General features: G+C 52.8%; 49 protein-coding genes (2 of these 49 only partly in view). 25 read left to right on the forward strand and 24 right to left on the reverse strand.

All coding sequences use genetic code 11. From position 1 onward, the window contains the following. The 4 genes in view from paaD to D4L85_RS18270 are tightly spaced (at most 39 nt apart) and all read right to left on the reverse strand, a layout consistent with a single transcriptional unit that may run on beyond the window. Positions 1–108, reverse strand: the 5' portion of a protein-coding gene (gene paaD, locus D4L85_RS18255; protein WP_119755646.1) for a 1,2-phenylacetyl-CoA epoxidase subunit PaaD. 384 nt of this gene lie to the left of the window's left edge; 108 of the gene's 492 nt are visible here — the first part of the coding sequence; it begins with the start codon at positions 106–108; its stop codon lies beyond the left edge, outside the window. A 3-nt stretch (positions 109–111) separates the two neighbouring features. Beyond that, positions 112–582, reverse strand: coding sequence for a DinB family protein (locus tag D4L85_RS18260; protein ID WP_119755647.1), 471 nt, complete (start codon positions 580–582; stop codon positions 112–114). Between the two features lie 39 nt (positions 583–621). Next, positions 622–1,377 carry a 1,2-phenylacetyl-CoA epoxidase subunit PaaC gene (gene paaC, locus D4L85_RS18265; protein WP_119755648.1) on the reverse strand — a complete coding sequence of 252 codons (756 nt, stop codon included), beginning with the start codon at positions 1,375–1,377 and terminating at the stop codon, positions 622–624. 15 nt (positions 1,378–1,392) lie between these two features. After that, the gene (locus D4L85_RS18270) at positions 1,393–1,992 is read right to left on the reverse strand and encodes a phenylacetic acid degradation b (RefSeq protein WP_119755649.1); all 600 of its coding nucleotides are present in this window, start codon (positions 1,990–1,992) and stop codon (positions 1,393–1,395) included. 124 nt (positions 1,993–2,116) lie between these two features. On the opposite strand from D4L85_RS18270, the gene D4L85_RS18275 reads away from it, so the two are divergent. Beyond that, positions 2,117–2,356, forward strand: a complete 240-nt coding sequence (locus D4L85_RS18275; RefSeq protein ID WP_119755650.1) for a hypothetical protein — start codon at positions 2,117–2,119, stop codon at positions 2,354–2,356. Between the two features lie 3 nt (positions 2,357–2,359). Here D4L85_RS18275 and paaA read toward each other — a convergent pair whose 3' ends face one another. The 7 genes from paaA to D4L85_RS18310 all read right to left on the reverse strand — a co-directional run bounded on the left by paaA (position 2,360) and on the right by D4L85_RS18310 (position 9,690). Beyond that, a complete protein-coding gene (gene paaA / locus D4L85_RS18280) occupies positions 2,360–3,346 on the reverse strand; it encodes a 1,2-phenylacetyl-CoA epoxidase subunit PaaA (protein ID WP_119755651.1) in 987 nt (328 codons plus the stop codon). 116 nt (positions 3,347–3,462) lie between these two features. Further along, positions 3,463–4,074 (reverse strand): TetR/AcrR family transcriptional regulator, encoded by a 612-nt coding sequence (locus tag D4L85_RS18285; protein ID WP_119755652.1) that lies wholly within the window; start codon positions 4,072–4,074, stop codon positions 3,463–3,465. Between the two features lie 246 nt (positions 4,075–4,320). Then, complete coding sequence (locus tag D4L85_RS18290) at positions 4,321–5,328, reverse strand: hypothetical protein (protein WP_119755653.1); 1,008 nt, start codon at positions 5,326–5,328, stop codon at positions 4,321–4,323. Positions 5,329–5,334: 6 nt separating this feature from the next. Beyond that, positions 5,335–6,024: a hypothetical protein gene (locus tag D4L85_RS18295; protein WP_160143817.1), complete on the reverse strand. Its 690-nt coding sequence runs from the start codon at positions 6,022–6,024 to the stop codon at positions 5,335–5,337. Between the two features lie 77 nt (positions 6,025–6,101). Further along, positions 6,102–6,689: an RNA polymerase sigma factor gene (locus tag D4L85_RS18300; RefSeq protein ID WP_119755655.1), complete on the reverse strand. Its 588-nt coding sequence runs from the start codon at positions 6,687–6,689 to the stop codon at positions 6,102–6,104. Between the two features lie 229 nt (positions 6,690–6,918). After that, the gene (locus D4L85_RS18305; protein WP_119755656.1) at positions 6,919–9,330 is read right to left on the reverse strand and encodes a PspC domain-containing protein; all 2,412 of its coding nucleotides are present in this window, start codon (positions 9,328–9,330) and stop codon (positions 6,919–6,921) included. A gap of 24 nt (positions 9,331–9,354) precedes the next feature. Continuing rightward, the gene (locus D4L85_RS18310) at positions 9,355–9,690 is read right to left on the reverse strand and encodes a PadR family transcriptional regulator (protein WP_119758849.1); all 336 of its coding nucleotides are present in this window, start codon (positions 9,688–9,690) and stop codon (positions 9,355–9,357) included. Between the two features lie 443 nt (positions 9,691–10,133). Between D4L85_RS18310 and porU2 the strand changes: the two genes are divergently transcribed. Then, on the forward strand, positions 10,134–15,038 hold the full coding sequence (gene porU2, locus D4L85_RS18320) for a putative type IX secretion system sortase PorU2 (RefSeq protein WP_160143818.1): 4,905 nt from the start codon (positions 10,134–10,136) through the stop codon (positions 15,036–15,038). 82 nt (positions 15,039–15,120) lie between these two features. Here porU2 and D4L85_RS18325 read toward each other — a convergent pair whose 3' ends face one another. Continuing rightward, the gene (locus D4L85_RS18325; protein ID WP_119755659.1) at positions 15,121–15,489 is read right to left on the reverse strand and encodes a hypothetical protein; all 369 of its coding nucleotides are present in this window, start codon (positions 15,487–15,489) and stop codon (positions 15,121–15,123) included. Between the two features lie 473 nt (positions 15,490–15,962). On the opposite strand from D4L85_RS18325, the gene D4L85_RS18330 reads away from it, so the two are divergent. The 11 genes from D4L85_RS18330 (at position 15,963) to D4L85_RS18380 (ending at position 28,319) form a co-directional block, all read left to right on the forward strand. Next, positions 15,963–16,760 (forward strand): GNAT family N-acetyltransferase, encoded by a 798-nt coding sequence (locus tag D4L85_RS18330; RefSeq protein ID WP_119755660.1) that lies wholly within the window; start codon positions 15,963–15,965, stop codon positions 16,758–16,760. 52 nt (positions 16,761–16,812) lie between these two features. Then, positions 16,813–18,015, forward strand: coding sequence for an argininosuccinate synthase (argG, locus tag D4L85_RS18335; RefSeq protein ID WP_119755661.1), 1,203 nt, complete (start codon positions 16,813–16,815; stop codon positions 18,013–18,015). Continuing rightward, on the forward strand, positions 18,005–18,982 hold the full coding sequence (gene argC / locus D4L85_RS18340) for an N-acetyl-gamma-glutamyl-phosphate reductase (protein WP_119755662.1): 978 nt from the start codon (positions 18,005–18,007) through the stop codon (positions 18,980–18,982). The genes argG and argC overlap by 11 nt, the downstream gene beginning before the upstream one ends. Before the next feature lie 81 nt (positions 18,983–19,063). Beyond that, positions 19,064–20,185, forward strand: coding sequence for an aspartate aminotransferase family protein (locus D4L85_RS18345; RefSeq protein ID WP_119755663.1), 1,122 nt, complete (start codon positions 19,064–19,066; stop codon positions 20,183–20,185). Beyond that, positions 20,182–21,141, forward strand: coding sequence for a Rossmann-fold NAD(P)-binding domain-containing protein (locus tag D4L85_RS18350; RefSeq protein WP_119755664.1), 960 nt, complete (start codon positions 20,182–20,184; stop codon positions 21,139–21,141). The genes D4L85_RS18345 and D4L85_RS18350 overlap by 4 nt, the downstream gene beginning before the upstream one ends. Positions 21,142–21,161: 20 nt before the next feature. Then, positions 21,162–21,950 (forward strand): acetylglutamate kinase, encoded by a 789-nt coding sequence (gene argB, locus D4L85_RS18355; protein WP_119755665.1) that lies wholly within the window; start codon positions 21,162–21,164, stop codon positions 21,948–21,950. Between the two features lie 40 nt (positions 21,951–21,990). After that, complete coding sequence (locus tag D4L85_RS18360; RefSeq protein WP_119755666.1) at positions 21,991–23,052, forward strand: M20 family metallo-hydrolase; 1,062 nt, start codon at positions 21,991–21,993, stop codon at positions 23,050–23,052. After that, on the forward strand, positions 23,049–23,639 hold the full coding sequence (locus D4L85_RS18365; protein ID WP_119755667.1) for a cysteine hydrolase family protein: 591 nt from the start codon (positions 23,049–23,051) through the stop codon (positions 23,637–23,639). Before D4L85_RS18360 ends, D4L85_RS18365 begins: the two co-directional genes overlap by 4 nt. After that, positions 23,636–24,970 (forward strand): argininosuccinate lyase, encoded by a 1,335-nt coding sequence (gene argH / locus D4L85_RS18370; protein ID WP_119755668.1) that lies wholly within the window; start codon positions 23,636–23,638, stop codon positions 24,968–24,970. The genes D4L85_RS18365 and argH overlap by 4 nt, the downstream gene beginning before the upstream one ends. A gap of 130 nt (positions 24,971–25,100) precedes the next feature. Further along, positions 25,101–26,993, forward strand: coding sequence for a rhomboid family intramembrane serine protease (locus D4L85_RS18375; RefSeq protein WP_119755669.1), 1,893 nt, complete (start codon positions 25,101–25,103; stop codon positions 26,991–26,993). A gap of 33 nt (positions 26,994–27,026) precedes the next feature. Further along, entirely contained in the window at positions 27,027–28,319 is a 1,293-nt protein-coding gene (locus D4L85_RS18380) for a Gfo/Idh/MocA family protein (protein WP_119755670.1), read from the forward strand. 101 nt (positions 28,320–28,420) lie between these two features. On the opposite strand, the gene D4L85_RS18385 is transcribed toward D4L85_RS18380, so the two are convergent. The 4 genes from D4L85_RS18385 to D4L85_RS18395 all read right to left on the reverse strand — a co-directional run bounded on the left by D4L85_RS18385 (position 28,421) and on the right by D4L85_RS18395 (position 33,328). Next, a complete protein-coding gene (locus tag D4L85_RS18385; RefSeq protein WP_119755671.1) occupies positions 28,421–30,871 on the reverse strand; it encodes a YfhO family protein in 2,451 nt (816 codons plus the stop codon). Positions 30,872–31,034: 163 nt separating this feature from the next. After that, the gene (gene moaA, locus D4L85_RS18390; RefSeq protein ID WP_119755672.1) at positions 31,035–32,030 is read right to left on the reverse strand and encodes a GTP 3',8-cyclase MoaA; all 996 of its coding nucleotides are present in this window, start codon (positions 32,028–32,030) and stop codon (positions 31,035–31,037) included. 118 nt (positions 32,031–32,148) lie between these two features. Beyond that, positions 32,149–32,319: a hypothetical protein gene (locus D4L85_RS34460; protein WP_160143819.1), complete on the reverse strand. Its 171-nt coding sequence runs from the start codon at positions 32,317–32,319 to the stop codon at positions 32,149–32,151. Between the two features lie 121 nt (positions 32,320–32,440). Continuing rightward, a complete protein-coding gene (locus tag D4L85_RS18395; protein WP_119755673.1) occupies positions 32,441–33,328 on the reverse strand; it encodes a cyclase family protein in 888 nt (295 codons plus the stop codon). Positions 33,329–33,542: 214 nt separating this feature from the next. Here D4L85_RS18395 and D4L85_RS18405 point away from each other — a divergent pair, with 214 nt between their 5' ends. Further along, positions 33,543–33,761, forward strand: coding sequence for a hypothetical protein (locus D4L85_RS18405; protein ID WP_119755675.1), 219 nt, complete (start codon positions 33,543–33,545; stop codon positions 33,759–33,761). A gap of 145 nt (positions 33,762–33,906) precedes the next feature. Here D4L85_RS18405 and D4L85_RS18410 read toward each other — a convergent pair whose 3' ends face one another. Beyond that, positions 33,907–34,812: a hypothetical protein gene (locus tag D4L85_RS18410; RefSeq protein WP_160143820.1), complete on the reverse strand. Its 906-nt coding sequence runs from the start codon at positions 34,810–34,812 to the stop codon at positions 33,907–33,909. A gap of 173 nt (positions 34,813–34,985) precedes the next feature. After that, entirely contained in the window at positions 34,986–35,375 is a 390-nt protein-coding gene (locus D4L85_RS18415) for a hypothetical protein (protein WP_119755677.1), read from the reverse strand. 142 nt (positions 35,376–35,517) lie between these two features. Between D4L85_RS18415 and D4L85_RS18420 the strand changes: the two genes are divergently transcribed. The 3 genes from D4L85_RS18420 (at position 35,518) to D4L85_RS18430 (ending at position 38,284) form a co-directional block, all read left to right on the forward strand. After that, entirely contained in the window at positions 35,518–36,336 is an 819-nt protein-coding gene (locus tag D4L85_RS18420; protein ID WP_119755678.1) for a DUF4349 domain-containing protein, read from the forward strand. 205 nt (positions 36,337–36,541) lie between these two features. Next, complete coding sequence (locus D4L85_RS18425) at positions 36,542–37,324, forward strand: energy transducer TonB (protein WP_160143821.1); 783 nt, start codon at positions 36,542–36,544, stop codon at positions 37,322–37,324. 189 nt (positions 37,325–37,513) lie between these two features. After that, the gene (locus D4L85_RS18430; RefSeq protein WP_119755680.1) at positions 37,514–38,284 is read left to right on the forward strand and encodes an energy transducer TonB; all 771 of its coding nucleotides are present in this window, start codon (positions 37,514–37,516) and stop codon (positions 38,282–38,284) included. 109 nt (positions 38,285–38,393) lie between these two features. Here the strand turns inward: D4L85_RS18430 and D4L85_RS18435 are convergent, their stop codons facing one another. The 4 genes from D4L85_RS18435 to D4L85_RS18450 all read right to left on the reverse strand — a co-directional run bounded on the left by D4L85_RS18435 (position 38,394) and on the right by D4L85_RS18450 (position 47,148). Next, the gene (locus D4L85_RS18435; protein ID WP_119755681.1) at positions 38,394–38,723 is read right to left on the reverse strand and encodes a hypothetical protein; all 330 of its coding nucleotides are present in this window, start codon (positions 38,721–38,723) and stop codon (positions 38,394–38,396) included. Positions 38,724–39,232: 509 nt separating this feature from the next. Beyond that, positions 39,233–43,864: a beta strand repeat-containing protein gene (locus tag D4L85_RS18440; RefSeq protein ID WP_119755682.1), complete on the reverse strand. Its 4,632-nt coding sequence runs from the start codon at positions 43,862–43,864 to the stop codon at positions 39,233–39,235. Between the two features lie 162 nt (positions 43,865–44,026). After that, complete coding sequence (locus D4L85_RS18445; RefSeq protein ID WP_119755683.1) at positions 44,027–44,551, reverse strand: hypothetical protein; 525 nt, start codon at positions 44,549–44,551, stop codon at positions 44,027–44,029. 137 nt (positions 44,552–44,688) lie between these two features. Next, on the reverse strand, positions 44,689–47,148 hold the full coding sequence (locus D4L85_RS18450) for an ABC transporter permease (RefSeq protein WP_119755684.1): 2,460 nt from the start codon (positions 47,146–47,148) through the stop codon (positions 44,689–44,691). A gap of 438 nt (positions 47,149–47,586) precedes the next feature. Between D4L85_RS18450 and D4L85_RS35135 the strand changes: the two genes are divergently transcribed. The 7 genes from D4L85_RS35135 to D4L85_RS34805 all read left to right on the forward strand — a co-directional run bounded on the left by D4L85_RS35135 (position 47,587) and on the right by D4L85_RS34805 (position 54,895). Next, positions 47,587–47,682 carry a hypothetical protein gene (locus tag D4L85_RS35135; RefSeq protein ID WP_418219831.1) on the forward strand — a complete coding sequence of 32 codons (96 nt, stop codon included), beginning with the start codon at positions 47,587–47,589 and terminating at the stop codon, positions 47,680–47,682. An 801-nt stretch (positions 47,683–48,483) separates the two neighbouring features. Beyond that, complete coding sequence (locus tag D4L85_RS18460) at positions 48,484–48,726, forward strand: MoaD/ThiS family protein (RefSeq protein WP_119755686.1); 243 nt, start codon at positions 48,484–48,486, stop codon at positions 48,724–48,726. 83 nt (positions 48,727–48,809) lie between these two features. Continuing rightward, a complete protein-coding gene (locus D4L85_RS18465) occupies positions 48,810–49,241 on the forward strand; it encodes a molybdenum cofactor biosynthesis protein MoaE (protein WP_119755687.1) in 432 nt (143 codons plus the stop codon). A 363-nt stretch (positions 49,242–49,604) separates the two neighbouring features. Further along, entirely contained in the window at positions 49,605–50,174 is a 570-nt protein-coding gene (locus tag D4L85_RS18470) for an RNA polymerase sigma factor (RefSeq protein ID WP_228450526.1), read from the forward strand. Positions 50,175–50,203: 29 nt separating this feature from the next. Further along, positions 50,204–50,929 (forward strand): energy transducer TonB, encoded by a 726-nt coding sequence (locus D4L85_RS18475; protein ID WP_160143822.1) that lies wholly within the window; start codon positions 50,204–50,206, stop codon positions 50,927–50,929. Between the two features lie 2 nt (positions 50,930–50,931). Continuing rightward, complete coding sequence (locus D4L85_RS18480) at positions 50,932–53,337, forward strand: FG-GAP-like repeat-containing protein (protein ID WP_119755689.1); 2,406 nt, start codon at positions 50,932–50,934, stop codon at positions 53,335–53,337. A gap of 13 nt (positions 53,338–53,350) precedes the next feature. Further along, positions 53,351–54,895, forward strand: a complete 1,545-nt coding sequence (locus D4L85_RS34805) for a PorP/SprF family type IX secretion system membrane protein (RefSeq protein WP_119755690.1) — start codon at positions 53,351–53,353, stop codon at positions 54,893–54,895. 492 nt (positions 54,896–55,387) lie between these two features. Here D4L85_RS34805 and D4L85_RS18490 read toward each other — a convergent pair whose 3' ends face one another. Beyond that, on the reverse strand, positions 55,388–56,209 hold the full coding sequence (locus D4L85_RS18490; protein WP_119755691.1) for an ion transporter: 822 nt from the start codon (positions 56,207–56,209) through the stop codon (positions 55,388–55,390). Between the two features lie 28 nt (positions 56,210–56,237). Continuing rightward, entirely contained in the window at positions 56,238–56,714 is a 477-nt protein-coding gene (moaC, locus tag D4L85_RS18495; protein WP_119755692.1) for a cyclic pyranopterin monophosphate synthase MoaC, read from the reverse strand. A gap of 36 nt (positions 56,715–56,750) precedes the next feature. Here moaC and D4L85_RS18500 point away from each other — a divergent pair, with 36 nt between their 5' ends. Next, positions 56,751–57,671: the 5' portion of a molybdopterin molybdotransferase MoeA gene (locus tag D4L85_RS18500; protein ID WP_119755693.1), read on the forward strand. Its footprint extends 273 nt past the window's final position; the window shows 921 of its 1,194 coding nt (coding positions 1–921); the start codon lies at positions 56,751–56,753; its stop codon lies off the right edge, out of view.

Here is a 57,671-nt window from a genome sequence, read left to right on the forward strand (position 1 = left end):
GTCCGTAATTACCCCGAGATCGACCAGCGACAACACGGGGATCTCCGGGTCTTTCACGGCCTCGAGCCAGGTGTACACATCACGTGAAGTTGCCGGAGTAGGTTTCATTTTTTATTTATAAACAATGTCAAACGAACCGGGAATGATTTGGTTCAGGTGATGCTTCATGTGCTTCACATAATCTTCGGCCAGCCACTCCAACGTGCGCAGTTGAACGTCGTCCTTGCTGGTGTTGCACGCACGGGCATAGTTTTCCGGTGGCATCGTGTGCAGTACTTCGCAGATGCGTTCGTTCGTCAGTCGCCAGAGTTGGATCACGTCGTCTTTTGGAGCGTGGCCATAGGCGTTGGCATAGACCCAGAAGTCCTGGTGATAAACAATGTGGGGAGGGAACGGTTCGTACTGTCCGCAAATAAACCGGCGTAAATTATTTTGCGCCGAATCGATCAGGTGGCCGAGCACTTCTTTTTTACTCCACTTGTGCGGCAGGGGCTTTGCCGAAAATTCCGGTTCCGGCAGGTCACTGATCTTCGACGTATATTCGATTACCAGGCGGCGCAGTTCATCAATGGTGTGTTTCATGTCCAGTACTCTAAAATTTTAGCGCTTCCGCGCGATGCTTCACCAAGAGGCCGTGGGGTCGATGCGGAACACTTCACCCATTTCATCCAGGAGTGGGCTCAGGTGCTCGCTGTGTTTCCCCTGGCGTCCACCCAAAACCGGTGCGATCGTGTTCCATGCCGGCAGCGTCAGGTCGGTTTGGGAAATGACTTCCTCCACGTTCGTCCTCCAGCGTTCTTGTAACACTTCCTCCCCTTCGAATATTCCATCGGCAGCCAATTCTTTTTCCCACGGCGAGCGCTCAAAAATCCCTAACGCATAGGGCAGAGCAAACGCCAGTGAGTGTTGCAAACGGGAAATGCTTTCTTCGGTTGCCGTGCCCAGTTGTTTTATCCACGTGTTGGCATGCAGGGTATGATAGCGCAGCTCGCCATGGATCTTGTGGGCCAGTTGCGCCAAGGGTTCGTACGAGGATTTCCGCAGCAGGTCGAACCGGATAAGCTCGGCCGTGTCGTATAGAAAGTGACGGATCAGGCTGAAGTCGTATTCGCCGTTGGGGAGCTCCACAAAAATGCAATTGTGAAACTGGCCGGCCGGTCGCAGAAAGGCAACCTCATCCGGCGCAGGCTGTCCCAGGTTGTGCAGCAGTTCATACAAGGCCTGGCTGTGCCCCACCTTATCTTGCGCCATCGATGAAAAAGCGATGTCTTCTTCCAACAGCGGCCCAAAGCCTGTCCATTCGGAATTCCGGTGGCCGAGGATGAGTTGATCGTCTGCCATTTTGAAAAGTAGTTCGGTCAATGCTGGTGTGTTCATACGCTTTTGGGAAAACTATTTTGTGCGCTCTAAAAATTCTTTCAGTTTGTCGCCGCCTTTATAATCGCCGGCGTCGCGAAATTTTTTTTCCGGAAGGGTCGTCCAGAATCCGTTTTCTTCCGGCGAAGTAAATCGAATGTCACCGGTGCGCACTGCCCACACATTGAACACGACGGCGCCGCTGTTGAAGCGCTCGCGCGCACGGATCATGGCGTGGGCTGCGTCCGACGCTTGTACCGTTCCCACATGCACCGGCTGCTTGCCGCGTTTCAGCAAATGATAGATCTCAAAGGATTCTTCTTTCCCGTTATAACTTCCCACATCGGGCAGGGTGTCGTACACATTCTGATTTCCTTCCGTCACCGCCGAAACAAAGACGTTGTCTGTCTCCACCACATAGAGTGACACGCAGGTGAAGCGCCGCGTGAACGTTTCCTTGGCCAGCACGAATGCCATTTCCAGGTTGGGTGCGTGCACAGCGCCTTCGTGCTGAAACGGTTTGCCGTCTTTGGGCTGCACAAAAACTTCGAACGTTCCGAATTGATCCAGGGGCAAAGGCGCTCCCACCGGAGATGGGATGGGCAATCGTTCTACACGCGGATCGAGGGATTTCATATTACTGCAAGATTATTTTTTTTGAATTTCATACCGTATTCTCCCTCAGGGTTTTCCGTTCGTGTATTTTTAAAACTTTACGCCTGCAAATGGTGTTACCTTTCATGCTACCACCCATGCGCGTATGAAATACTTGGACTTTCTTTGGGCTTTGGATTTGCTTTATCGCTACTATCCGAAGTATCACTCCAACGAGTTGCTGCTGTTGGCCGATGATATCTGGAAGTGGATCAACAACGAACTCCCCGAAGACAGTAGCAGCCTCATCTATTTGAAGAGCTGTTTCGAATCGCCTTACGAAGCGTTCACCGCCGTTTGGAAAGAGATCTTGCTGCTGGCAGGTCCGTTCGCGCGAAACAATTGAGCATCACGCCAAAGGTTCTACGTATTTCATCGTCGCCGACCGCAAGGCTTCGCGCACCCATCTTCCCCGGGTCTCCGCCACCCTCCGCACTTCCAGGCGCTCCTTGTTGCACGGTCCGTCGCCATTGATCACGCGTTTGAATTCCTCCCAGTCGGGTTCTGTATATTCCCAGCGCCCGGTTTCTGCATTTTTTCGCAGCGCCGGGTCGGGGACGGTGAACCCCAATTCCCAGATTTTGGGCACATACATGTCGAGAAACTGGTTTCGCGTGTCGTCGTTGGTGGCCATTTTCACTTTCCAGTTCATGAGCACCTGGGTATGGGCCGAGATCTTGTCGGCCGGGCCGAAGAAATGCATCATGGGAGCCCACCAGCGGTTGATGGCTTCCTGGAACATTTCCCGCTGTTTGGGGGTGCCTGCTGCCAGATAGATCACGCAATGGTGGCCGTATTTGAGGTGGAATGACTCCTCGGCGCAAATCCGGTCCAGGGCGCGGCAATAGGGGCCATAGCTGCCCTTGACGTTGGCCAATTGGTTCACAATGGCCCCGGCATCGACAAGCCAGGAAATGAAGCAGGCGTCGGCCCAGGTAAAGGCCGGGTAGTTGAAGATGTTTGAATACTTGGATTTGCCCGAAATGAGGTCCTGGATCATTTGCTCCCGGGTCTTGCCCAGGGTTTCGGCGGCGCTGTAGAGCAGTTGGGCGTGACCCACTTCGTCCTGCACCTTGGCCATCAGGGCGAGTTTGCGTTTAAAACCGGGGGCGCGGGTGATCCATGTGCCTTCGGGCAGGGCTCCGATGATCTCGCTATGGGCATGCTGCTCGATCATGCGGATGAGCTGCTTGCGGTATAGTTGCGGCATCCAGTCGGCAGGCTCTATTTTTTCGCCCCGGGCAATGCGGGCCTCAAAAGCGGCCAGCTTTTCGGGGTCCTCCGTGGCCAGGCTGTCGGACGCTATTCCTTCAAAAGTATTTCCCCCACCGTACATAGTCTATTTGACGTTTAAACATGGAAAAACCGTTCACAGATATTTACCCGGTCAAATCCGTGACCCTGGTAATAGCAGCGATTTTACAACATTAAAACGTTTGAACCAAACGATTGTTAGCCGGCGGTGGTCGAAGTAGCCTTCAAGCCATTCACCAGCATGTCGGCCAGTTGGTCGCCCAGGGCCTGGGGGTCGATGGAAGAGTCCGGATCATACCACATGGGCATCCAGTTGAGGGACGAGAACAGGGTCATGACGGCCAGCTTCTTGTCGATCGTGCTCTTGAATTCGCCGGTGCGGACGCCTTCTTCGAAAATGGTCTTGAAACGGTTGATATAGTTGATGCGGAGCAAGAGGAAGTCGCGCAGATACGGCTCGCTGAGGTGGCGATGCTCGTTCATGAAAACAGCCGAGGCGGTGAGGTCTTTGGCCATCACCTGGATGTGGCCGATGATGCCGTTGCGTAGCTTTTCGCTGGCGGGCACATTTTGCTTCTCCACCTCTTCCAGTGATTTCCTGAATTCAGCGGCCATATCAAAGCAAAGGCTGCGTAGAATTTCTTCCTTGGATTTAATGTGTGAATAAAGGCTTGCTGCCTCGATGCCCAACAGTTGGGCGAGGTCGCGCATGGAGGCGGCGGCATACCCCTTGTCTTTGAAGAGTTCTGCGGCCTTCCGGATGACTTGTTCCTTCCTTGAAAGATTGGCGATGGCGTCTGACATACTCATTAAATAACTTAAAGTTAAAAAATTTAATCTGTTAATGAGCGTGAAATCTCAAAATGATATAAACCCACCACATTCGGGATTGTTCACCTTCATAAAACACAAACAATCGTTAGTAGAAAAAAAATCCCCAGGCGATTTTTTCACCCGGGGATTCGATGCTTCTGAGTTCTTAGTAGCCAGTAGCCAGTAGTCAGTACTTAGTAGTTAGAGATTGATGCTCATTGCTAAGCTACTGGCTACTTATTTCTAAAATATAATTCCGAAGCTGAAGGCATTCAATGCCGGTCCTTTGCCTGAGGAGAACAGTTCGTTCAGGTCGTAGTTGAGGAATAAGTCAGTGGCTCGGTAGCCGATCTGCAGACGGGCACCGTAGCGCACGCTGTTCAGGTAGAAGCTGTCGTGGTTCTTGTCCTTTTGCTTGCCGTCGTCGTGGTATACTTGTTTGGAGTGGCTGCCGATGCGATAGCCAACGTAGGGTCCGAGGCCAATGCGGAACGAGTTGTCGTAGCCTTCCCAGATGCGTGACTTGCGGCTGTGATCGCCGAAGTCGATGATGGGCACGAGCGAGGCCATGATGTAGGAAGCTGTGAGTTTGCTTTTGGTGAAGTTCAACTCGCGAGGGTCTTCTACAAAATGAACACCGATGTCGTCTTTCTGAATGAGCACGTTGTCTTGCTGGAATTTGAAGTTGTACCAGCTCACGCCCATGCCCCATTCCATGAAAAATTTCCTGCCCAGCCGCGTGCGTTGTATCGAGGAGAGGGCCACATACCACGAGCCCCAGGGACGAACCGAATACAGTGCGTTGTCGCTGTCGGGGAACTTGCCGTTATGCAGATAGTTGTTGGTGCCCAGGTCGAAGTTGAACGATTGCCACGTGCGACCCCAGCCGCGTTCGTGCACGTTCACTTTCCAGTCGTGATCGTCATCGTCGTCGTTGTCATCATGGCTGCTGCCCGAGTTGCTGCTCCAATTTTCTTGGGTAGGTTCGGTAGTGGCTACAGTGTTAGTGCTGGCGGAATCGTTTTTCACGAGGGCTGACGTATCGCTTTTTTCGATCTTCACCAGAATGTCCTGGAAGAGTTGCTGGAAGTCGTAGTGCTTTAAGATATCCAGGTCCTTGCGGTCTTTTATGGTGAAGATGACCCGGCTGGTTTTGCCCAGCTCTACGATCACCGTGTCGCTCTTTTGCTGGGCCATGCCGAAGGTGATGGTGGCGCCTAGCAGTAGCGTTAGTAATATTTTCTTGTCCATGTTCTTTTACTTGTTTTGTCCACGTTTTTCATTCTTAAAATTCAGCGCGAGAATTTCATTTTTCCGCTGCCGAAGTTCGCCGAACGGATCCTGGTTGTTCTTCAGGTCGTCTGCTTTCTTCAACAGCTTCTGAAACGTAGATGGCTTCTTCTCCTCAGAGGTTGCTTCAGCCAAAGCAACTTTATCCAAATATTTTTCCGACTCTGCCGCGGTGATGGTGATCATGATCTTTTTCGGAGCAGCATTGGCAGGCACAGTAGTTTCGGCAACAGCCGGTGCAGAAGTCTGTGGTGTTGAGGTCTCCATAGCAACGCTGTTTACAACGTCATTGGTATACGCCGGTTCGTTAGGGATGACGTCTGTCGGTGCTGGTGCTTCGTTCTTTTCTGCCTGACGCGGAAGTTCCTTTTTATGCGTGCCCGTGACCGCATGATTTCTTTTTGATTCGTGCGCAACACCTGCAGACGCCGGATCTTTTTTCAGTGGAGGCGAGATCACGGGTGTGGCCGACTCGGTTGTGGTGGTTGGCGAGGACTCTTTCTGAACGGGCTTTTGCGTTTTCGGTTCAGTGGTGGTTGCCGTTTGGGCGGCGTCTGGTTTGGTCATCCCAATCCATAGGGTATAGCTCACCAGGGCGGTCAACAGGAGGGATGCCGCTATTTTCCACCATAATCCTTTATGTGTTTTTTTTTTCAAGTTCTGCTTCGATCTTGTTCCAAGCCCGCGGAGGGGCCGGTTGTTGGTAGTTCTCCAGCTTGTCGCGGAAGAATTTGTCAGGTTGCTGATTCATCGCTGCTTAATTTTTTGTTCTCCACCCAATCTTTATCCTGTAATATTTTTTGCAAATAGGTCCGTGCGCGGCTCAGCTGCGACTTGGACGTATTTTCGCTGATGCCCAATTGTTCGGCGATCTCTTTGTGGGAGTAGCCGTCGATAGCGTATAAGTTGAAGACGATGCGATAGCCGGTGGGGAGCTCCTGGATCATTTTCAGGAGGTCTTCGGCTTCCAGGTGATCGCTCAGGCTGTTGTAGTCCGGTTCGCGGTCGGCCTGTTCCAGCTCGGTTTCCAGGTACATCGAGCGGTGGCGGCGCAGGTAGGTGAGCGCTTCGTTCACCACGATCCGGCGGATCCATCCCTCAAAGCTGCCCTCGCTCTTGAACTGCGCGATCTTGTCAAAAACCTTCATAAATGCCGTCACCAGGATGTCTTCCGCTTCCATCACGTCTTTCACGTAACGATAGCAGAGGCCATACATTTTTGACGAATAGGTGTCATAAAGCAGCTTCTGCGCGTTGCGATCGCGCCGAAGGCATCCTTTGATCAGTTCGTCTTCTTTTGCCCGGTAAATTTTGAATTGCATTTAAAGGGTTTCCAGCAGGTAAGATGCAGCGGTGGCAGCCGGGGTTGCGCGGCGTCTGAAAAATTGTTTCCAGGCGTCAAAACCCCGTAAAATACCTCAGCGCCTTAACCCGGATCGATGCGAAACGGTTAAGGCGCCGGTACAAAAATAGCGTTTACTAAAGTACCAGGCTAACCAGGTACACCAGCAGGAAAAGGATAAAAATGATCATAACAACAGGGATTGGGGATTAGTCTTTCTTTATAACGTTAGGGTTGCCCCGGTAGTCGATGTCGCTGGCCAGCCCTTCGTCCATTTCCAGGCTGCCACTCACATTTACTTTAGCCGAGGAGGCGCCGTTGGCGTCTACCATGGCATCTTGGACTTCCAGGTTGTAGGCCCGCAGCTTGGAGGCAAACTGCAGTTCGGCATCCAGGTTGGTCGCCCGGCCGGAAAGCTCGGCTTCCGATTTACCCGTCAGGTGGAGCACCACGTTGCGGGCGTCCAATTCGCCACGCACTTTCACCGGCCCGCGCAATTCGATGTCCAGGTTGTCCATCGTAAAACTTTCGAACTGCACTTTGCCATAGCCTTCCGCTTCAATTTTTTCAAGATGGGGCATGGTGATGTTGATCCGGATCTCATCGATGTCGGTCATTTCGCTATTCCACTTGAATTTCTTTTTGTTCTCATAGTTGATCACCAGCGTTTCGCCGGAGCGGAAAATTTTATACTTGTTTTTTTCCGATTCCGATCCGATCAGTTCCACGGCATAGTCGTCGCCGGATTTAATGTGCACATCGAAGACACCGCGGATCTCCAACTCATTGAAATCGCGCAGGCCGAATTCGTCTGTGATGGAATTCTTTTCTTCCTCCGATTTCGGGCATGTCAGACACGTCAACCCTTTTTCCGTCATCGTCCAGGTTTGGCCCTCCATATCGTCATACTCTACATATTGACTGATGAAACGGCTGGAATGTTCGTCCATGATGAACGGAAAGTTATAGGGAATATACAAGGTCATGTCCAGGCGCTGTGCGCGGAAGAGCGCGTCTTTGGCAAACAGGATGTTGGAGTCGAACGTGAGCACCGAGTCCTGTACGTCGACATGGTACTGGGCCATGTGGGCGTTCTCAATGGCTTGTTGCTTGGTCGTTCCCTGGGCTTTGAAGTTTTGTACAAGCTTCAGACCGGGGCCCTCATATCCTTTCAAGGTCAGGGTAGCGGCGTGGTAATCGTCCATGCCCACTTCGTTGATCTTGAGCACGGCAGTCTTGCCGTTGATCTTATAGGTGTCCTCCACCTTGTATTCGCCTTCCTCCTTGAAGGAATAAACGATCTTGGGAATGCCCACGCTCAGCATGGCGATGCTCACAAAGAACAGGACAAACATGGTCCAGCCCACGGTGGGATTGAAAACATATTTCTTGGCAATGATGGACGATCCCAGCAAGGTGACAAAAGAAGCGGGGATGACCAGGGCCAGAAAAGCCGCGAACACGATCCATCCGGAGAAGCTGTTGGTGAAAGCTTGCAGGGGCAAGCTCATGTCGGCCTGGTTCACCCAGGAGAAAGCCGAAGCTGAGAACAGCCCGATCAGAATACCGCCACAAATGATGGCCGTCAGCATCAGGCTCAGGCCCACCAGGATCACAACGATACCGATGGCGACTCTCAACACTTCTACCAGCGGCACCAGGATCTTGCCCAGGACGCTCAGCAGCAAGCCGATCAATCGAAAGGGAAACAACAGGATCTTGGTGGCCAGGTTTTCTTGCTTTCCGGTGCCCGTGTCACCGAGATTTTTTTTAATGTTCGACTCGATATTCGACAGCGTCACGGGTTCACCTTGCATCTCCATGCGATCGGTAAGGCTTTTTGCCTCCGGCAAGGCAATCCACATGATGATGTAGATCAGGAAACCCACGCCGAAGAAGATGGTGAACAGCACGAACAACAGCCGCACCGCCACGATGTCCATTCCAAAATAGGCAGCTACACCGCCCGACACACCGCCGATCACTTTGCGCTCGGGGTCGCGAAACATCTTTTTGCCCATGTCGGTCTCTTCCAGGTCATACGACCCGGGCACCACGATCCACATCACGATGTAGACTAAGATGGTGAGGCCATAGGCAAAGGCCAGCAAGCCGAAGAAAAGCCTGATCCACACCGGGTCTATACTGAAGTAGTTCCCAATACCCGAGCAGACACCGCCCAGGATCTTTCGCTTTTGGTCGCGCAGTAGTTGCTGGGAAGGCCGGAAAGTTTTGCCGCCGCCCATGCCCGTGCTGGCGCCGCCGCCGTCAGATGACGTGTTGGTTTCCGCTTCGGCCTTTTGGGAATTCTGGGTACTTTGACGGCTCGCCGTTTCGGGGGCGCCATCCGTTTCCTCGGCAGCCTTGAAGTCGCTAACACTACCCATGGTAGCCACCAGCGCGTGCACATCCTCGGCCGTGATCACCTGCTTGCCCTCGTTGAGCTTGGACAGGAAGATCTCCGCTACACGGCTTTCGATGTCGGCCAGGATCTCGCTGCTATCTTCGAAGGTGGCGAAATACTTGTTGATCGAGTCCAGATATTTCCGGAGCGTATCATAACCATCCTCTTCTATATGAAAGATTATACCGCTGATGTTGATGCTTATATTTTTTTTCATAACTCTGTAAGTCTCGTTTGGGGATTAAGCGATGGGTCTGGAGGTGATCATTTGGGTAGAGTGCACAAGGTCGTCCCAGGTCTCCGTAAGGCTTCCCAGGAATTTGCTTCCCTTGTCGGTGAGCTTGTAATACTTGCGGGGAGGCCCGGATTTGGATTCTACCCATTTATATTCCAGCAGCCCGGCGTTCTTAAGCCGAGTAAGAAGGGGATACAGCGTGCCCTCCACGACGATGATTTTTGCTGACGTCAATTCATCCAACATATCTGACGCGTAAACTTCGCCCCGCGAAATTATGTGGAGGATGCAGTATTCCAATATTCCCTTCCTCATTTGTACTTGCGTGTTTTCGAGATTCATACCGCCCTTATTTAGTTCTTCTAATTCTTTATACGCAAAAGTACTATGTATGACCAAGTACCTTTAGAAAAGTTTAAATTTTTGTAAAAAGTGCCTTATTTATGCTAGAAACGAGGTTTGTGTTTCCAACCTGCCGACCACTCGCCTTCGAGAAAGGCCGATTATGTTCATATATGGACAGCGTTGTGTTCAAAATTTGTGAGACTTGGAGGGAATTCAGCCCCAAAATTTTTGTCAAATCGTAGTGACAACCGCGCAGGCGCGTATCCAGCAGGGATTTTTGTGTTTTGTGTTCCAGAATCGTTGTTGACATAACCGAGATATAGCAATTGCCATGCAGGAGTGAAATCGCGTTGGCGATTGGCAGAACTCCAGGCGTCTCCTGCTTTTTGATTACTTTCGCATTTCGTTTGGTATTCACCATGAGGGCTGTTCGCTTGTTGATGAGATCTTCGTACCTGGCTGTTTTCTTCTGGCTTTTCGTGGCTTTCTCAGCCTATTCGCAGGTAGGAAACGAGTGGATTGATTTTAGCCAGCCCTATTTCAAAATCCCCGTCGCCAAGGAAGGCATTTACCGGCTCACCTATTCCGATCTGCAAGCCGCAGGTTTTCCCGTGGGCGCTGTCGACCCATCCCGCATCAAAATTTTTCACCGCGGTGTGGAGCAGTCCATTTATGTAGAGGGGCAAGGAGACGCGCAGTTCGATGCGGCGGATTTTATAGAATTTTACGGCCAGCGAAATGATGGCACCCAAGACGCCGGGCTTTACAAACCGGTCACGGCCCAGGTCAATAAATATTATAACCTGTATAGCGACACCACCTGCTATTTTCTCACCATCGCCGGCACATCCGGAAAGCGGATGGACAACTTCTCGGAGGCACCCGGGGCTTTACCCACGGCCACCTTTCACTACGATGAAAAACTATTGGTGCTCACCACCAGCTATTCGACCGGTACAGAATTTGGCGACATTCAGAATTCTTTCTACGATGTGGGAGAGGGATGGATGGGCGAGCCGGTCTATGAAAATCAGTCGATCAATTATGTCCTGAATAACGTCTTGCAGACCGTTCCGGCGGGTGGCGTGCCCGTGGTGGAAATTGAAGTGGTGGGCAGGGGCCCTATGCAACATTCGGGCGAGGTTTACATCAACAATCAATTCCTCACGTCTTTTCAATTCACCGGTTTTGACACCTACACCTTCAGCCAGACGCTGGACTGGTCCATGATTCCCGGCTCGGGGATCGTAACGGTGACGCTAAAGGCCATTGGTATCGGCGGCGCGCCAGATCGGTTTAGTACGGTCTATGTCAAATTAAGATATCCTCAAAAAACAGACGCCGCTTCGGCCGCCGAGAAAACTTTTGTGTTGCCGGCAGATCCCACGGGGAAGTCTTATGTACAGATCGAAAATGCTGCCGGGCTCAGATTATTCGACGTGACCGATCCCAATGCGGTCACCGCCATCGGCACCACGTTCTCCACGACGCTGAACGCTGTGGTGCCCGCGACGGATACGGAAAGGAAAATATACGGCACGACGACGGTTTTTACGCCGGCGATCAAACCGGTTAGTTTCCGGCAGATCAACCCGGCGCAACATGACTATATTATGATCAGCCACCCGCTGCTTCGGAAGGCGGCTGCCGGATACAGCGATCCGGTGAAGGCGTTTGCCGGCTACAGGGCTTCCCCGGAAGGTGGCGGCTATGACACGTTGTTGGTCAATGTGCAGCAGGTGTACGATCAGTTTAATTACGGCGAACCTTCGCCCACGGCCATTTTCAATTTTATGAAATACCTGGCCGGCGTGAAGATGCCGAAGTATTTATTGTTGGTGGGAAAAGGGCTCGACGTATACTACCGTTATTTCCGCAACCCCCCCAATAGCTTGGGAGAGTTTCGCGATCTCATTCCTTCGTCGGGCGTTCCGGCATCCGATGCGGCCTATACGGCTGGGCTGGGAGGGACGATCTATGAGCCCGCCGTCGCCACGGGACGCTTACCCGCCCTCAAGGCCGACGACGTGGCTGCCTACCTGGACAAAATAAAAGAAATGGAAGCCACGCCATTCGATGACCTCTGGCGCAAAAACATTCTTCACCTCAGCGGTGGCATCGAAGAAGGTGAGCCGCAGTTGTTCCAGTCGTACCTGAAAGGATTTCAGACCATTGCCGAGGGGTATCACTATGGAGCCAAAGTGGCCGCGTTGGCCAAATACTCCAAGGAGATCCAACATGTGAACATTGCCGAACAAGTGAATGCCGGCCTGAGCCTGGTCACGTTCTTCGGCCACTCGTCGGTAAGCACGCTGGATTTTGATGTAGGCTATGTGACGGACCCGGTGCTGGGGTATAAGAACAAGGGAAAATATCCCATCCTGCTGATGAACGGTTGCAATGCCGGTTCATTCTTTGTGAACTACACCTTGTTTGGTGAAGACTGGGTGGTGGCCCGCGACAAGGGAGCCACCGGCTTTATCGGTCACAGTTCCTTTGCTTTTGTAGAGCTATTAAAAAAATACTCTGAAACATTCTACCAGGTAGGCTATGGCGACTCCACCTATATCCGGCAAGGCATCGGCGACATTCTGCGGGAGACCGCCAAGCGCTATATGGCAGATGCCTTTGTGTCGCCGGCCAACATCAGCCAGGTTCAACAGATGATCCTCTTGGGCGATCCCGCGGTGAGATTGTTTGGTCCACGCAAGGCCGACCTGGAGATCAACGACAATAATGTTTCCTTTGAATCTTTCGACGGCCAGCCCATCACGGCGCTGGTGGATTCATTTGCCATAAAGATGATTGTTCGCAATTTTGGCCAGGCCAAGGAGAACACCATCCGCGTTGAGGTGCTGCGCACGCTGAACGACAACTCCACCATCACCTATGACACGCTGATCCCCGCGACGAAATACAGCGACACGCTCACGTTTGTTATCCGCAAAGGAAGAGAAGAAGGATTTGGGAACAACACCTTCCGCATCACCCTCGATCCCGATAACATCTTGCCCGAATTGAATGAGGAAAACAACGTAGCCGGCAAGACCTTGTTCATTCCCTCCAATGGCACCAAGAATTTATTTCCTTCGGCCTATGCCATTGTCAATACCGTGCAGGTCAGTGTATCTTTTCAATCAACCGACTTGTTGTCGGCCGAGCGCGACTTCTTATTGGAGATCGACACGGCCTATACCTTCGACAGCGATTATAAAAAACAGTTCAAGCTAAAGGGTCAGGTGCTGGCCCGGCAGGAAATAGCCATGCTGGACGCCGACACCCTCGTATATTATTGGCGCACCAAACTGGCCGATCCCAAGGCCGGCGAAAGTGAAGAATGGACGTCGAGTTCGTTTACCTATATTAAAGACGGCCCCGAAGGATGGGCCCAGGTAGACTTTCCACAATACTTGTACAATGATGCCGTGGGTTTGACGAAAGACATTCCCCCAGGCAAATTTGAATTCCTCGAAACCGTTACCCCGGTTTCGTTGACGGTCTATGGAAGTTCCAATCCGAATTGGGCCACGTTGAGCGTGAAGATCTCCGGTGCGGAATATAATCTAACCCGCCAGGGTTTTGTCTGTGGGGGGAACACCATTAACCTGATTGCATTCGACCGCAAGTCGACCACGCCGTATATCGGCGTTCCCTTTAAGTGGTACAATCGCAACGGCCGGGCTTGTGGTCGTGAGCCTTGGGTGATCAACAGCTTCCAGGCTTCGCAGCTGGTGACCGGCAACAACGACGACATCATTCAATATGTAGACAATATCCACGCCGGCGATTCGGTGCTCTTGTTCAGCTATGGCTACCCCGGGATCATCTACTGGCCCAGCGCAGCCAAAACAAAACTGGCGGAGTTGGGGATAGACGCGGCGTTGTGGGATCAGCTCGTGGTGGGCGAGCCGATCATTATTTTCGGACGCAAGGGAAGCGCCCCGGGAACGGCAAAAGTTTTCCGCAGCACGCAGCCGTCACCCGCTACTGCTGTGCTGAACGTCAACCAGACCATCACCGGCGGCTATTCGTCGGGCACCATGAGTTCCGGTCTGATCGGCCCGGCTGCAGCTTGGGCCTCCTTTAGTAGCCGCACCCGCGACGTGGAGGCGACCGATGTGGTGAGCTTCGACATCGTGGGCGTGAAGCTGAATGGTGCCGAGCAAACGCTGATGCCCGATGTTACCGGCGATCAGAATCTGACGACCATCTCGGCCGACGACTACCCGTATCTCAAAATCATTTACAAGACCGGCGACGACACCCAACTCACCGCCGCTCAATTGAAGAATTGGGTGGTGGCCTACACGCCGGTTCCCGAAGGCATTCTGGTATACCACGGCAAAGCCGAACAGGAAAAATTGAATGAAGGAGATTCCTGGCAGGGGGACTACGGTTTTGTGAACATCAGCAACAAGACCTTCAAAGATTCCCTCACGGTTGCTTACGACATCTTCAACCAAACCTCGCGGACATCGCAGAACGAGCACATCAAGATCAAAGCCCCGGCGCCAGGCGACACCACCGCGTTTTCCGTGCGGGTGAATACGACCCAAAAAGGAGGACTGAACGACATCGATGTTTATGTCAACCCGCGTGTGATGCCCGAACAGTATTATGACAACAACATCCTGCAGCTTGCCGCTCACCTGGATGTGCATGTGGACCGGCTCAACCCCGTGTTGGATGTGGTGGTCGACGGACGGCACCTGGAGAACGGCGATTTTGTTTCGCCCAACCCCGCCATCGTGGTGAAGGTTTGGGATGAGGACCCGCTGGTGTTGAAAAAGGACACCACCGGCGTGCGCATTTTTCTGACTTACCCCTGCGACCAGGAAACTTGTCCGGCCACTGCCATAGCGTTGGGCAGCGAAACGGCGAAATGGTATCCGGCGACAGCCTCTACGCCGTTCCGGGTGGAATTCAACCCGCGACAATTGGCCGACGGCACCTACACCTTGCAGGTGGAAGGAGCGGATGCGCGGGGAAACAAGAGCGGTATCGAACCCTATGTGATCACCTTTGTGGTGAAGAACGAAAGCACCCTCACCGTGACGCCACCCTATCCCAACCCGTTTAACTACCAGGTTTATTTTGGCGTGGTGATCACCGGCGACTTGCTGCCCGACCAGGCTACCCTCGAGATCCTGAACGTGAACGGCCAACAGGTAGCAGCTTTCGATACGGAAGATTTCCCTACTTTTCACAGCGGCAAAAACGAGATCGGGTGGGATGGCAGTGCCCAGGGAGGAGCTCTTCCTAACGGGGTCTATATCTTCAAGCTGATGCTCTCCGTGGAGGGAAAAATGGTTACCCGGCAGGGCAAAGTGGTGTTGCTTCGGTAGTTTCCGTGAGAAGAATGCTTATCCTTTTCAAGGGGTGAATGGCGGGTCAGGAGTCCTGGCCCTCTATACAAAACATTTTGTTTTACTCGATCTCGGAGTACAGCGTGGTCTGGTTCACGTCCACTTTGGCGATGTGTTTCAGTTTGCTGAGGGGATCGATGGGGGTCCAGTATTTCACGTAGTAGATCTCGATGGCTTGTCCGGAAAGGTCCTCCCGTAATTCGGCGAGGGTGGGGCCGTTTTCGAGGCCTTGGTTGAGGTAATAAATGCGGTCGTCGCCTTTGAGCTTGAAAACGAGATCGTTTTCGCCCGTCTCAAACACAGTCTCCACCGTCCCGCGGCTTTTGAGGGTGTTTTCGGGTGAGGCGGCGGGCACCGGCCGGAAGATCGCGGCCAGGCAAACAATAAGCCCTGCAAAAATGCTGGTGATCACAATTTTCTTTCTTACCATAACAGCTATTCGTAAACGATGCGCAAAGGTAATCCTTTCGGGAGAAAGAACCGCAACGATCGCGAAGTAAAAACCAATACTAACTTTCGTTAGCAAAACGAAAAAAATTACAGTCTTTTAATCTAAAGGTTACCTTTTACCAAACTTTATCGTTTAATTTTGCATTCTTGAATGACAACTAAAATTAAACTGAATGATTTTTATCTGACGTTCAACTATTAAACGCTAAGGAAGAAATTGAAAACATTGTTCACCATCCTATCAGCAGCGATCGCTGCTTACCATTCCCAGAGAACGGTTCAGTTCTTGACTATTGCCTGCACGGTGACCAGGCGACCTCGACCGACACGCTTCGTGCGTATCTGATACCTCCATTACAAATCTTTTTTGTTAAAAAAGCGTGGTGTCCAGGACATTACGCCTTTTGTGCTTTTGGCACGGATGTTTCATCAAGGTTATAATTTTAAAATACATTGGAAAAACATAATATCATCGTCCGACTGGCAACCGCCGGGGACAAACATTACGCTGAGACCATCACCACCGAGATGGAGGAATCAGCCAAAGCGCGTGGCACCGGTATTGCCAAGCGTTCGCCTGCCTATATCGAAAAGAAGATGGAGGAAGGCAAGGCCGTGATCGCGGTGAATCCCGACGGCACCTGGGTGGGCTTTTGCTATATCGAAGCCTGGGAGCACGGCAAGTACGTGGCCAACTCCGGCCTCATCGTGGCCCCAGCTTTCCGCAAGACCGGCGTCGCCACCGACATCAAGAAACGGATCTTCCAGCTTTCGCGGGAGATGTATCCCACCTCCAAGATCTTCGGCCTCACCACCGGCCTGGCCGTGATGAAGATCAACTCGGACCTGGGCTACGAACCTGTTACCTATTCGGAGCTGACCTCGGATGAGGAGTTCTGGAAGGGGTGCAAAAGCTGCGTGAACTACGAGATCCTGATGAGCAAGGGCAGAAAGAACTGCATGTGCACCGCCATGTTGTTCGATCCGGCCGAAGCCGAAGAAAAAGTGAAAGCCGCCGAAGCCGCCCGCGCCGCCAAGGCCGAGGAAGAAAAGAAAGCGGTCTCCACCACCGTTTCGTCTGAGGGCGAATTGGTGCACCACCGCCATCGCCACTTCCAGGGCAACCTCACGTTGTTCGACCGGTGGGTGCGCTTCAAACAATTCGTCCTCCTGAAAGCAAAACGCAAGGATGACGACAACGGCGACACGCCGGATAAAAAGAGATCCCTGTTAAGCATATTTTTTTGGTAATAGCGTTCCATCGCCGGCCTGCGCCGGAAAGGTGGAGGCATAAACAATAAACATGAAAAAGAAAGTCGTATTAGCATTCAGCGGAGGACTAGACACTTCCTACTGCGTAAAGTACCTGGGCGAAGAAAAAGGTTATGAAGTTCATACCATCACCGTCAACACCGGCGGCTTTGATGCAAAGGAGATACAAGAGATCGAGACCCGTGCCAAAAATCTGGGCGTGGCTTCTCACAAGACCGTAGACGAAACCAAGAACTACTACGATAAGGTGATCCGTTACCTCATCTATGGTAATGCCTTAAAAAATAATACCTACCCGTTGAGCGTTTCCGCCGAGCGCATGTCGCAGGCGTTAGCCGTGGCCATTTACGCCAAAGAATTGAAAGCCGACGCAGTAGCCCACGGCAGCACCGGTGCGGGCAATGACCAGGTGCGTTTTGATATGATCCTGAACATTCTCGTGCCCGGCATCGAGATCATTACACCCATCCGCGAATTGAAATTGTCGCGCGAAGAAGAGATCGCGTTCCTGAAATCGAAAGGGGTGAGCATGAACTTTGAGAAGGCCATGTACTCCATCAACAAAGGGTTGTGGGGAACATCGGTCGGCGGAAAAGAGACCCTGAAATCGCTGGGCATGTTGCCCGAGGAAGCGTGGCCCACGCAAGTGACCAAGACCGCCCCCGAAACGGTGAAGCTCACGTTCGTGAAAGGCGAACTCACCAAAGTGAACGACAAAGCTTTTGGCCACCCCTCCGAAGCCATCCAATACCTCCAACAGATCGCCGGACCATTCGGCGTGGGAAGAGACATCCACGTGGGCGATACCATCATCGGCATCAAAGGCCGTGTGGGATTTGAAGCCGCAGCACCCATGCTGGTGTTGAAGGGCCACCATGCCCTGGAGAAACACGTGCTCACCAAATGGCAGCTCAGCTGGAAAGATCAGCTTGCGCAATTCTATGGCAACTGGCTGCACGAAGGCCAGTACCTCGACCCCATCATGCGCGACATCGAAGCGTTCCTCACCAGCTCGCAAGAGCATGTGACGGGCGATGTGCACATCCAACTCTATCCCTACCGTTTCCAGGTGCTGGGCATCGAGTCGGCCTACGACCTCATGTCGTCCAAGTTTGGCAAGTATGGTGAAATGAACCTGGGCTGGACGGGCGATGATGTGAAAGGGTTCACCAAGATCTTTGGCAACCAGGCCGCCATCTTCCACCAGGTAAAAGAAGACGTGGATGGCCAGTAAATTGAAAGTCGGAATAGTAGGCGGTGCCGGCTATACCGGGGGCGAGACCATTCGGCTCCTGCTCAACCACCCCGACGTGACGCTGACCTTCGTGCACAGCCGCAGCAATGCCGGCAACCCCTTGCATGAAGTGCATCCCGATCTGTTGGGCGATACAGACCTGACGTTCTCGGATCATATCGCTCCGGGTGCGGATGTTATCTTCCTGTGTCTCGGACACGGTGAGAGCAAAAAATTCCTGCAGGAAAATCCCCTGGAAGCAAAAGCCAAAGTGATCGACCTTAGCCAGGACTTCCGTTTGGGAGAGACCAGCGGTGCACGGTCATTTGTTTATGGCCTTCCCGAATTGAATAAGAGTGCCATTCAAAAAGCCGACAACATTGCCAACCCCGGTTGTTTTGCTACAGCCATCCAGGTGGGTCTTTTGCCGTTAGCGAAAGCGGGCTTGTTGAAGGAAGTATATGCCACGGGCATCACCGGTTCAACGGGAGCGGGACAAAAATTGCAGGACACCACGCACTTCACGTGGCGTGCCAACAACATCTCGGCGTACAAAACGCTTACACATCAACACCTGAAAGAGATCGGTCGGTCCGTACAACAATTGCAACCCGGTTTTGGAGCATCGATAAACTTTGTTCCCTGGCGAGGCGATTTCACACGCGGCATATTTGTGAGTTCCATCATTGCCGCAGACCGATCCCTGGAAGAACTCCGGGCGCTGTATCGCGAGTTCTATGCACAGCATCCCTTCACGATCGTGTCCGATGAGACCATCGATCTGAAGCAAGTGGTGAACACCAACAAATGCTTGCTGTCGCTGGAGAAAGAAGGCGACAAGCTGGTGGTGCACACGGCCATCGACAACCTGTTGAAGGGCGCGTCGGGCCAGGCGGTTCAAAACATGAACCTGATGTGCGGACTGGAAGAAACCGCGGGACTGAAGCTGAAGAGCATCGTTTTTTAGTCCGGTCTTCCTGATCACAATGTCATAAGTCAAACCGTGAAGATGCTGCAGGCAGTGTCTTTTCGATAAAATCTTGGAACCATGAAATTATTTGACGTATATCCCTTATTCAACATAACGCCTGTCAAGGCTCAGGGCTCGTGGCTTTGGGACGACAAAGGCGAGAAGTACCTCGATCTGTACGGTGGCCATGCCGTTATTTCCATTGGCCATTCGCATCCTCAATATGTGAGAACGCTGTCGGATCAATTGAGCAAGATCGCGTTTTACTCCAACAGCGTGCAGAACCCGCTGCAGGTGAAACTTGCCGAGAAGTTGGGTGAGCTTTCCGGATATCCCGACTATCAACTTTTTCTTTGTAATTCGGGCGCCGAAGCCAACGAGAACGCATTGAAGCTCGCGTCGTTTGTTACAGGTCGCAAGAAAGTGATTGCGTTCACGAAAGCTTTTCACGGTCGCACATCCGGCGCTGTGGCAGCGACGGACAATCCGAAGATCGTGGCGCCGTTCAACGCGGGGCACGACATCGTTTTTGTTCCGTTCAACGATGAAGCTGCTTTTGAGAAAGCCCTCAACAATGAAGTGGCGGCAGTGATCATCGAAGGGATTCAAGGCGTCGGCGGCATACAACTGCCCCATGATTCGTTTCTTCAATTTTTAGATAAGAAGTGTCGCGCCAATGGCTCGTTGCTGATCCTGGATGAGATCCAGTCCGGCTATGGCCGCACGGGTAAATTCTTTGCGCACCAGTTTGCCGGCATCAAGCCGCACCTCATCACCATGGCAAAGGGCATGGGCAACGGTTTCCCTGTAGGGGGCGTGTTGATCCAGGGGGATATCAAACCGTGGAGTGGCATGCTGGGCACTACGTTTGGGGGCAACTACCTCGCGGCGGCAGCATCGCTTGCTGTGCTGGAAGTGATGGAGAATGAAAAATTGCTGGAGAATGCTTCACAACAGGGCGACTACTGCATGCAGGCCCTTAAAAAAATACCGCTTCTCCAAAATGTTCGTGGAAGAGGCCTCATGATCGGATTCGATCTTCCCGAAGAAAAGAAATCTGTGCGCAACGATCTGCTCACGAAACACAAGGTCTTCACCGGCGAAGCAAAGCCCAACACCATCCGGTTGTTGCCTTCGCTGGCGCTGGCCAAAAATGAAATCGATATTTTCCTTACCGCCCTCAACGCAGCGCTGTCATGAAAAACTTTATTTCCGCCGCCGATGTCCCCGACATCCCGGGGCTCGTAAAGAAAGCCCTGGAATGCAAAGCCAACCCTTTCAAAGCCAAGTCGCTGGGTGCAGGCAAACGCATCGGGTTATTGTTTTTGAATCCGAGTATGCGCACCCGTCTCAGTACGCAACTGGCCGCGCAAAATCTCGGCATGGAAGCCATCGTGTTCAACGTGGGCCAGGACGGTTGGGCATTGGAGTTTGAAGACGAGGCGATCATGAGTGGCAACACCGTGGAGCACGTGAAAGATGCCGCCCCGATCCTGGGAAATTATTTTGATGTGCTAGGCATTCGCACGTTCCCTTCATTGCAAAACAAGGTGGATGATTACAGCGAGCTCTACATCAATCAATTTATAAAATACGCCGGCATACCCGTAGTAAGCCTGGAGAGCGCTACGCTTCACCCGTTGCAAAGTCTGACGGATGTGATCACCATCATGGAGAACTTTGATACCGCCAAGCGCCGTCCCAAGATTGTGCTGAGCTGGGCGCCGCATGTGAAAGCTTTGCCGCAATGTGTGGCCAACAGTTTCTCGCAGTGGATCAATGCGTGGGGGGGAGCGGACTTTGTGATCACCCACCCGGAAGACTACGAACTGGATGAACGCTTTACAAAAGGCGCTACCATCGTGACCGATCAATCGGAAGCTCTCAAGCAGGCCGATTTTGTCTACGTAAAGAACTGGAGCACCTACACCGACTACGGCCGCATCTATTGCAACGATCCCCAGTGGATGCTGACCAACCAAAAGCTGGCCCTCACCAACAACGCGAAAGTGATGCACTGCCTGCCCGTGCGCAGAAATGTGGAGCTGAGCGACGAGATCCTGGATGGACCAAACAGCGTGGTGACGCAACAGGCTTCGAACCGGGTGTGGGCTGCGCAAGCGGTGCTGTCGGAGATTTTGAAAGAGAAACACTAGATTAGCGGTCGATACAACGCATGGAGAAACTATTCATCATCAAGATCGGTGGCAATGTGCTGGACAATGCGGGGGCGCTCGAAGCCTTTTTGAAAGACTTTGCCACCATCAAAGCGCATACGATATTGATCCACGGTGGTGGAAAGATTGCCACGAAGCTGGGTGAACAACTGGGCATCGCGGCCAACTATCACAACGGCCGCCGCATCACCGATGCGCCTACGCTGGACCTGGTCACGATGGTGTATGGCGGGTTGGTGAACAAACAACTGGTGGCCCAACTGCAACGCCTGGGATGCAACGCCTGGGGTGTGACCGGCGCCGATGGCAACCTGATCCAGGCCACCAAGCGGCCCGTGAAAGATATCGACTACGGTTTCGTGGGCGACATCAAACCGGAAAACGTGAACACAAAATTGCTGGCGACACTCTTGCAGCAAAATGTGGTTCCCGTGTTTGCCCCGCTCACGCATGCCGATGGAAAGATCCTGAACACCAATGCCGACACCATCGCCTCGGTGCTGGCCGTGGCCTTGGGGAAATTGTATGATGTGCGATTGATCTTTTGCTTTGAGAAGAAAGGCGTGTTGCGCGATGTGAATAAAGCAGAATCGGTGATCCGCCATTTGCCCCGGGAGCTCTACGACCAGCTCTTGCCACAAGGTGTTTTTGCCGATGGCATATTGCCGAAGTTGGAGAATGCTTACGCTGCACTGAACGCAGGCGTGAAAGAGGTGCTGATCGGCGAAGCCATCGACCTGGTGAAGAACACCGGCCCGGAAACGGAAGGTACTTTGATAACTTTGTAAAAGCTGCTGGCTTGCCCCGGCATCCCGCAGCAAAATAACTATGGAATCATTACACACAGAAGCCACGGCACTCTTGATGAAGCTCATTGCAACGCCTTCGTTTAGCAAGGAGGAAGAGGAGGTTGCTTTCATCATCGAGGAGTTTTTTGAGAAGCACGGCGTGCACACCTATCGCCGGGCCAACAACGTGTGGGCGCGCAACAAGCACTTCAATCCTGCCAAACCCACGGTGCTGCTGAACTCCCACCATGACACCGTACGGCCCAACTCCGGCTACACACGCGATCCCTTCAAACCCGAGATCATCGACGGCAAGTTGTATGGCCTGGGCAGCAACGATGCCGGTGGTCCGCTGGTGTCGCTGATGGCCACGTTCCTGCACTATTATAATCGCACCGACCTGAAGTACAACATCGTGATCGCGGCCACCGCCGAAGAAGAGATCTCCGGCACCGGCGGCGTGGAAAGCATCTGGTCGTCATTGACGCCCATTGACTTTGCGATTGTTGGCGAGCCCACCCTTTGCAACATGGCCACGGCCGAAAAGGGATTGATGGTGCTGGACTGCCTGGCCAAGGGAAAACCCGGCCATGCGGCACGCGAAGAAGGCATCAACTCCATCTATGTGGCCCTGCCCGACATTGAATGGTTCAGAACGTTCCGCTATCCGAAAGTTTCTGAAACGCTGGGGCAAATGAAGATGACGGTCACCATCATCAACTCCGGAAGCCAGCACAACGTGGTGCCTGCCGAATGCCGGTTCACGGTAGACGTACGCGTCACAGACGCCTATACCCTGGAAGAAGCGCTGGAAATCATCAAACAACATGTTACCTGCGAGGTAACACCCCGGTCATTGCGCATGCGCTCGTCGGGTATTGCTCTCGACCACCCCTTGGTGCAGTCGGCCAAGAAATTGGGGCTTGAATTATATGGTTCCCCGACAACGTCCGACCAGGCCCTTATTCCTGTGCCTTCGGTGAAAATGGGTCCTGGGGATTCGGCGCGTTCTCATTCGGCAGATGAATTCATCTTTGCGCATGAGATCGAACAAGGCATCACCACCTACATCAAACTGTTGGACAACGTGATCCTGTCATGACCGCCACCGAGAAAACGGCTTTGATCGTGATCGATGTTCAACACGGGATTGACGAGGCCGGACATTGGGGTGGCAACCGGAACAATCCCACGGCGGAAGAGAATATCGCACGGTTATTAAAACATTGCCGTGCTTTGGGTTTACCCATTGTGATCGTTCAACACGATTCGGTTTCTCCTGCGTCACCTTTCCGCCCGGGACAGAAAGGAAATCTGTTAAAAGATTTCGTAACCGTTTTGCCGGGCGAGAAGTCAATACATAAATCGACGGCTAACGCCTTTATCAAAACCGATCTGGAAGCATTTCTCAAAGCACAGCACATTGCAAAGCTGATCATCACGGGCTTCGTCACTAACAATTCCGTAGAGGCTACGGCGCGTATGGCCGGCGAGTTGGGTTTTCACACCACGGTGGTGTCGGATGCCACGGCGAGCTTTGATAAGGTTGGGGTGGACGGCACGAAATATTCATCCACCTTGATCCACCAGGTATCCTTGTCCAATTTAAAAGATGAGTACGCTTCCATTGCCACCACGGCGGAAGTGATCGCATCGCTGACTCCCACAAGCAAACCCTTAATCGCATGAAACTCTGGCAAAAAGATAAGGCCTCGTTGAAAGAGGTCGAAAAATTCACGGTAGGAAAAGACCAGGAAATGGACTTGTTCCTCGCGCCGTTTGACGTGCTGGGTTCGCTGGCCCACATCACCATGCTGGAATCTATCGGGTTGCTGACGGCCGAGGAATTGAAAGTGCTTTCGGCAGAGCTGAAGAATATCTACGCCAGCATCGCCGCCGGTGACTTCAAGGTTGAGGCTGGGGTGGAGGACGTGCATTCGCAAGTGGAACTGGAGCTGACAAAGCGTTGCGGCGAAATGGGCAAGAAGATCCACAGCGGCCGCTCGCGCAACGACCAGGTGCTGGTGGACATCAAGCTGTTTCTTCGCGCGGAGATCGAAAATGTGATTGGCGAAGTGCAACCTCTTTTTGATTTGCTGCTTCAACAAAGTGAGAAATACAAAGATCATCTGCTGCCGGGCTATACCCACCTGCAGTTGGCGATGCCCTCGTCGTTTGGCTTGTGGTTTGGCGCTTACGCGGAAAGCTTGGTAGACGATGTGATCACGCTGCAGTCGGCCTATCGTGTGGCGAATAAAAATCCCTTGGGTTCCGCTGCGGGCTATGGCTCTTCGTTTCCCTTGAACCGGACGATGACCACGAACTTGTTGGGATTTGAATCCTTGAACTACAACGTCGTCTACGCGCAGATGGGAAGAGGTAAGACCGAACGCATTATGGCCAGTGCGCTGGCAAACATCGCGGCCACATTGAGCAAGCTGTCGATGGATGCTTGTTTGTTTATGAATCAGAACTTTGGCTTTATCGGTTTCCCGGATGAGTTGACAACGGGATCCAGTATTATGCCGCATAAAAAGAATCCGGATGTGTTTGAGTTGATCCGTGCGCGGTGCAATCAACTGCAGGCATTGCCGAATGATATTGCGCTGGCTACCGTCAATTTGCCTTCCGGTTATCATCGCGACATGCAGCTTTTGAAAGAACTGCTTTTTCCGGCCATCCAAAACCTGAAGGATTGCTTGCGGATGATGCAGCTCATGCTCTCTAACATCAAAGTGCAGGACCATATTCTGAACGACGACAAATACAAGTTCCTTTTCAGTGTGGAGGAAGTGAACAAGCTCGTGCTTGCCGGCATGCCTTTCCGGGATGCTTATAAAAAGGTGGGTATGGACATCGAGAAAGGTATCTATCATCCCGACACGAACGTGCATCATACCCATGAAGGAAGCATTGGCAACCTTTGCCTCAGCGAGATTCGCGCTGCGATGGAGCGTGCGCTGACGGAATTCCGTTTCGCGGAGGTTGAGGCTAAATTGAGTGCACTGGTAAGCCGGTAAAAATATTTCACCACCCTTTTTGCGTCTTTCTGTACTCGCCGAAGCTTTAGTGGAGGTGAGGCGGTGAACCTCCTGTTGCCCCCAACAAAACAGGGATTAAAACGTTTTTTTGCTACTTTCACACTTGCGCATGAAGAACCAACCGATTGCAACCTACGTGCTGATGGCCATCAATGTAGTGGCCTACGCCATCATGGCTACTTACCAGCAGAGCCCGTTATTGGACCCTGTCGACATCGTCACGATCCTAAATGCCGGCGCCAATTTCAATCCGTTCACCCTCGGGGGAGAACCGTGGCGGCTGGTCACATCGATGTTCCTCCACGGTCACGTTCTTCATTTGCTGGTCAACATGTTTGCCCTGTATTCGCTGGGCCGTGACCTGGAAGGAGATGTGGGTCCACTTCGTTTTGTCATCCTCTATTTTATTTGCGGCTTGGCAGGTGGCTTGGCGAGCCTTGCGTTCAATGTTTATGTTCCCAGTGTCGGCGCGTCGGGAGCATTGTTCGGATTGTATGCTTACCGCCTGGGCGCGGATCTCATGGGAACCTACGACGATCGTCGGCAGTTCACGTTGGTGATCATCAACTTTGTGATCTTCCTGGTGATCATGACCGCGGTTTCGTTTTTAATGAACCTGGATCACGCTGCCCACGCCGGAGGTTTTGTGGCGGGCCTGGTGTTGGCCGTGCTGCACGTTAAGTTGCGTGCCTTCATCGACAACCGGCACCTGGCGGTGATCGCCATTGCCTTGCCCTTCACCTTGCTGCTCCTTCCCAAAAGCCAGGTTCAATACTATCGCATCTATCAACGCGTTCGCGCCACCGAAGACAAAACGCATCATTACTTTCGCGATCTCCGCACCGATGCCGAACTGGGCGACAGCCTCCACCTGATCTTAACACGCTGGCAAGGCATTCGGCAATCCCTAAAGGATATTCCCTCCGTTCCCCAGGCACTTGCCTCCGACACCGCCTCCATGAAAATGTATGTGAGCTTCCGGGAGGAAGAAACGGGGTATCGCATCAACCTCATCGAGCGCGAATCCTATGTCTACATGGACAGCCTCGAGGTGGTGGCGGCAAAATTCAGCACCGTGCCGCCGTTGCAATATGGCCTCAACTTCACGACGCCTCCCCGTGAGCCGGAGCCTGACAGCACCGAAACGGCATCGCCCGCGATGGAGATGAAGAAAGTCTTTTTTGATTCCGCATGGCACGAAACCGACGATCCCAACACGGCGCGCTTTTATCGCATCGGCACGCAAGATTCGGCGGGCCGGTGGCAAGGTGCTGTGCGCGACTACTATCGCGACGGCACTATCCAGATGAAAGGACAATATCTGCGGGGCATGAAGAATGGGATCTTTCTTTATTATTCGGAAAGGGGAACCTATACTTCGGCGGGACGCTATGACAAGGAAGAGTCCATCGGGCGTTGGGAAATATATCATTGGAACGGCAAGCTCGAAAGCGAAGTGTTCTACAACGGTCAGGGGTATACCCGTAGTGTATGGGATTCGTTGGGGAATCCCCAAGTAGAGAACGGTCGCGGCAAAGCCATCCGCTGGTACGCCACGGGACAGGTATCCGAAGAAGGCCCGTATCAAAACGGGCGACGCGATGGCGACTGGTATGGGTTTCATCCCGATGGCAAGCCCTATTTCCATGAGATCTATCGCGACAACCGCATCATCCGCGGTATGTCGGAAGACCGGGGTAAGCGCTATGTCTACGACCAGACGAGTCTCTATGCCTTTCCTGTAAACGGTATGGCAGAATACCGGAAATATCTTTTTCTTCATACGCGCAAGCCACCCGGTTTCAAGAGCGGCACCGTGAAGGTGGTGTTCAATGTAGGCGTCGACGGGTCGATGTGGGACTTTGTGGTGATCGAGGGTGTGTCGCCGGAACATGATGCCGAAGCCATACGCGTTGTCAAAGAAGGACCCGCGTGGCGTCCCGGTTTGTTGCACGGCCACGAGAAGCTGCCCTCGCAGGGTTACATCGAAGTTATATTTTGAAGCGACGATCAGTAAACGTCAACCATAAAGACTATGCAACGCCGAACATTCATTCAAACAACCGCTGCCGCCACGGTGGGATTTGCCGCGGCACCGCTTATCAAAGTTCTGGGAAAGGATAAAAAATATACCACGGCACTCATTGGCTCGGGATGGTGGGGCGGCAACATTTTGCGCTGCGCCATCCAGGCCGGCGAAAGCAAAGTGGTGGCCTTGTGCGATGTCGATGAAAATCAAATCAAAGCGACGCTGGAGGAAGTGAAGAAACTCAGCGGCGACACCCCAAAGATCTACCGCGACTATCGCGAGCTGCTGGCCAAGGAGAAACCCGAGATCGTGATCGTGGCCACGCCCGACCATTGGCATCCCCTCATCGCCATCGCCGCGATGAAAGCGGGGGCACACGTGTATGTGGAGAAACCCATCTGTCACACCATCAACGAAGGCAAAGCGATGGTGAAAGCGGCGCGCGACACGCAACGCATCGTGCAGGTGGGAACGCACCGCCGGGCGTCGCCGCATAATATTTCCGGTATGCAATTTTTAAAATCCGGGAAGGCCGGGAAGATTGGATCGGTGAGAGCGTTCGTGCACTATCCGGGAGGCCCGGGTAAGAAGACACCCGATGCTGAAGCACCGTCTACCTTGGATTGGAACATGTGGTGTGGCCCTGCGCCCTTGCGCGCCTACAATCCCACCATGCACCCGAAAGGTTTCCGCTCGTATTTGGATTATGCCAACGGCCAATTGGGCGACTGGGGCATTCACTGGATGGACCAGATCCTGTGGTGGACCGAAGAGAAACATCCGAAGAAGGTATACTCCACCGCCAACCGTTTCATTCGCGAGGACAGTACCGATGCACCCGACACCCAAAACGTGCTCTTCGAATTTGAAACCTTCACTGCCTCGTGGGAACACCGCCTCTATGCCGGCAACGAAGCGGAGAAGACCAACATCGGCTGCTACTTCTATGGCACCGAAGGCACCTTCCACATGGGCTGGCTCGACGGTTGGACATTCTATCCTTCCGATACAAAAAAGCAGATCATCCATGAAGCGCCAAAGCTGGACGAACCTGATCAGCAAAACATCGCCGCGTTGTGGGCTGACTTTTTAACATCGATCAAGACGAATAAGCTGTCGATGTGTGATATCGAGGTTGGGCAGCGGTCTACCAACATGAGTTTGTTGGGGATGCTGAGTTGGAAGTTGGGAAGGAGCGTGGAGTGGGATGGAGAGAAAGGCTTGATCAAGAACGATGCGGAGGCAAATAAGCTTTTGAGCCGGGCGTATCGGGGAGAGTGGGTGTATCCTACGGTGTAGAATTTTTCACTGCCTCACCTTCGCTAAAGCTTCGGCGAGCGCTGAAAAGACGCAGAGGCGCAAAGTCAACGCAAAGTTGGCTTTGCGCCTCGCGGTTCAATTCATGATTTCTCCTCGCGCAACGACCATCCCAGACTACCCAGCAACACCAGCACCATAATCCAGGACGCCGCCATCGTCACCTTGTTGCCTGTTACATAAGCTGCAGGCTCGAATTTGAATTCTATAGTATGCTTGCCTGAGGGAACGTTCAAGGCCCGCAACACATAGTCAGCGCGCAGGATCTCGGTTTCTTTTCCATCGATCGTGGCTTTCCATCCTTTTGGATAGTAGATCTCCGAGAACACCGCGAATCCGTTTTGTTGTGATTGGCTTTCGTATTTCATCCGGTTGGGCGAATGCTCGGTCAAGGTAATGGAAGCTGAGCTGTCCGCTGAAAAACTTGCGGGTTTAAACTTCGAGCCATCCACTACGGCGACATGGCGTGTGTCGAGGCCGCATACTTTGGCCAGCTCTTCCGTAGGGGAATTAACCGTGACCACTTCGTTGACAAACCAGGCATTTCCCAAGGCGCTTCCGTTGGGTATGATATTATCGCGCCCCGGTCCATACACCAGGTACTTGATGTTGAGCATATTCATGATGCCGCGCTTTTCAAGATCAAACTTTCCACCTTGTGCATCGGTGATGAAGGCGTTGGTCTCTTTGAAGAGACAAGAATCGTAGAGGTCCATGTACCGCTTCAACTTCGCCCCGTGATAGCCGCCGATGGAGTTGTGGAAGTAGGAGGTATGCGCCTCGCTGGTGAACGCACCGGGTTGGATGTTATAAACACGATACATCGCCTTATCCTGCGCGATGGCCTTGTCGGCTTCGGTCATGGTGTAGAAAGTATCTTCGCGCTTGCGCTGATAGTTGGCCTTGGTGAAATATCGGTTGTCGACGATGGCCACATCGAGGGTTACGAGGGCGATGAAGAACGCGTAGAAGGCCACGGGCGATATTTTGGTCCACACTTCAAAGTAGATCGTGACAAACGCGAGCACGATAAAGACGAGGGAGCGGAACGCGTCGCTTCTGAAGAGGCTCATGCGATCGTCGATCATCGCGCCGGTGAACCAGACCGGGAGTTGGTTCTCGCCTTCGCGGAGAAAGCTGAACATGCCGGCGCCTAACCAAAGCAACAGGCACAAGCCGCCGGTGGAGGCAAGAGCGATAAGTACTTTTCGCTTGGCTTCTTTTGTTAAGCCCTTTTGCATGATCTTCTCCACGCCGAGCAATCCCAGGAAAGGGGCGGCAAACAAGAAGAGGATCAGTGTGAAGGTTACGGATCTGAATTTGTTATAGCCAGGCAGATAATCAAACAGGAAATAATTGAACGCGGAGAAATTCTTTCCCCAACTTAACATGATCCCCAGCACTGCCACCGACGTCAACCACCAAACATATTTCTTATCCGCGAAAGCGATGCCCAAGGCAAAAATGAAAACGATCACCGCGCCGGCGTAGTAAGGCGCCGTGAGGCCTTGCTCACCCCAATAGGCCACCGTGTAGTTCGCCAGTTGGTTGGCCATTTGTTCATCTTTCGAGCGCACCAGCGCCTTGTATACCTCGCTGTTCTGATCGTTGGCGATCAGGTTGCTGGAACTGCCGCCATAGAAGTTCGGGATGAGCAACACCATCGGTTCAAGGATGCCGTTGCTGTAGTCGAAGGCCCAGTTTTTACCGGGGCCGGTTTGACCTTGGTCGGAGGAGCCGTGTGCTACCAGTTCTGACTTTCCACGAATGGAATACGATGTATATTCGGTCACAGCCCACATCGGTCCGAAGAACGTGCCCGCACCGATGGCGGCGGCCACGATCAGCACACCGATGGTCTTCGCAAAGTCGGGAAGGGTTTTCTCGCGGATGGCTTCGATGAGGCGGATCAATCCATAGATCAAAACGATCAGCAACAAGTAATAGGTCATCTGCAAGTGATTCTCACGAAAGTGCAAGGCAAGCGCTGCCGTCGTCACACCAAATCCAAGGATGCGTTTCCCGGAGAAAGCAAGATGAATCCCCGCGACGACTAAGGGCATGAAAGCAATGGCGCCAACACGCGCATTGTGCCCGGCCATGATCCCAATGATCATGTACGTGGACAACCCAAATCCAATCGCGCCCGCGATCGCTAAATAGGGTCGCACGCCGAACGTGATCAGCATAATATAGTAACACAAAAAAGCGAGGTAGATATTGCAAACGGGATGTGGAAGCTTGAAGCTGATCACCGCCTTGAGGTAAGACACCGCCTGGTTGCTCCATTGCACGTTGACCAGGTAGGCGGGCATGCCGCTGAACATCGTCTCCGTCCAAAGCGGTTCCTCGCCGGTCTTCTCGCGATAGTCGCGCGAGGCCTTGGAAGAACCTTCCCACTGTTGGATGTCATGCTGGTTGATCACCTTGTGGTCGAAGAACACCGGGTTGAAGAAGAAGAACGTTACGATCAGGAAGATTCCAATGGCCACGCCGTGGGGCAGAACGTCTTTGGCGAAGTTTATTTTTTTCATGAATCCGTTTAAGGGGATGTGAATTTATAAGGGGTGCAAAATAAGAAGGATTTGGGAGAAATAGGAGCCAGGAGTCAGGAGCCAGGAGCCAGTAGATTTCTGCGGTCGAAAGGGGCTCAATTGTTTAATGGCCAGTGCGTTAGATCGGGGCCTGTCGTGCGATTTAGCCTCCTATGGTGGACATCGATTCGCTTACGGGCAGGTGGTTTTTGCGGTGTTGTTCGGCTTCGAAGCCGTCTTTGGCGCGGTGTTGGAAGGCGGTGTGGAGCTGTTGTTTGATGGAGTCGTCGGAGTGGTTTCCGCGGAGGAGGGCGCGGAGGTCCAGTGCGCCGTCGTCGTAGAGACAGGTTTTGAGTGTGCCCTGGGCGGTGACCCGGAGGCGGCTGCAGGTGCCGCAGAACGTGCGGCTGAAGGCGGCGATGATGCCGAGGTTTCCAAGGTGGCCGGGGATGGTGTAGGTGTAGGCCGTGGAATGTTGCGGGTCGGGAAGTTTGACCAGGTTGGGGTAATGGGATTTGATATAGTCCAGGATCCGGGTGTACGTCCAATGCAGGGTGGGGTAGTGGTTGCCCTCGCCATTGAACGGCATCTCTTCGATGAACCGGACCTCGACGCGCTGGTTTCGGGTGAGCTCGATGAGCGGCACGATGTCGTCGATGTTTTTTCCTTCCATCACCACGGCGTTGATCTTCACAGCAATGTCGTGTTCCAGGAGCAGGTTCAGGGTGTGCATGACGGGCTCGAATTCGTCGCGGCGTGTGATCACCCGGAAGCGTTCGCGGTCGAGCGTGTCCAGGCTGAGGTTCACCGACGCGATGCCCATCTTTTTGAGGGCGCCCACATGCGGTGCCGTCAACACCCCATTGGTGGTGAGGTGCAGGTCTTTGACGCCCGGAATTTCCGTGATGCGCTGCATGAGGTCCATGAGGTCGTGGCGCACAAACGGCTCGCCCCCCGTGAGGCGGATCTTCGAAATGCCGAGCGATGCCAGCAGTGTGATGAGGCGTTCGATCTCTTCAAAGGTGAGCAAGTCTTTTTTAGGGAGATAGCGGATGCCGTCTTCGGGCATACAGTAAAAGCAACGCAGGTTGCAGCGGTCGGTTACGGCCAGGCGCAAGTAGGTGAGGGGCCTCCCATGATTGTCGTAAAGCGGGGTCACAGCAGCGTTGAATTTACCAGTCGATAAAAGTCAAAGATATTCAATATTTGACAATTCCCCGGTCGCTTGTTTCAAGCGGTAGGGAGTGTTCTGAGAACATTTTCCGGGCCAATAGAATTCAATGTTTGTGATGCTTTCGCGCGGCTTGGGCATTGACCAGCACAATATAAAACATCGAGAATATGACGTAAAGAAGACAATACCAGGTATTTCCCGTACGGGCCAGTTGAAAGACCGTAAAGAAGGCTCCCGTCACGATCAAGATCACAGCGACAACTCGGAATCTCATAAGCGTTGCATTAGGTTGACAAAACCGTTAACACGCCTCTACAGAAAACCAGCAGCACAGCACACTCTGCATTCCCTTCCCTATGAATGGAGATCCACAGACAAGTCAACCGTTTACGCCCTCATCGTATCCGGGCCATGGCACGAACCGGGAAAGTGCCCACGCCCTTGAATTTGGGTGGGATGGCACTGAATGTGAACCCGTCGGCCGGCAGTGTATACAAGTTACACAAATGTTCGACAATAAGTATCTCCGCGCCCAGCAATGTGGTGTGCACCGGCCGCTCCTTATCCCGGGTATCATCGATGTTGTGGGAGTCGATGCCTACCAGTTTCACGGCGCAGTCGCGCAGGAATTCGGCGGCCTCGCGGGTCACATAAGGGTGCCCGTCATAATACGTTTCCGTGTTCCAATGCGCATCCCAACCCGTATGCAACAGCACGGCGCGATTCCGTATTTCATAGTTCTTCACATGTTCGACGGTGATGGCCAGCGACTCGGTATAGGGCACGCGGATCACGACGCCTTCAAGATCTGCAAAACGCTCCAACCCAAACTCGGAAACATCTTTGCCACCTTCAAACCGGTGAAAGGGACAATCGATATACGTGCCGGTGTTCGTTACCATTTCTATTTTGCCGATCTGAAACGTTGTGCCCGGCGCATAGAATTGCTTCGAGTCCTCACGACTCAGATAGTCGCAGATCACCGGCGCGGGCAAACCCTTGTAGGTGACCAACCCGGAGGTGATGGTATGACTGAGATCGACGAGTACCGACGACCCACTTTGTTCTTTGATAGGCTTTCGCTTGTGCGGCTCAGTAAGAATTTCTTTGTTCAGAATCTTAGCTTCCCCCACCATGAGCAGGCGGAGGTCGGCAATAATGTAGTCTGCCAAAGCTTTGTCGGAGATGGTATCACCCTCGATGTCGAGGCGAAAATCTTCACCTTTGATGTTGCCGCCGTTGGTGAAGTAGATCTCAAAATCAAATTTTACACGTCTATCCATGCCCCCAGAACGAACAGGATCGCTTCAGGGTTGTTACAGTAAGGACGGAATTTGAAAAGAAAAATGTGACACTCTCTTTGTTTGGAGCGCCGTTGTTGGAGTTCTGCCGTTGTTGGAGTGCCGTTGTTAGAGTTCTTCTCCAACAACACCACCTTCGTCACCCATTCCCAATACCCGCCAACGATACGTATCTTTACATTATAAACGAAACCCCATGAGCCAGGCATTTGTCAGAGAAGGCGACGAACAATCGCTATCGGAGATCGCCCCGACCATAAACGCCCTCATCCGTTTCCTCACCCTCGAGAACGGCGGCATCCGCGTCTACGAAAAACGCACCGACACCGACTCCGCCGGCAACACTCTCCACACGATGAGCAACGGGCTCACCTACGGCAAAGACCAGAACGGCCGCTGGGAAATAAAACAGTAGCCACCCCTCGTCCGCCACAACATAGTCTCTCCTTCCTCAAGAACTATGCGCTCCTTACCCACACATCACTACTCATCCCCACGCTTTCCGTCCGCAGCATACTCTCCTGCCTCAGGGACTATGCGTTCCCTTACCCCACACACCACTACTCATCCCCACGCTTCCCTTTCGACTTATTCTTCTCCTTTTTCACCGGCTTATCTTTCTCTTTCTTCTCAGCTTTGTCTTTTTGCTTGTCTTTCTCTTTGACCTTGAACTCATCCTTAACCTTGTCCTTGTTCTTGTCCTTATCTTTGTTCTTGTCTTTATCCTTGATCTTATCTTTATCCACATCCGTCGCCAAGTTCAACTCTTCCTGAAGGATGCCTTCATGATCATCGTTAAGGTCCTCGTCATCATCATCCCAATTAAAGCGATCATTATCCCGGTCAATGTCTAAGTCGACATCAGCATCGACTTCGGTATCCACATCAACATCATTGTCAACGTCAACGTCAAAATCATTGTCAACGTCAACATCACTGTCAACATCAACGTCAAAGTCATTGTCAACGTCAACATCAAAATCATTGTCAACGTCCACATCTGTATCTATATCAACATCCACATCAGCCACTTGAATCTCGATCGGCTCGATATCGATATCTATTTCCTCAACATCAACTTCTATGGGTTCAATATCAACGTCAATATCCTCGATCTCAACTTCTACAGGCTCAACATCAACATCCTCGACATCAACTTCCACAGGCTCAACATCGATGTCCATGGCCAGTTCAACATCCGATTCCACCTCGGCTTCGATCTCCCATTCATTCGACCGGGTAGATACCTTCCTTAGTCCCTTTGCGCGGTCTGGTTCATCCTCCGGCTCGTCTGTTTGAGTCTGTACTTTTGAGGGCTTCTCCTGCTTGGCCGGCGTAACCACCGTGGGTGCGGGAACGGGCACAGGCACAGGCACAGGTGTCGGCCTGACGCCCTGTGAGAAAACCGGCGTGACGATGATGAAAACCATCAGGGAAGGGGCAAGAAGGCGGCTAAAAGGGTTCATAGTATTAGAATGTTAAGTGACATACAAAACAATACTCTGCCTTTTCAAAAAGGTTACAAACGAGCAGACACAGCCCATGCACCTGCCCGCAGCGCCGACCGTTTCGGGGGAGTGGTCGTTCCCACTATCGTAGGAGCATAGTCTCCTGCCTCAGGGACTATGCGATCTCCCCTCTACTCATCCAACCACTTCTCGGCCATTTCAGCACTCCTGAAATTCTTCTTCGGGAACTGTGTGGTCTTCGCTACAGCATCAAGTTGCATCTCCGCCACATCATCCTTCACCAACTCCGCCACTTTTCTAACCCCACCTTTCAGCAACAGGGTCTGAGCCTGCTCATGAAGCTTGCGCACTTCCTGCGGATGGGTTTTCATCTCCCGTGCATCGGTCAACAAGGTGAAACCACTTTTTAATTTTGAAATGGCCTTGGTCCAGTCCGGTATATAATCGGGCACCACCTCCGGACTTCTCCAGAAACCAAAGATGGTCAAATAGGCCCGGTTCTTTTCCGTGGACACGGCGATCTTGTACTGCTTGCTTTCGCGTATGGTAGTGAGGGACATACAGAGGGTATTTGAAGTAACACAAAGCTATTTGAAACCGCACAAATTCCCAAGCAACGCTTCCCTCCGAAATTCTTTTTCTATTTGTTGTGACTTGCGCCATGGAAAAGAATTATGAGGGTGTTATCTAAACGTTAAAGCCATGAAAGCAATTTGTTTTTCTCTGGCCGTCATAACTATGATGGCGTGTCATTCCCGCAAGGACGAAGTACTCAAAGTAGCCAAATTTGCCGTAGCCGATGAAACCTTCAACGACATGGCTGCGCCAACTCCTCAAAAAATGATGATGTCATCCTCCGTGGATACTGATCGTAAACTTATCCGCGAAGCCCGCCTGCAGATGGACGTCACCTCACTAAAAAATATCAGCGATTCCGTGAACGTGCTGCTCCGCCAATACCACGCCTATGCCTCCAATGAAGCGCAGGACAATCAACGGTATGATCTCCGAAAGTCCATGACCATCCGCGTAGGCGAACAACAATTCGAGCCCATGATGAAACGGCTGGAAGCCCTGGCCACGCGCATCGTCGAACGGTCGGTCACCACGCAGGATGTCACCCTGGAATACACCGATCTCCAGGCACGCCTTCGCTCCAAAAAAGAATTGGAGGTTCGCTATCACGAGATCCTCCGACAAGCCAAGACCGTAAAAGACATGCTCGCCATCGAAGAGCAATTGGGCGCAACCCGCGAAGAGATCGAATCCATGGAGGCACGCTTCAAGCGCATGACCAACCTCACCACTTATTGCACGCTGGACGTTGTCTTCGTGCAGCGACTGGAAGCCCCGCCGACAGGCTTCGCCCAAGAGTTCGGCGTAGCCTTGACAAACGGCTGGCGCAGCATCATGAACGCCGTGCTGGCGTGTGTGAGCGTTTGGCCGTGGGCGTTCGTAGGCTTTGCCCTCATCGGATTTGTGATCCGTTTCCGCAAACGGCGGATGGCCCAGGTTGGGTGAAAATAAATTCTGATAAACCCCGTGACTTTTCCGTGACGCCGAAATTATAGGGGAAACAAGCTTTCAAAGTACCACACACGAATTGCCCGTGACAACACACAAATGGCAAAGCCGGTTGCGAAAAATGACCCGGACTGGAACGGCTTTGCCTTTGTGTTCGTCGCGAAAACATATACTTCATGTTCAACCTAAACCGTCTGTTTTTATGAGAAACGAAAATGCAGAAGTTCCCAGCATGGATGACCTGGTATTTGAAAATCGCAACAAAGAATACGGCGCCTACGTCATCCGCAAAGCATACTACGACAATGTCCACAAGGCGCTGTTCTATGTTATGATCTTCTTCGCCGGCGTCATGCTGCTGACGATCTTTTATCCGGGCGAGCCCCTGATCAAGGTGCCGGAAGTTGCAAAGAAAATTATTACGTTCACTATTCCCACCATAGAAGCACCCCGGCCTGCAGCTCCGAGTGCTCCCATACGGCGAGCGGCCACGAGAACAACACCCAGGGTAACAACGAGCGTTATCCCGGATGAAATAGTTCCGCCCGTAACGGACGATGGCTCGGGTGCACCGGATGGCGCGGTCGATGGTGTAGCCCCCACGGAAGGCACGGGACCTGCGAATGCCGACCCCGTTGTAGCCACACCCGCAGTAGTAGCACCCGCCGGCCCCATAGACATTGCCGAAGTCATGCCTCAATACCAAGGTGGCTTGCAAGCTATGGCACGATATATGCAACGAAATTTACGCTACCCCGGCATTGCGCGACGGATGGAAATTGAGGGGGCCGTTTTTGTGAGTTTCGTAGTGAATACCGACGGTCGCGTGATCGACGCCAAAGTGATCAAAGGCATCAGCAAGGAATGTGACGAAGAAGCCGTTCGCGTGGTATCCAACATGCCCGCATGGGTTGCCGGCCGCCAAGGCGGCGTACCCGTGATGGTGCGCATGGTGTTGCCGATCAGATTTCAATTAAATAGATAACCCCATCATACTTCTCCTGTGCGCCCTGCCTACTCGCATCCCCGTTGTATAGGCCATCTCCGTTGGTTCGGCGCACAGGGGCAAGATTGAGTTGACCGGGTTGGTGAAGCACACCAACCCCGGCAAACTCTACCCTTCATCTTCGTCGGGAAAACCAATACTCCCTGTTCATCCTAAATCGTCTGTCTTATGAGAATCGAAAATGCAGAAATACAAAGCATGAATGACCTCGTGTTTGAAAACCGGAACAAAGCCTACGGCGCCTACGCCATCCGCCGGGCCTACGCCGACAATGTTCAAAAAGCGTTATTATTTGTACTCGCCTCTGCCATGATCGCTATGCTCTTTTTTCACGGCGAACCAATGCTTGTAGACTCGAAGATCGACAGAGGAATTATATTGGACAATTTCACTCCTCCCAAATTAATACCACAGAAATCCACTCCATCATCGCCGGTACGTCGCGCACGCGGAAACGCGGCCCCTACCGTATCAACGCGCCCCGAAGAAACAAAACAACAACAAACCGACGCCACCACAGGAACTCCCGATGGACCGCTCACGGGCGAGGAACCCACAGACCCTGGAACCATAGAAACAAAGACCGAGGTCATTACAACACCTCCGCCGGAAACACATTTCGACCCACTCTCTTGTGTCAAGGCAATGCCTGAATTTGACGGAGGCCCGGAGGCCTTGGCAAAATACATGCGCAAAAATTTGAAGTATCCCGCCATCGCGCGCCGCATGTCGGTTGAAGGCACCGTGTTCGTCAGCTTCGTCATTGACACCAACGGTCATGTCATCGACGTGAAGGTTATCAAGGGCATTATGAAGGAGTTCGACGAAGAAGCGGCGCGGGTCGTGTCGAACATGCCGCCCTGGATCGCCGGTCGCATAGACAACACACCCGTCATGGCGCGCATGGTGTTGCCCATCAGATTTCAATTGAGTCATTAATCCCCATCATACTTCTCCTGTGCGCCCTGGCTACCGCATCCCCGTTGTATAGACCATCCCTGTGAGTTCGGCGCACAGGGGGCCAGATTGATACCTGCTTTCTAAAGCTTCATCCGTTGGCAGGCGGGTATCCTTTTTCTTTCAAAAACTCTTCCAGGTAGTAGAAGAGAAGATCCCAGGCTTTCTGCTCGTCATCGTTTGCCAGGTGAAGCACATGGGCGGTCCAAATAAGATTGGATCCCTGCCCCACTTTCTTGCCGAGCCACCGCGAGATCTCCCGGTTCCCTTGTTCGCCCGGCCCCCAACCCAAGCCCGTGATAAAGCCTTCCATATAGATCCTCAAATTGTTGAAGTTCACAGGAAAGAAATACATCCCCGGCCGCGCCTTCATATGCGGAACCACCTCCGCCAGGATCTCATACACATTCTTATTCTCCATAATGACTAAACTTATTCATGACAATATACCTCGATGTTTTTTAAAGCCAACCCATGCGGCCCCCCTCGTACCTCGGGTCGGGCTATCCGTTCCAAGTCCGTCCACGCACAACCCACCCACTACGGGCTTTCCACTCCTATCCCTGGCCGGGCCACCGCCAAACATCTGCCCCAATCACAAATCCTCACCCGCCGCATAACCAACACCAGCATACCCCGTTGTTGGTGTCTCACCAACAACGATCAGCAGCAAAAAAACTTTATGAATAAGAGCCAAAGCAGAGGAAGACAATTTTAATGTGTGCCCCGGTCAGCGCCACTTTTAAATGTAACGGCACACCGAAAGATGTTGTTGGCGGAACGCCAACAACGGCGGGGGAGGTCATAGAGGGAGCGGGGTAATTACGAATGTCTTAAATGAAAAGAGAGGGTACCTTTTGAGGCACCTCTCTTTATCGAAATTTCAGGGCAAATTGATGGCAACTGTAACCGCGCCCGATCAGCCATGTCTTAATCTATTTTCACCACCCTTTTTACAACTTGGTTCTGCCCGGTGCGGACACTGAGGAGCAAAACCTGGCTTGCCACCTGGGGTGTGATGCCAATCAATGCGTTGGTAGACTCCGTGGATTCGTGGATCACTCTTCCATTGAGATCGATCAGGCGGACTTGAGCTTGTTGTTCGCCAGGCGTCTCGATCAGAAAGGATAGCGTTTCCCGGAAGGGGTTTTCCTGGATGTGAAGACGGAAGGATGCGCGGTTCCCCGTTTCAGCGGTCTGATCGTTGGACACTTCTGCTTCACTGCTGCGCGGGCGTGCTTCCGGATTGGCCACAAACTCGGGCTGGCCGCATGTACCTCCTGGGGGAGGCGCGGGCAGGATCACGGATTTAGACAAACTCTTCTGACACCCTTCGGTATAAAATACATTCACGCTATAAGTGCCGGGGTTAAATACCATGATCGACTGGCTGCTGGCACCGGTTGACCAGCTATACGATGAGCCGGAGGGAGCCGAGAGCGTCGCTACGCCATTGGTACAGAGGTCTCCGCTCTGCGAAATGCTTCCCGGTGAATTGAATACGCTTTCGGTCTTGCTCGCCGTTCCGGCACAGAGGCCAGATCTAGATATGGTTACAGTATAGGTACCTGCCGTGGTTACGCTGATGTTCTGACTGGTAGCACCGGTCGACCATGAATAGGTATAGCCCACCGGCATGGCACGCAGGATATTGGGTGTGCCGAAACAGACCACATTGCCGCCCGTTATGGAAGCAATAATCTTCGAACGCACCAATACAATATAATTGGCGGTTGCTCCGGCGCAGCCGTTGGCTGTCGGCGTTATGGTATACGTCACGTTGCCTGGGGCCCCCGTATTGGTAAGCGTTTGTGAAATGGTGCCCGTGCCCGAAGCAAATCCGGTGATCGAACCGGAACTGGAGGAGGCGGTGTAGGCGAACGTCGATCCGGAAATATTGGCTGCCGGCGTGAAGTTCACAGACTGCCCGCTGCAGATCGAGTCCAGGCGCTGAATGTTCGGCGACGTCATCAAGGGCAGAGGGTTCACGGTTACCGTCACATCCTTGGGATTGGAAGGACACGTTCCGCCGGTCGATACCACGGCGTAGGTCAACGTACCCGCTACAGTTGCCGACGTAGCCGTCAGCGTTTGGTTGATCACATTTCCGGATCCGGCAGCTCCGCCCGATACATTCGTGGCATTCTTGACGGTCCATGAATAGGCGGAAGAGGGTAGATTGATCGCCGTGCTCTGACCCGAGCAGATCGATTTGTCGGTGAGGGACGGGGCTGCCGCTGTGGGCAACACGGTCACAGTTTTGGTAGCAGGAGTCCCGACACATCCGCCGATGGCCGGCGTAATGGTATAAACCAGTTGCGCGCTGGTGGTCCCGGAGTTGACCAGGGTTTGATTGATAGCGCCTGTGCCGCTGGAGTATCCGCTGATGGAAGGATCGGCTGAAGTAACCGCATAGGTAAACGTTGCGCCTGCAGTAGCTGAAGTCGGTGTGAAACTTAGAAGTTGGCCGCTACAGATGGAGGTGGTGCCACCGGTATAGTTAACGGTAGCAACCGGGTTGACCGTGACCGTCACATCCACCGGCGTGATGGTGTTGCATCCATTATAGGTCGATGAAACCGCGTAGACTACATTGCCAGGTGCACTGTTGTTGTTAGACAGGGTATTGTTGATCGTAGCTCCCGTACCGCTCGTGGGACCGAAGATGTTGCCGTTAACCTGCTTAACCGTCCAGGAGAAAGACGTGTTCGTCGATGGCCCAAGGGTAACGTTTGCGCCTTGTCCCGAACAGATGGTCTTATTGGCAGCAACGATGGTTACCGGAGGTTTGACCGTGGCCACATAATTTTTCGATGGACCGACACAACCTGAAGCGGTAGGCACTATCGTATAGGTTACCGTTCCATTTCCGGTTCCTGTATTGGTCAGGAGGTTGTTGATGGTGCTAGTGCCCGATGGCGAAGCGCCTGCAACTCCCGCGGACGACACGGATGTCCATGCGTAAGTAGTGCCTGCGGGAGATACTGAGGGTGTAAAGCTGAAGCTCGCATTGTTACAGATCGTGGATTGTAGTTGCGCTGTCGTATTGGTAATGGAAGGCAGCGCCTGCACAGTCACCTGCGCTGTTACGACGTTGCCGGTGCATCCATTGGCAGTTCCGGCAATGTTGTATTTTACGTATCCCTGTTGGTTAGGTCCTATGTTGGTGAGCACCTGCTGTATGGAGCTACCCGTGCCGGGCGATTGACCGGATACGGAGTTAGCGTCTAGTATCGTCCAGTTAAAGGTTGTATTCGGCATACTGGAGCTCAGGGCCAGATTAACGGTTTGTTGCGAGCAAATAATGACCCCGGATGGAAAAGAAACTACCGGCAGTGGAGGTACGGTGACAGATGCCGTCGTTGAGGTTGCATCACTGCAATTCGAATTCGTGCCAGCGCTGGATATCGCCTTAAACTCATAGTAGAAATTGGCACTGGTGGTGTTGGTTACGGTGTAATTGAGCGTATTCAAGCCAATTGCCGAAGCGATAGGTTGCCAGGCCGAAAGATTGGAGGGACTGCTCCCGCTTCGATATTGCCAGTTAGCGTAGCCCGTATTACCCGTCAGGTTGATCACCGCCGAAGCGTCTGAACACACGGTAGGCGTGGCAGCCGTTGCCGTACCGCCCACCGGCTGGAGAGAAACTGTAGTAGGCCGGTAGACCGTGTTGCCCTGACAGCTGCCGTTGTATGGCGTTACGTAGACGTATTTGGTTCCAGCTGTGGACCAGGTCACCGTGGCCGTATTGCCAGATGGTGTTAGGGTGGCATCCGGCGCAGACCATGCAAAGGAAACGCCGGATTGTGCGGGCACCGAAAAAGTATACGGAGTCCCGGCGCACCCTGTGTAATTACCGCTTACTTCGGGGCCAGAGATGGTTACGTCGTTGGGCTTGGTACCGGCACTAACGGTCACCGTAGTCGTTTTTACACTCGATCCACCGCATCCGTTGGTCGCTGTCGCTTTCAGCGTATACGTGCCTGGCGTTGTCCAATTGATCGAGGCGCCCGGATTGTAAGGGAGATACGGAAACGAGGGGATGGTAATGACACCTCCACCAGAAGGTGTGATCTGCCATGTAATCAATGACGCGTCCAGGCCTGCACTTATGACATAAGTATAATTGCCAGGACATACGTTGGTAGTTCCCGTGATATCCGTGAGACTGATGCTGGAGGGTTGAATGTAAAATTCTGATCCGAGCATGTTCGCACCACCAATTCCGCAGGGATTGATAGCCGTCACAAAAATATCTTTGCGGCCGAGCGAATTCCAAGTGACATGAATGGTGCTCTTGTTGTTGTCACCGATAATGGTGCCATCGCCCACACCCCATATATAGGTATGATTAGGGTAATCGGTTGCTGTAATGACATATTCTGTGTTAAGACAACCCGTCTTTTGTGGCAGGGTTACACTCGGCGTCGGTCTGTCTTGAACGACTGCAGCATACTGCCCTGCGCCGCTGGAGCAGAATCCGTTCGATTGCGTTACCTTGATATTGTAGGTGCCTCCATTGTAGAACGTTACAGCATAGGTATTTGCCGCTGTAGTTACGTTGGTGGTGAGGCCGCTGGGCTCTGTCTTGGTCCAGGTGTATGAAGTGGCTCCTGCAGGAGTGGCGGTAAAGGTGACCGTGCCATTCAAACAGAATTGCGTACTGGAGGGGGTTATGGTTGGCGTGGCCAACTGAGCGGGCCCTACCGTCACGTTGAAGGTGGCGGTTTGTGTAGCGCCGGTGCAGCTATTGGAAGCTGTAGCCGTGAGTTGATAGGGACCACCTGTTTTGTTCCAGTTCACGGTCGCCTGCGCACCGTTGGGAGTAAGGGTGCCGCCGTCATTCAGCGACCAGGACACGGCGTCGGCACCTGGCGCGCCACCGACGAACACGGTGCTCGTGTTGAGGCATGCCTGATTCGATCCGTATATCGAAGCCGTACCGAGGGTGGTCGGCTTGACGGTAATAGTCACGGCACGGGATGGACTGGTATAGGTGCCGTTGGAATAGGAGGCATATAGCGTATAGGTGCCCGGAAACGTCCCCGTGAAGGCGACATTGTTTCCGCTGGGTGTCAGTGTGGGTGCCGTTGGAATGAGCGGCTCATAACATACATGCCACGCCGGCGTCATGCCCGATACCGCAGGAACGGAGTAGGTACCAGCGGCATTCTGACACAGGGCGGCCGGTCCGGTGATCGCCGTAGGTGCAGCGAGCGCTGCCTGGTTCACCACGTTGATCGTGAAGGTGGTGGCCGGCCCGGTATTTCCGCACATATCGCTGGATGTAACCGTAATGGTTTTCGTTCCGGCGGTCGACCAGGAGATCACCTTGGAGATGGATGGCCCCGGATAATCCACGGTGCCATCCGAAAGACTCCAATAATAATTGAGGACAGCCGTGGTGCCCAGACAAAAACTGTAACTGGTCCCGACGCTCACCGATGTCGGCCCTTTCAGCGTGGGAACAGTAGTGATCGGAGGGTTACATTGTGCTTGGGTATTATAAGGAGTGAACAAAACAATACCATAGAGAAACAGGAGGGGTAAAAAGATTTTCATAACGTAGAGGGTCAGTTTCAGCTAAACTTTCACCTAAACTAAATAAAAATTTCTGTTCGTTCCACTGCGGCCTTGCGAAATTTATGTTAAGGAATTGACTCGCCGTTGTTGGCGTCGCTGTTGTTAGTGAAGAACACCAACAACGGCGATCGGCCCTTTCCGTTATCTACCCCGGGACGCCACGACAGCTTCATACACTTTCGTTCTCGACTCGTGAATATACTTTAGCATCCGCTTATCGGACTGACGCAGATCCCAACAAAAGGCAAGCACGGGAATGAGTATGATTGCAGCGACGAAAAGTCCATCCGCAGCGCTCAAGGGAATTCTTAGTGCGAAAAAGACACCAAATAAAAAAAAGGCGAGAAGGTTTACGGGCAAATACCAGAATGGCTTATAGGTTAGTTTGAGCCACGGCGTATCATTGATGACAATCACTTTGCCGTAGATGATCACCGACGATCGGTCGTTGCCAAAGAGTCTCGGGCTGATGCGGATGACCTTAAACTGCGTTTTATCCAGGCTCACCTTCCCGGCCCAGGGCTTGCTTGTATTCGTGAACGAAAACCCTCTGAACCTTAACCATTCATACTCCAAGGTTTGCGGGTAGGTGTCGCGGAGGAAGTCTGGAAAGAGGTCTTTGTCCCACGATGAAAGTTTGATAATGCGCTGCCGGAGAGTGATCATAACGGTGAAGTAATCTATCGCCCGGTTTATAATGGGCGGACGGCTTGCAAGATAGTTATTTTAAGAAAACGGCATCGCAGTTGTTGACGGGGGAAGAACAGCGGCAACCATTCAATTTAACTGCTTTGGCATTGCCGCTATTCGTAACGAAGGGTGTCAGACGGGTTGGTGAGGGCGGCACGGATGGTCTGCACGCTTACGGTGAGCAGCGCTAACAATACAGCGCCTATGGCGGCCAGCACATATACCAACACATTCATATCCACATGATACGCGAAGGAGTCCAGCCACTCGCTCATGACGAACCAGGCGACGGGCCAGGCGATGAGGCTGGCGGCGAGGATGAGCACGACGATCTCTCGCGAGAGCAGGGCGAGGATGTTGGGTACGGATGCGCCGAGTACTTTGCGAATGCCGATCTCTTTGATGCGTTGCAAGGTATTGAACGTGGCAAGGCCGAACAGACCGAGGCACGCGATGAAGATGGCCATGCCGGAGAAGATGGTGAAGAGCTGGCTTTGTTTCTGATCTTCTTCATAGAGGCGACGGTAGCGGTCGCTCATGACCTGGTATTCGAAGGGGCGCGTGGGGAGGAACTCTTTCCATTTCTTTTCGAGGTCGGCGATGGCTTGCTGGAAGTGGGCGCCATCGATCTTAACGGAGAGGTTGTTGTTGGAGCCGTCGCCGATGCGGAAAACCATGGGCACGATCTCCTGGTGGAGCGATTCGAAGTTGAAGTCTTTGACGATGCCGATGAGCTTTCCCTGGGTGTCGCCGGCTTTGATGTCTTTGCCGATGCCTTCGTCGATAGTTGCCCAGCCGATCTGGCGTGCTGCGGTTTCGTTGATGATGAAGGCGATGGAGTCGTCGCTCGGTATGTCTCGCGAGAAGAGGCGGCCTGCGACGACGGGGATGTCGTAGGTGGCGAAGAACTCGTAGTCTACTTGCAGGGACCTGAGCAATACGTCCGTGGATACGAGGCTATCGCCTTTGACGACGGAGGCGTTGCCTTGCCAGTCGAGGAGTCGGCCTGTGGGGATGCGGGAGGAGCGACCGATGTTTTGGATGGCGGAGGAGCTGGTGAGCTGGTTGTAGAAGGCGTCGTAGTTATCGGCGAGCTCGGGGTAGCTGCGGAGTGTGATGATCTGGTCTTTGTTGTAGCCGATGTCGCGGGCGTTGAGGTATCCAAGCTGCTGGACGGTGACGGCGGTGGCGATGATGAGCACGATGGAGATGGCGAACTGTGCGACGACGAGCACGCGGCGTATTCCGCCTTTACCTTTCAGGGAAGCCTGCTGGCCTTTGAGTACGGCAGCGGGTCTGAAGGCGGCGAGGATGAACGCGGGGTAGGTGCCTGCGAGAAGGCCGACGATACAAGCGAACGCTATGGTGCCGATGATGACGGGCCAATGGGTGGTAAGATGAAAGGCGATGGACTTGCCGGTGAGGTCGTTCATCCACGGGAGCGCAATGCCGGCGAAAGCGGTGGCCAGTATGAGGGCAAATAGGGCGATGAGCACGGACTCGCTGAGGTACTGGCCGATGAGCTGGCTTTTCAACGCGCCGGCTACCTTGCGCATGCCTACCTCTTTGGCGCGTTTGGTGGCGCGCGCGGTGGAGAGGTTGACGAAATTGAAACAGGCGATGAGGACGATGAACAGGCCGATAACGCCCATCATGTAGACGCTGTTGATGTTGCCGTTCACCTCGATCTCATCAGCGAGATGGGAGCGGAGGTGAATGTCGGCTGCGGGCTCGATATATAGCTTGGTGGTCTTTGAAGCTACCCAGTTTTGTGGCACGCCCCAGTTGGCGCGGCCATGGGCGCCCATGTGCTTGTCGATGAAGGCGGGCATGGCGGCTTCGAGCTTTTTGGGATCGGCGCCGGGCTCGAGGAGGATGTAGGTGTAGAAATTGTTGCCGCCATAGTCGTTGTCGAACGCATTGGGGCCGAAGATGTTGTAGAGGGTGCTGAAGGCTACGAGCAGATCGGGGTGCCAGTGTGATTGAGCGGGAAAGTCTTTGTAGACACCGGTCACTTCAAGGTCGAGGTTGCCGTTGCCTTTAAGGTGCTTGCCGACAACGTCGGTGGTGGCGAAATATTTCCGGGCGGCACTTTCAGAGAGCATGACGGTGAGGGGGCGCTCGAGTGCTTTGGCGGGGTTTCCGCTGAGCACGGGGATGTCGAATATTTTGAAGACGTCGGGTTCGGCGAAGAATAGGTCTTCTTCCTGGGCTGCTTTGGTGATTTCACCATTTTCTTCGACGGCTACGTCGAAGCCGTAGCGGCCGTAGGCGAGTGTGCGGGCCATGGCCTGGATCTCGCCGAAGTCGTTTTTGAGGAAGGGACCAAAGGGTGCGGCGATGCAGGGGAGGTTAAGGGTTGTTTCGCCGTTCTCGCCGAAGAATTCGCGGGTCACGCGATAGGTCCGGTCTATTTTGGTGTGATAGCGGTCGTAGCTGAGCTCGTCGCTGATGAAAAAGTAGATGAGGAGGACCGCGGTCATAGCGATGGCAAGGCCCGCAATGTTGATGAAAGCGGTGAGCTTGTTCCGGAAGATGGAGCGCAGTGCGACTTTGAAGTAGTTCCTGATCATGGTGAATGTGCTAAAGGTCCACCGTCCGCAGTCCACTGTAAAAAATCAAAAGGGCGTTGACGGTTTGACGAAGGGCACTTAGCAAAGACTGTGCTAAAGAAAGATCGCGTTGGTGTTGAAATGGAGCGGCGTGTAGCGGGCAAGGTGGCCGGAATCGAAACGCTTGGGAGCGGTTTTGGACACTATTAATTTAACGTTATATCAAACAAGTATCGGGGCTTTAGCCCTGACCTCTCCCGCGCTGTTGCGGGGATGGTTACATTGGAAAATAATTTATATTTGTAACCTCGGATTGTTTGCGCTTGCTAGTGCCATTGGAATGACACCTTTACGAAACCAGGGAAAAGACAGCCAAAAAAGATAGTAAGGAAAAGACCCGTTAAAAAAGCTATCAAGATCGGAAGAGGAAAACTGGAAGATGGCAATTGGTCCAGTAAGTTGGGTGAAAATCATGATGTCTCACATTCAATTCAAGATATAAGTGGCGGGACATATGGAAATGTGCTAACATTTATGAGTCGTCCTAGAATTTGAAGGTCACTGTTCAGCTGTTATTGAGCCAATCTATATAAATGCGAATTCAAGTCAATGTTAAAAGATCGTTGGAGGCAAAGAGGATTGTGCCAGTCAAGTTAAGTCTGAGTCAGAAATTCAATGCAGCTGTATATGTATTTTTAGGGACCATATTTTCATTTGTCACAATTGGTTTTCCGGCTAGTTTCATACTCAAGTTCAGTCGGCAGGGCGACCTGAGTGCGGCTCTGGTCCTTCTCCTTGTCTTTGTGGCTCCAGGGCTTTATATAATTTATGGATTAGTCCGCGACAATAAGTTCATAGAAGCCAGGGGAGGCGTAGATACATCTAGAAATGTACAAGCGATGGTTTCGGCATTAAAGAAAAGGTATCAAACGAACTTGGTATATGAGGGTGGGCGAATGATCTCGTACTATAAACGCTCTACCTTTTGGCGTTTTTCATTTCGGATTATAATCTTGTTCGACCTGGAGCGGGTCTACATTAATGTTTCTCGATTCAATCAAAACGATATAAAGTCATTTGTTCATGCACCTTTTTCGGAGAGGCTGGCACAGTCTATCCTTGAGGATTTTCAAAAAGAACTTCGTCAACCAGGTTACTAGCCTAACGCACAACCCCCCAACGAAAAAGACCGCCAGGTAAGCGGTCTTTTCATTAGGTTAGGTTAGGTAGAGAGTTTTATCAAATTCTTCTTTTTTGGTTACTGATATACAAGTATAAGCAAATTTCCGGAATCTAACCAAGCCCAGGGATGACCCCAATTTCGGGAAAATTGAAAGCTTTGTTAAATTAGCCCCTATGAACACATTTCGCATTAAAGCCTTCGGCATCACGAAGGATTTCCTGGGGGCGCGGGACTCGGAAGTGACGATCGAAGGGAACACCGTGGGGGCTTTAAGGGCCGAATTAACGGCAAAATACCCGCAATTGCTGGGTTTGCGCTCCCTCTACATCGCCGTCAACAACGACTATGCCGACGAAACCCGGGTACTAACCGCCGCCGACGAGATCGCCCTCATTCCGCCCGTGAGCGGGGGTTAATGGGGGATTTCTTTTGTGATTTGGGTGGCATTTCGTTACCTTCATCACCTCTTCCTTATTGTTCAATCCAACCCTATTAAAACATGATTAAAATAACGGAAAAGCCCATTGACATTCAGAAGGTCATTGATACAGCTTCGTGCTTAGGTGCCGGAGCTGTAAATGTTTTTGTCGGTACCGTGCGCAATCAGGCGAACGGAAAGAACGTGGTTTGGCTGGAATATGAAGCTTACGAGACGATGGCCGTAGGCGAGATCAGGAAAATTATAGACGATGCGTCACACCGATGGCCCTTGTTAGGGTTTGCCGTCAGTCATCGCATTGGTACGTTGAAACCCGGGGAGGTAGCAGTAGTGGTAGCGGTTTCCACACCTCATCGTAAAGATTCTTTTGATGCGTGCGAATATATCATTGACAACGTAAAGATGAACGTGCCCATTTGGAAGAAGGAAGTTTTTGAAGATGGCGAAGAGTGGATCTCTGCACGCCCTGCGGCGGTAGCGGAAAAAGCCTGAGCCGGGTTGGTCAAATAGCTGGCAATAAAAAAAGGCCCCGGTGTCGGGGCCTTTTTCTTTTTTATCCCATCGCGATCACGAGGGCCGAGACAATCAAGACGGCTACCGTGAAACCTGCCGCCAAAGCGATGAACAAGTCGCGATGGATGGGATTGATGTGAAGTTTAAGCGTTTTCATACCAACTAAGTTTAAATGTGAGAGGATTAGTTTTCACCCCTTAACGCTTAGATAACCCAAAAAGTTGTTCCAGTAACCGGGTCCCGTTGTATTAATTTCAAAAAAGAGTTTGCTGTGCCTGTATCTTTTTCGAAATTCTGCATTTAGAATTCGAAACCTGAACTCATAAAACCACGAAGTTGTACGTGCACAAGGAAAATATCCAACCCCGCGAGGAAACGGCCGACGAAGCGTCGATGATCCGGCAAGCGCAAGCCAACCCCGAAGCATTCAGGCCTTTATATGAGAAGTATTTCAAGAAGATCTTCCTCTTCGTGCTGCACCGCGTAGGCGACAAAGCGCTCACGGCCGACATCACTTCGCAGGTCTTTCTTAAAGCTTTACTTCACCTGGACAGGTATGCCTTCCGTGGTCTCCCGTTTTCGGCCTGGCTCTTCCGCATCGCGCTGAACGAGTGTCACGATTTCTTCCGCAAATACAAACGCCACCGCGTGGTGAGCCTGGACGAACACACCATCCAAAACCTGCACGAAGAACTCACGGCGGCTGCTCGACAGGAAGACCTGGAGCAACAACTGCCCCTCATCCTGCAACAGCTGAGCGCCGACGACCTGCAGATCATCGAGCTCCGCTATTTTGATCAACGGCCCTTCCGCGAAGTGGCCGACATCCTGGGGATCAGTGAGACCTATGCCAAAGTGAAAGTGTATCGCGCCCTCGACCGAATGAAAAAACTCTTTTTGAAAACGACTTGAGAAACGAAATGAAACAATCCCTTACGATAATGAAACACAAGCCCGAGCTCCCGGATGATGAGATTCGAAGCTACATGGACTTCGACCGCCTCGTGGCCGACAAGCAACTGGCCGTGCGCATGAATAAAAAGTATACGGTCGTGAAGTGGTCGCTGGCCGCGGTCACGCTCCTGGTTTTGGTGGGCGGCGGTCTTTATTTCTTCCGGGAAGAACAAAAGCCTGAGCCTGTTCCGCCACAGGAAACCCTTCCGTCAACGGAGTCCGCAGCGACGCCATCCAAGACCGACCCCAACGTGTCGGAAGTAAAGCCGGAGGCCACCGTTCCGTTGAGAAAGGAAGAGGGTCCGGCACAAGCCGAAGAAACTAAAAAGGTCCGGGCGAAGAAAAATGAACCCAAGCCCGCCAGCGGCACCATCTCTTCTACTAAAGTAGAGGATGTTTATGTGCAAGCCGAGCCGGTGCAGGGATATGCTTTGTTGTATGCTTATTTCAATGACCACCTGGTTTACCCGCCATCGGCCGTGAAGGATTCTGTTCAGGGGGTGGAGACGATTTCGTTTGTGGTCAATGCCGAAGGGAAGGCAGAGAAGGTGGAGGTGAAACAGTCGCTGGGTGAAGCGTTCGACAAGGAAGCGCGCCGGCTTGTGGCTGGAATGCCTGCCTGGAAACCGGCAACGCTCAATGGCTGCCCGGTGCCCAGCAGCATTGCGCTGCCCATTACCTTTCAAATTCAGAGAATCAAATCAAAAGAATAGGTATGAAACGCCCGTGGACCTTATTGTGCTTCCTGCTGATGGTGGCCATGACAGCGACTGCGCAGCAATTTGCCAAGCAAACCGATATTGTTCTTCCCGACTCCATCGCCACGGCCTCCACACAATGGGCCGACCTCGACAACGATGGTGTGTTGGACATCCTGTTGCTCACGAAGTCGCAAGCAGGAAGGAGCTATCTTCAATTTGTGAAGGGTGACACGGTGAACACGCCGGTGTTGTTGGCGCACAAGACCCGGACCATTGAGGTCTCCGCTTTTGTGGTCACGGATTTTGATCGCGACAATCGTATGGATGTGGTGGTCAGTGGTGTGAAGAATGCAGCGCGCGTAACGGCGGTGTATGTGAACCAGGGAGGATTTGTTTTTGCAGAGCAGCCGCTCACCCTAAGGCCGTTCGCGATCTTAAAACGCGCCGACCTTAACAACGATGGCCGCGAAGAATGGATCGCCAGCGGCGAACCCTGGACCTGGGACTATCCCACCACGCTCTACGTCCAACACGACGACCTCTCCTTTGGCGTATACGACTCCCTGAACATCAAAGCCACCGCCCTCGAAACCTTCGACGCCGACGGTGATGGCGACATCGACCTGTTTGTCAGCGGAAGCGTGAAGCCCGATTCATTGTGCACAGGTTTTCTGAAGAACAATGGTAATTTAGATTTCAGGCGTTACCTGACTTCTTCCCGCCAGGGCACAACCTCCATCGGCGACATGAATGGCGACGGCCTGTTCGATGTGTGGGTTGCCGGCAAGGATAAGAACGGCACCTTGTTTACAAGCCTGTATCAAAGTGACAAAGGATTGTACACCAGCGTGTCGTTGCCCATTACATTGAACAACGCACAACTGTTTGTGGCCGACTTCAATTCTAACGGCGTGGCCGATGTCCAGTATCGTGGCACGACTGCAGGCGGTGATGCGGTAAACATTATTGAATATGCGGCAGGCGACTATGACACGTTGGCCTCGGCCAACCTGATCCAACAGGCTGCTGGCGATCTGGAGCACGATGGCGACCTGGACCTGGTGCAGCTTGTACAAGAAACTGCGCTGCATGTGGTGGTGTATCAAAATACCGAATCCGAAAAGAACAAAGCACCCGCCGCACCGGCCAGGGGCCTGGGGCTGTCGGTATTCAATCGTCTTTTTTTGTATTGGGACGAAGCCGGCGACGACCACACGCCAAGGTCATCCGTGACCTACGATGTTCTCCTGAATGGAACGAAGGAGTACCAGACCGTCAGCTTCGACTGGCTAAACGACAAGCGCCTCGTGTCGGCGCATGGTAATAACGGCACGAACAATTTCAAGTTGCTGAAAGACATTCCGGCAGGCCCCTTCACCTTCTCTGTGCAAGCGGTAGACAATGCGTTGCACGGGGGTAGATTGTGTATCGGAGGCCGGACACCTTGTGCCGACGCCACCACCGAGGAATTGTCGCTTTGCAAAAACGAACAAGCCACCCTCACCGCTCCATCCGAAGCTCTGTGGTTTTCGTTTGCCAACGGATTTTTAGGACAGGGTTCGACGTGGACCATCGGTGCCGACAAAGTTGACACGGTATTCTCCTACACGCCGGCACGCGGTGGCTGTGCAGCGCTGAAGCGTTATACCTGGAAGGTAAAGAACGATACCCTAAAAACAGAAAAGTTGCAACGCTACGTATGTAAAGATGCGCAGCTCACCTTCACCACCGAACCCGGCTGGCAAACCATCACCTGGACGAGCGACGTCAAAAAGGGGCTCGGGTCTGCGCCAACCATCACCTACACGGCAACCCAGCCCGACACGGTATCTGTGATCCTTACCAACGATGTGGGTTGCACGATCATCCGCAAAACAGGGGTAGGCATTAGCGTGCCGGATGTGCAGGTGACGCCGGAAGAAGTGAAGATCCTGAAAGGAAGTTCTGTACAACTGACGGCCACCGGCGCTGCCAGTTATGCGTGGACACCGACAACGGGAATGGTCGATGCCAATCTTGCCGGCCCGGTGGTATCGCCGCCGGTCACTACGCTCTACACCGTAACCGGCTATGATTCGTTGGGATGTCAGGGCACAGCCACCGCCAACGTGATCGTGGAGGGCGGCGGATTCATTCCCAACCTGTTCACGCCAAACGAGGACGGCAAGAACGATGAGCTGAGAGTATATGGCCTCACCAGCGCCCAAAACTTTTCGTTCAGCATCTACAACCGCGAAGGCAACCTGGTCTTCAAAACGCAAGACGTGAACGACGCGGTGCAGCGGGGTTGGGATGGAACACGCAATGGGTCACGACAACCGGCGGGCGTTTACTTCTGGAAAGTGAAGGGCGTGCTGGCCGACGGAGGCAAGGTCTTGTTAAACGGCAAAGAGAGTGGATCTATCGTCTTGGTGCGATAAGAACAAAATAAGAATGAGGAATTTTATACTGGCTGCCATTTGCTTAGGAGCATCATTAGGGTGCAGGGCACAGTATTTTCAATTCAGTCAGTATAATTTCACACCTCAACGCATCAACCCGGCCACCGTGGCCACGAGCAATTATGCGTCGCTAAGTTTTGACTACCGGAACCAAGCCACGGCGGGAGGCTTTCATTTGAACAGCAACATCGTGAACGCGTCGTATCCCATCCTGTCGCGCAACGGGACGCGCTGGTCTGGCGTGGGCATTTCTTTGATGGACGATCGCTCCGGGCAGGCGGGCATCTTCAACACGCAGGAAGCAGCTGTGTCGTATGCGATCAATGTCCCCATGGCCAAATATCAGGTGCTGTCCATGGGGGTGAAGGTGCTCTATCAAACCCGCAAGATCAATCTCGACGGCCTCTACACCGGCTCGCAATACATCCCCGACCGGGGCTTTGACGAATCGCTTGCTTCCGGCGAGAACCTCGGGCAACTCAACACCAGCTTCATGACCTTTAGTGCGGGCCTGTACTGGCAGCAAGAAGATCGCAAAGGAAACCGCGTAGCGTATGCCGGCTTCTCATTCTTTGACTTCAACCATCCCGACGAAGCTTTTCTTGATGCCACGAGCACGTTGCACAGTACGGCCGTGGCTACGATGGGCGTTCGAGCCTATCAAAAAGGCAACATCAGTATCTTTCCTGAGATCCTGTTGACGATGGGTTCCGGAACATCGGTTTTTAATCTGGGTTCCATCACGCGCTATGATCTCAAGCCTACAGCCAATCAACCGGCGACACATTTGGATCTCATCACAAAATATGTTGTTGGCCGATCGGGCATTATCGGGCTGCAAATGCATCGCGAGAAATTTGGTGTGGGCATCAGCTATGATTTTCCCATCGTCACGCGGAACGTGGCCAATACCGGAGCAATAGAAATAGGTTTGGTGTTTCGCAAGCTAGTCGTGTCGAAGAAGCGAAGTCGCGAAGAAGCCCAGCGCAAGACCACCGGGGGGCAGGGAGGAAAGAAACTGGGAGCGACAGTCGCGGTAAAGAAACCTCAACCCCGCGCGACGCCAAAAGACTCGCTTCAAACAAAAGACAAGAAGGCAAAGGATGCCGCGCTTAGCGAACGACTCAAACAAAAACAAGACTCCGTACGCACGCAAGTGCAAGTGGGCGCCGTGAGCCACACGCCGTTGGTGCTTGAAAAAGCCACGCTCCACTTCAACTTCGAATTCAACAGCACCGAACTCGATGAACATGCCCGCGAATATCTTGATGATTTGGCAAAGGCCCTGCAAGACAACCCTGAACTGAAGATCAAACTCATCGGCCACACCGACAATGTAGGCTCCGAAAAATTCAACCTCAAGCTTTCGCAATACAGGGCACAAACGCTGAAAGACTACCTGCTGGAACGCGGCGTGGCGTCTTCGCGCATCACCGCCGAAGGCAAAGGCATGGCCGAACCCGTGCGCGATAACAAAACGGAAGAGGGCAGGGCACAGAACCGGCGCGTGGAGTTGACCATCCTATACCAGCAATAAAGCATCGTATTTATAATAACCCCAGGCTTTAGCCTGGGGTTATCCGAGTGATGAAAAAAGGTGCCATAGGAAAGCTGGATCGATCTTCACGTTTCATGGCACCGACCGTACACACGGCCTCTGGATCCGACGTGGCGAGCCCCTCCATCTAGCGTGACGTATCCTTTGAGCGAAGTGTCCTAATGGCACTTCGAAGCCTGAGGTAGTGAGGGTGCGCCATGACCGCTCGTGCAACTTAAGAGATGTGAGCGTGGCGCTGTTACTATAAGTTGCGCTAACCCCAGGCTAAAGCCTGGGGTTATACACTATTCATTATAAACTTGCGCATAGACTAGGCCTTTCGGCCGGGGTTATTCAGGTCCTTTACCCTGGCTTTGAAAGATGTGTGCATAGACCTGGCCTAAAGGCCAGGATTATTCAGATTGCATTTAACCATCCTATACCAGCAATAGAGAGATCAACCCAAGTCAACGGCGTTGATGCGAAAGATCATCAGGCTTTATGTTCCTTCTCCTCGTGGATGTCTCTTCCGCAATGCGGGCAGATGGACGATTCTTTTTCTTTGACAGGTTCGTTGTGGAGCATTTCGAAAAAACCGGAAGAGAGAATACCCGCGGGCAACGCCAGTAACCCGACACCGGCAATGGCAAACACGCCCCCCAGAAACTTCCCAAGCGGAGTGATCGGCACCATGTCGCCATAGCCCACGGTGGTGATCGTGGCGATGCCCCACCACATGGTGGCCGGTATGCTGCTGAACTTATCGGGCTGCGCCTCGCGCTCGGCATAGAACATCATGAAGCTGATGATCACCAAAATGAAAAGGATAAAAAGGAAGCTCAGCACCAATTGCTCCTTGCGCTTCGCAAGCACTTGCTTGAAAATGGTGAGGGCCTGTAGGTAGCGGGCAATTTTGAAGACGCGAAAGAGGGCCATGAGCCGGAAGATCCGCAGGAACCTGAGGTCGAGGGGAAGGAAGATCAAATAGAACGGCAGGAACGCCAGCAAGTCGATGATCGCCATGGGCGTGACCATATATTTTAAGCGGCCCTTTACCGGCTCGCTATAGGGTGGGCTTTCCACGATGGAGTAGATCCGCGCCACGTATTCGATCGTGTAGAAAAAGATGGAGAACACTTCAATTTGACGGAACAGCGCAGAATATTCATGATCGATCTCCTTCACGGAGTCCACCACGATGGCCAGGATGTTCACGAGGATGATGGCAATGAGCACCGTTTCGAAAATGCGTTCCCAGACGTCGCCCTTGGCTGTGGGGTCCAGGATGAGGTAGAGTCGTCGGCGTAGGGTCATATGAAAGTTCGGGGGTAGCGGGGTAGGGTTAGCGGTGGAAATCTTTTTTGCCGCCGGTCTTGCTCATCAGTTTTATTTCCTCGATCACAATGTTATGCGACAGGGCTTTGCACATATCATAAACCGTGAGGGCGGCAACGGTAACTGCCGTAAGCGCCTCCATTTCCACACCCGTCTTCGCGGTGATGGTGACAACACTATCAATCACGATCTTGTTGTTGCGTACAGCGACGTGCACCTGGCAATCTTCCAGCCCTAGTGGGTGACAAAACGGAATGAGCGATGCGGTTTGTTTGGCGCCCATCACACCGGCGATGATGGCCGTTTGAAAGACAGGGCCTTTTTTGGTGATCAGCTCGTCGCCCTGCAGGTGTTGCAGAATTTCCGGGCCAACCTGAACCAGCGCCTGGGCTTTGGCGGTGCGGGTGGTGGGCTTCTTTTCGGAAACATCGACCATCCGGGGATTGCCCGCGTCGTCGATGTGTGTAAATTGGTCTGTACTCATGTATCTTGGGTGCCAGTAAAGGTAAAAAGAATTAACATGGTAAGCGTAGCAGAAGCCGCCTCGGTCGTTTTTTCAAATCTGTTCCAACCCGCCACCACGTCCGTTTCCCTCACGGACGCCGTGAACAAGGTGCTGGCCGAACGCATCACGGCCGACCGCGACTTCCCACCCTTCGACCGCGTGGCCATGGACGGCATCGCCATCCGCCGCGATGCGTGGAAGATGGGGCAGCGCACTTTTCCATTGGAGGCCGTGCAGGCTGCCGGTGAGCCCCGTAAAACATTAAAAGGAAAAACAAACGCTATCGAAGTAATGACCGGCGCACCGATGCCGGCAGGAACTGACGTGGTGATCCGGTATGAAGACCTTCGCATAGAGGATGCGACAGCGCACGTCACTTCAGAGATGGCCGCCGACAATGCATTCATTCACCGGCAAGCCGTCGACGCCGAGAAAGACAGTGTGTTACTGGAGCCCGGCATACTTTTATCATCCGCTGAAATTGCTTTGCTGGCTTCGGTCGGTAAAAGCCGCGTGAAGGTTTATGTATTCCCCAAGGCAGCCATCATCTCCACGGGCGACGAGTTGGTGCACATCGATGACATCCCCCTTCCGCATCAGATCCGCCGTTCGAATACCTACGCTCTGCAAGCCGCGATGAAGACGCTGGGTTGGGAGGGTGCGATCCATCATTTGAAGGATGACAAAGCATCGATGATCGAAGGCCTGAAGAAGATCGCCCAGACCGCCGAGGTCCTGATCTTATCGGGCGGTGTCTCCAAGGGGAAATTTGATTTTGTGCCCGACGCCCTGGAGGCGTTGGGGGTGAAGAAACTTTTTCACCAGGTGAGCCAGCGGCCGGGTAAGCCTTTTTGGTTTGGTGTTTCCGGTGCGGGGCTAACGGTGTTTGCGCTGCCGGGCAACCCGGTGTCTACCTACATGTGTTTTTATCGCTAT

It is taken from the genome of Chryseolinea soli (assembly GCF_003589925.1).
GTDB lineage: Bacteria > Bacteroidota > Bacteroidia > Cytophagales > Cyclobacteriaceae > Chryseolinea > Chryseolinea soli.

Excerpts from the sequence above, each read along its gene's own strand:
- D4L85_RS18260 (WP_119755647.1), bottom strand. The coding sequence starts at position 582 with ATGAAACACACCATTGATGAACTGCGCCGCCTGGTAATCGAATATACG.
- paaC (WP_119755648.1), bottom strand. The coding sequence starts at position 1,377 with ATGAACACACCAGCATTGACCGAACTACTTTTCAAAATGGCAGACGAT.
- D4L85_RS18270 (WP_119755649.1), bottom strand. The coding sequence starts at position 1,992 with ATGAAATCCCTCGATCCGCGTGTAGAACGATTGCCCATCCCATCTCCG.
- D4L85_RS18275 (WP_119755650.1), top strand. The coding sequence starts at position 2,117 with ATGAAATACTTGGACTTTCTTTGGGCTTTGGATTTGCTTTATCGCTAC.
- paaA (WP_119755651.1), bottom strand. The coding sequence starts at position 3,346 with ATGTACGGTGGGGGAAATACTTTTGAAGGAATAGCGTCCGACAGCCTG.
- D4L85_RS18285 (WP_119755652.1), bottom strand. The coding sequence starts at position 4,074 with ATGAGTATGTCAGACGCCATCGCCAATCTTTCAAGGAAGGAACAAGTC.
- D4L85_RS18290 (WP_119755653.1), bottom strand. The coding sequence starts at position 5,328 with ATGGACAAGAAAATATTACTAACGCTACTGCTAGGCGCCACCATCACC.
- D4L85_RS18300 (WP_119755655.1), bottom strand. The coding sequence starts at position 6,689 with ATGCAATTCAAAATTTACCGGGCAAAAGAAGACGAACTGATCAAAGGA.
- D4L85_RS18305 (WP_119755656.1), bottom strand. The coding sequence starts at position 9,330 with ATGAAAAAAAATATAAGCATCAACATCAGCGGTATAATCTTTCATATA.
- D4L85_RS18310 (WP_119758849.1), bottom strand. The coding sequence starts at position 9,690 with ATGAATCTCGAAAACACGCAAGTACAAATGAGGAAGGGAATATTGGAA.
- porU2 (WP_160143818.1), top strand. The coding sequence starts at position 10,134 with ATGAGATCTTCGTACCTGGCTGTTTTCTTCTGGCTTTTCGTGGCTTTC.
- D4L85_RS18325 (WP_119755659.1), bottom strand. The coding sequence starts at position 15,489 with ATGGTAAGAAAGAAAATTGTGATCACCAGCATTTTTGCAGGGCTTATT.
- argG (WP_119755661.1), top strand. The coding sequence starts at position 16,813 with ATGAAAAAGAAAGTCGTATTAGCATTCAGCGGAGGACTAGACACTTCC.
- argC (WP_119755662.1), top strand. The coding sequence starts at position 18,005 with ATGGCCAGTAAATTGAAAGTCGGAATAGTAGGCGGTGCCGGCTATACC.
- D4L85_RS18345 (WP_119755663.1), top strand. The coding sequence starts at position 19,064 with ATGAAATTATTTGACGTATATCCCTTATTCAACATAACGCCTGTCAAG.
- D4L85_RS18350 (WP_119755664.1), top strand. The coding sequence starts at position 20,182 with ATGAAAAACTTTATTTCCGCCGCCGATGTCCCCGACATCCCGGGGCTC.
- argB (WP_119755665.1), top strand. The coding sequence starts at position 21,162 with ATGGAGAAACTATTCATCATCAAGATCGGTGGCAATGTGCTGGACAAT.
- D4L85_RS18360 (WP_119755666.1), top strand. The coding sequence starts at position 21,991 with ATGGAATCATTACACACAGAAGCCACGGCACTCTTGATGAAGCTCATT.
- D4L85_RS18365 (WP_119755667.1), top strand. The coding sequence starts at position 23,049 with ATGACCGCCACCGAGAAAACGGCTTTGATCGTGATCGATGTTCAACAC.
- argH (WP_119755668.1), top strand. The coding sequence starts at position 23,636 with ATGAAACTCTGGCAAAAAGATAAGGCCTCGTTGAAAGAGGTCGAAAAA.
- D4L85_RS18375 (WP_119755669.1), top strand. The coding sequence starts at position 25,101 with ATGAAGAACCAACCGATTGCAACCTACGTGCTGATGGCCATCAATGTA.
- D4L85_RS18380 (WP_119755670.1), top strand. The coding sequence starts at position 27,027 with ATGCAACGCCGAACATTCATTCAAACAACCGCTGCCGCCACGGTGGGA.
- D4L85_RS18385 (WP_119755671.1), bottom strand. The coding sequence starts at position 30,871 with ATGAAAAAAATAAACTTCGCCAAAGACGTTCTGCCCCACGGCGTGGCC.
- D4L85_RS34460 (WP_160143819.1), bottom strand. The coding sequence starts at position 32,319 with ATGAGATTCCGAGTTGTCGCTGTGATCTTGATCGTGACGGGAGCCTTC.
- D4L85_RS18395 (WP_119755673.1), bottom strand. The coding sequence starts at position 33,328 with ATGGATAGACGTGTAAAATTTGATTTTGAGATCTACTTCACCAACGGC.
- D4L85_RS18405 (WP_119755675.1), top strand. The coding sequence starts at position 33,543 with ATGAGCCAGGCATTTGTCAGAGAAGGCGACGAACAATCGCTATCGGAG.
- D4L85_RS18410 (WP_160143820.1), bottom strand. The coding sequence starts at position 34,812 with ATGAACCCTTTTAGCCGCCTTCTTGCCCCTTCCCTGATGGTTTTCATC.
- D4L85_RS18415 (WP_119755677.1), bottom strand. The coding sequence starts at position 35,375 with ATGTCCCTCACTACCATACGCGAAAGCAAGCAGTACAAGATCGCCGTG.
- D4L85_RS18420 (WP_119755678.1), top strand. The coding sequence starts at position 35,518 with ATGAAAGCAATTTGTTTTTCTCTGGCCGTCATAACTATGATGGCGTGT.
- D4L85_RS18425 (WP_160143821.1), top strand. The coding sequence starts at position 36,542 with ATGAGAAACGAAAATGCAGAAGTTCCCAGCATGGATGACCTGGTATTT.
- D4L85_RS18430 (WP_119755680.1), top strand. The coding sequence starts at position 37,514 with ATGAGAATCGAAAATGCAGAAATACAAAGCATGAATGACCTCGTGTTT.
- D4L85_RS18435 (WP_119755681.1), bottom strand. The coding sequence starts at position 38,723 with ATGGAGAATAAGAATGTGTATGAGATCCTGGCGGAGGTGGTTCCGCAT.
- D4L85_RS18440 (WP_119755682.1), bottom strand. The coding sequence starts at position 43,864 with ATGAAAATCTTTTTACCCCTCCTGTTTCTCTATGGTATTGTTTTGTTC.
- D4L85_RS18445 (WP_119755683.1), bottom strand. The coding sequence starts at position 44,551 with ATGATCACTCTCCGGCAGCGCATTATCAAACTTTCATCGTGGGACAAA.
- D4L85_RS18450 (WP_119755684.1), bottom strand. The coding sequence starts at position 47,148 with ATGATCAGGAACTACTTCAAAGTCGCACTGCGCTCCATCTTCCGGAAC.
- D4L85_RS18460 (WP_119755686.1), top strand. The coding sequence starts at position 48,484 with ATGAACACATTTCGCATTAAAGCCTTCGGCATCACGAAGGATTTCCTG.
- D4L85_RS18465 (WP_119755687.1), top strand. The coding sequence starts at position 48,810 with ATGATTAAAATAACGGAAAAGCCCATTGACATTCAGAAGGTCATTGAT.
- D4L85_RS18475 (WP_160143822.1), top strand. The coding sequence starts at position 50,204 with ATGAAACACAAGCCCGAGCTCCCGGATGATGAGATTCGAAGCTACATG.
- D4L85_RS18480 (WP_119755689.1), top strand. The coding sequence starts at position 50,932 with ATGAAACGCCCGTGGACCTTATTGTGCTTCCTGCTGATGGTGGCCATG.
- D4L85_RS34805 (WP_119755690.1), top strand. The coding sequence starts at position 53,351 with ATGAGGAATTTTATACTGGCTGCCATTTGCTTAGGAGCATCATTAGGG.
- D4L85_RS18490 (WP_119755691.1), bottom strand. The coding sequence starts at position 56,209 with ATGACCCTACGCCGACGACTCTACCTCATCCTGGACCCCACAGCCAAG.
- moaC (WP_119755692.1), bottom strand. The coding sequence starts at position 56,714 with ATGAGTACAGACCAATTTACACACATCGACGACGCGGGCAATCCCCGG.